The organism is Parvibaculum sp. (genome assembly GCF_002684405.1).
GTDB lineage: Bacteria > Pseudomonadota > Alphaproteobacteria > Parvibaculales > Parvibaculaceae > Parvibaculum.
Genome location: NZ_NYVD01000001.1, coordinates 1 through 47,526 on the forward strand (window position 1 = coordinate 1; position 47,526 = coordinate 47,526).

35 protein-coding genes and 2 pseudogenes are annotated in these 47,526 nt (G+C 61.9%); 11 read left to right on the forward strand and 26 right to left on the reverse strand.

Translation table 11 applies throughout. The features are described 5' to 3' along the window. Positions 1 to 412 (reverse strand): cation transporter (locus CMI59_RS00005; RefSeq protein WP_293323023.1); only part of this gene is annotated, 412 nt, incomplete at its 3' end. Between the two features lie 69 nt (positions 413 to 481). Here CMI59_RS00005 and CMI59_RS00010 point away from each other — a divergent pair. After that, positions 482 to 904, forward strand: coding sequence for a helix-turn-helix domain-containing protein (locus CMI59_RS00010; protein ID WP_293323024.1), 423 nt, complete (start codon positions 482 to 484; stop codon positions 902 to 904). A 158-nt stretch (positions 905 to 1,062) separates the two neighbouring features. Here the strand turns inward: CMI59_RS00010 and CMI59_RS00015 are convergent, their stop codons facing one another. The 25 genes from CMI59_RS00015 to CMI59_RS00135 form a co-directional block, all read right to left on the reverse strand. Then, positions 1,063 to 1,323: a hypothetical protein gene (locus tag CMI59_RS00015; RefSeq protein WP_293323025.1), complete on the reverse strand. Its 261-nt coding sequence runs from the start codon at positions 1,321 to 1,323 to the stop codon at positions 1,063 to 1,065. Positions 1,324 to 1,352: 29 nt separating this feature from the next. Further along, entirely contained in the window at positions 1,353 to 2,093 is a 741-nt protein-coding gene (locus CMI59_RS00020; RefSeq protein WP_293323026.1) for a cytochrome c biogenesis protein CcdA, read from the reverse strand. Between the two features lie 30 nt (positions 2,094 to 2,123). Further along, on the reverse strand, positions 2,124 to 2,927 hold the full coding sequence (locus CMI59_RS00025) for a DsbA family protein (RefSeq protein WP_293323027.1): 804 nt from the start codon (positions 2,925 to 2,927) through the stop codon (positions 2,124 to 2,126). Positions 2,928 to 2,943: 16 nt separating this feature from the next. After that, positions 2,944 to 3,570: a hypothetical protein gene (locus CMI59_RS00030; RefSeq protein WP_293323028.1), complete on the reverse strand. Its 627-nt coding sequence runs from the start codon at positions 3,568 to 3,570 to the stop codon at positions 2,944 to 2,946. Beyond that, entirely contained in the window at positions 3,567 to 4,016 is a 450-nt protein-coding gene (locus CMI59_RS00035; protein WP_293323029.1) for a copper chaperone PCu(A)C, read from the reverse strand. Before CMI59_RS00035 ends, CMI59_RS00030 begins: the two co-directional genes overlap by 4 nt. Continuing rightward, positions 4,016 to 4,657, reverse strand: a complete 642-nt coding sequence (locus CMI59_RS00040) for an SCO family protein (protein ID WP_293323030.1) — start codon at positions 4,655 to 4,657, stop codon at positions 4,016 to 4,018. Before CMI59_RS00040 ends, CMI59_RS00035 begins: the two co-directional genes overlap by 1 nt. A gap of 134 nt (positions 4,658 to 4,791) precedes the next feature. After that, entirely contained in the window at positions 4,792 to 5,073 is a 282-nt protein-coding gene (locus tag CMI59_RS00045) for a hypothetical protein (RefSeq protein WP_293323031.1), read from the reverse strand. Next, on the reverse strand, positions 5,066 to 5,491 hold the full coding sequence (locus CMI59_RS00050; RefSeq protein ID WP_293323032.1) for a hypothetical protein: 426 nt from the start codon (positions 5,489 to 5,491) through the stop codon (positions 5,066 to 5,068). The genes CMI59_RS00045 and CMI59_RS00050 overlap by 8 nt, the downstream gene beginning before the upstream one ends. Positions 5,492 to 5,504: 13 nt before the next feature. Beyond that, positions 5,505 to 6,113, reverse strand: coding sequence for a redoxin family protein (locus CMI59_RS00055; protein WP_293323033.1), 609 nt, complete (start codon positions 6,111 to 6,113; stop codon positions 5,505 to 5,507). Beyond that, the gene (locus tag CMI59_RS00060) at positions 6,110 to 6,715 is read right to left on the reverse strand and encodes a DsbE family thiol:disulfide interchange protein (protein ID WP_293323035.1); all 606 of its coding nucleotides are present in this window, start codon (positions 6,713 to 6,715) and stop codon (positions 6,110 to 6,112) included. Before CMI59_RS00060 ends, CMI59_RS00055 begins: the two co-directional genes overlap by 4 nt. Then, a complete protein-coding gene (locus CMI59_RS00065) occupies positions 6,712 to 7,182 on the reverse strand; it encodes a cytochrome c (protein WP_293323081.1) in 471 nt (156 codons plus the stop codon). Before CMI59_RS00065 ends, CMI59_RS00060 begins: the two co-directional genes overlap by 4 nt. Before the next feature lie 11 nt (positions 7,183 to 7,193). Next, positions 7,194 to 7,328, reverse strand: coding sequence for a hypothetical protein (locus CMI59_RS00070; RefSeq protein WP_293323037.1), 135 nt, complete (start codon positions 7,326 to 7,328; stop codon positions 7,194 to 7,196). A gap of 4 nt (positions 7,329 to 7,332) precedes the next feature. After that, positions 7,333 to 7,821, reverse strand: a complete 489-nt coding sequence (locus CMI59_RS00075; RefSeq protein ID WP_293323039.1) for a DUF411 domain-containing protein — start codon at positions 7,819 to 7,821, stop codon at positions 7,333 to 7,335. Positions 7,822 to 7,832: 11 nt separating this feature from the next. Next, positions 7,833 to 8,783, reverse strand: a complete 951-nt coding sequence (locus CMI59_RS00080) for a hypothetical protein (RefSeq protein WP_293323041.1) — start codon at positions 8,781 to 8,783, stop codon at positions 7,833 to 7,835. 2 nt (positions 8,784 to 8,785) lie between these two features. After that, positions 8,786 to 9,490: a c-type cytochrome gene (locus CMI59_RS00085; RefSeq protein WP_293323043.1), complete on the reverse strand. Its 705-nt coding sequence runs from the start codon at positions 9,488 to 9,490 to the stop codon at positions 8,786 to 8,788. Next, positions 9,487 to 10,839: a multicopper oxidase family protein gene (locus CMI59_RS00090; protein ID WP_363102350.1), complete on the reverse strand. Its 1,353-nt coding sequence runs from the start codon at positions 10,837 to 10,839 to the stop codon at positions 9,487 to 9,489. Before CMI59_RS00090 ends, CMI59_RS00085 begins: the two co-directional genes overlap by 4 nt. A 262-nt stretch (positions 10,840 to 11,101) precedes the next feature. Next, positions 11,102 to 11,440, reverse strand: a complete 339-nt coding sequence (locus CMI59_RS00095) for a hypothetical protein (protein WP_293323047.1) — start codon at positions 11,438 to 11,440, stop codon at positions 11,102 to 11,104. 430 nt (positions 11,441 to 11,870) lie between these two features. Beyond that, positions 11,871 to 13,166, reverse strand: a complete 1,296-nt coding sequence (locus CMI59_RS00100; RefSeq protein ID WP_293323049.1) for a hypothetical protein — start codon at positions 13,164 to 13,166, stop codon at positions 11,871 to 11,873. A gap of 232 nt (positions 13,167 to 13,398) precedes the next feature. After that, the gene (locus CMI59_RS00105; protein ID WP_293323051.1) at positions 13,399 to 16,695 is read right to left on the reverse strand and encodes a DUF499 domain-containing protein; all 3,297 of its coding nucleotides are present in this window, start codon (positions 16,693 to 16,695) and stop codon (positions 13,399 to 13,401) included. Between the two features lie 11 nt (positions 16,696 to 16,706). Continuing rightward, a complete protein-coding gene (locus tag CMI59_RS00110; RefSeq protein WP_293323053.1) occupies positions 16,707 to 19,622 on the reverse strand; it encodes a DUF1156 domain-containing protein in 2,916 nt (971 codons plus the stop codon). Next, positions 19,619 to 20,509, reverse strand: coding sequence for a hypothetical protein (locus CMI59_RS00115; RefSeq protein WP_293323055.1), 891 nt, complete (start codon positions 20,507 to 20,509; stop codon positions 19,619 to 19,621). The genes CMI59_RS00110 and CMI59_RS00115 overlap by 4 nt, the downstream gene beginning before the upstream one ends. Before the next feature lie 385 nt (positions 20,510 to 20,894). Further along, on the reverse strand, positions 20,895 to 25,127 hold the full coding sequence (locus tag CMI59_RS00120) for an ATPase (RefSeq protein WP_293323057.1): 4,233 nt from the start codon (positions 25,125 to 25,127) through the stop codon (positions 20,895 to 20,897). Then, the gene (locus CMI59_RS00125; protein WP_293323059.1) at positions 25,124 to 25,615 is read right to left on the reverse strand and encodes a hypothetical protein; all 492 of its coding nucleotides are present in this window, start codon (positions 25,613 to 25,615) and stop codon (positions 25,124 to 25,126) included. Before CMI59_RS00125 ends, CMI59_RS00120 begins: the two co-directional genes overlap by 4 nt. 9 nt (positions 25,616 to 25,624) lie before the next feature. Beyond that, positions 25,625 to 29,128, reverse strand: a complete 3,504-nt coding sequence (locus CMI59_RS00130) for a helicase-related protein (protein ID WP_293323061.1) — start codon at positions 29,126 to 29,128, stop codon at positions 25,625 to 25,627. A 25-nt stretch (positions 29,129 to 29,153) separates the two neighbouring features. Beyond that, positions 29,154 to 30,017, reverse strand: coding sequence for a WYL domain-containing protein (locus CMI59_RS00135; protein WP_293323063.1), 864 nt, complete (start codon positions 30,015 to 30,017; stop codon positions 29,154 to 29,156). 151 nt (positions 30,018 to 30,168) lie between these two features. On the opposite strand from CMI59_RS00135, the gene CMI59_RS00140 reads away from it, so the two are divergent. From CMI59_RS00140 to CMI59_RS00185, 10 genes and pseudogenes are all read left to right on the forward strand, one after another. Continuing rightward, positions 30,169 to 30,312: a hypothetical protein gene (locus CMI59_RS00140; RefSeq protein WP_293323065.1), complete on the forward strand. Its 144-nt coding sequence runs from the start codon at positions 30,169 to 30,171 to the stop codon at positions 30,310 to 30,312. Between the two features lie 18 nt (positions 30,313 to 30,330). Then, positions 30,331 to 32,985 carry a PD-(D/E)XK nuclease family protein gene (locus CMI59_RS00145; protein ID WP_293323067.1) on the forward strand — a complete coding sequence of 885 codons (2,655 nt, stop codon included), beginning with the start codon at positions 30,331 to 30,333 and terminating at the stop codon, positions 32,983 to 32,985. Beyond that, positions 32,982 to 36,377, forward strand: a pseudogene (locus CMI59_RS00150) (UvrD-helicase domain-containing protein). The gene CMI59_RS00145 and the pseudogene CMI59_RS00150 overlap by 4 nt, the downstream one beginning before the upstream one ends. A gap of 14 nt (positions 36,378 to 36,391) precedes the next feature. After that, a complete protein-coding gene (locus CMI59_RS00155) occupies positions 36,392 to 39,730 on the forward strand; it encodes a DEAD/DEAH box helicase family protein (RefSeq protein WP_293323069.1) in 3,339 nt (1,112 codons plus the stop codon). 181 nt (positions 39,731 to 39,911) lie between these two features. Next, positions 39,912 to 40,865, forward strand: coding sequence for a zincin-like metallopeptidase domain-containing protein (locus CMI59_RS00160; protein WP_293323071.1), 954 nt, complete (start codon positions 39,912 to 39,914; stop codon positions 40,863 to 40,865). Positions 40,866 to 40,927: 62 nt separating this feature from the next. Next, a complete protein-coding gene (locus tag CMI59_RS00165) occupies positions 40,928 to 41,704 on the forward strand; it encodes an alpha/beta hydrolase (RefSeq protein ID WP_293323073.1) in 777 nt (258 codons plus the stop codon). Between the two features lie 279 nt (positions 41,705 to 41,983). Further along, on the forward strand, positions 41,984 to 44,092 hold the full coding sequence (locus CMI59_RS00170) for a ParB/RepB/Spo0J family partition protein (RefSeq protein ID WP_293323075.1): 2,109 nt from the start codon (positions 41,984 to 41,986) through the stop codon (positions 44,090 to 44,092). A 97-nt stretch (positions 44,093 to 44,189) separates the two neighbouring features. Continuing rightward, on the forward strand, positions 44,190 to 44,600 hold the full coding sequence (locus CMI59_RS00175; protein ID WP_293323077.1) for a hypothetical protein: 411 nt from the start codon (positions 44,190 to 44,192) through the stop codon (positions 44,598 to 44,600). Next, complete coding sequence (locus tag CMI59_RS00180; RefSeq protein ID WP_293323079.1) at positions 44,597 to 44,815, forward strand: DUF6117 family protein; 219 nt, start codon at positions 44,597 to 44,599, stop codon at positions 44,813 to 44,815. The genes CMI59_RS00175 and CMI59_RS00180 overlap by 4 nt, the downstream gene beginning before the upstream one ends. Positions 44,816 to 44,910: 95 nt before the next feature. Continuing rightward, positions 44,911 to 47,418, forward strand: a pseudogene (locus CMI59_RS00185) (strawberry notch family protein); the annotation flags it as partial. Between the last annotated feature and the right edge of the window lie 108 nt (positions 47,419 to 47,526).

Consider the following 47,526-nt stretch of genomic DNA (forward strand, 5'->3'; position numbering starts at 1 on the left):
TGAATGCGAAATGACCGGCATCGGGCACAATCCGTCCGGCCAGATAGGCCACGATCAGCGCAACACCGCAGGCCAGGGTGAGTATCGCCTTGCGTGTCCGCCACCAAGGGCCGTCGCCAGGATCGAGATGACCGTTGGCGTGGTCATAGTCATGATCGATCTGGTCCAGCGTTTGATCGCCCGCCCGTAGTGCGGGACTGTCCGGCGAGATGTTGTAGCCCAGCGATTTGACGACGTTTTGAATAGCGCTGAACTGAACCGCGTCATGGACCACGTTCAACGTGCCGGCAGTATAGCTGGCGCCGACTTCGGAAACGCCAGGGATCCGGCTTACCGCGGTCTCGATCTTGCTCGCGCAAGCCGCGCAGTCCATTCCTCCAACGCGGTACTTTGTCTTGATCGGTTCTGCCATCCTCGGTCCTTCCATTCGATACCGCGCGATGCTAAATGCTCTAGCGACTAGAGGATCAAGAGGTATTCCATGGCTTTCTCGATTGGCGAGCTTTCGCGCCGCACCGCAGTCAAGGTGCCGACTATCCGGTATTATGAGCAGATCGGGTTGCTGCCCGCGGCACCGCGCACCGACAGCAACCGGCGCCTCTATGGACAAGCCGAGGTCGATCGGCTGAATTTCATCCGGCATTCCCGCGAGTTGGGTTTCGAGATCGACGATATCCGGGAATTGCTAGCCATGTCCGAGCAGCCTCAATCCTCGTGCCACAAGGTCGACAGCATCGCCAACAGCCACCTGGCCGAAATCGACCGCCGGATCGCCAGCCTGACCACGTTGAAGGCCGAACTGGCGCGCATGATCAGCGAGTGCGGTCGCGGCCGCGTCTGCGATTGCCGAATCATCGAGGTGCTGGCCGACCACGGACAATGCCGGACGGAACACCGCCGGTGACCGCTTCGCATTCGCACTGGCCTCATCATCAACCTTTGCGCAGCCGCCGCCCGCACTACCGCCACGGGCATAGCTGATGGTCCGCAGTCTTCTGCTGGCCTCAACACACGCGGCGTGAATTCGGCGTCGAATGGATCGAAACAGCCGACACCGCGCGGCTACTGCTGCGAAGTGCCGATCCGTGCAATCTCCTGATAGGCGTCGATCAAAGGACCGTGCTCCCGAGGGGAATCCGATCCCTCGCGATCCAGTTTCTCCAGTGCTGCGAGCATGAATTCGGCGACGTCCGGTCGATTTTGCCGGCAGGCACATTTGAATACGCGTAGGATATCCCGCTCCAATATTTCGGCTTTTGAGATCATCGCTGCTACCTCCCTAGAGATGCCAAAGCCTGCGCCTTCCAGCGCCGGGAAGGTCAAATCACGTTCTCCTCAGCGGGCTATCGGCCTCAGCCGATCGTGGACAACACCGGAAACGTCTCCAGCAGCCAGAAAGCAAAGGTGGAGAGGTAGCCGGTCATCATGGCGACGCCCATCGCGATCATGACCAATCCGGCCAGCACTCGGAGACTGCGTCCGACGCGCCCAAACGTCTTCAGCTTGGCGGATAGTCTGTCCGTGAAGACTGCGGCAAGCAGGAACGGCACGCCAAGGCCGAGCGAATAGATCGTCAGTAGCGCAATACCATCGGCGAGCGTCGCCGACGCGGCGCCGATCGTCAGGATGGCACCGAGGATCGGACCGATGCACGGTGTCCAGCCAAAGGCGAAGGCCAAGCCGAGGATATAGGCCGAGACGGTTCGTCCGCCGGGCAGATCGAGGTGGAAGCGTGCCTCGCGCATCATCCACGCCGGGCGGATTGTTCCGAGCATGAACAGCCCGAACAGCGTGACGATTCCACCCCCGACGATGTTCAACTCGAACCGGTAGCTGAGCAGCAACTGTCCAAGCGCCGAGGCGCTGGCTCCGAGGATCACGAAAACCGTGGTGAAGCCGAGCACGAAGCAGAGGCTGAGACCGAGCGTCGTGCTTCGGGCGACAACGATCTCACCGGACGGCGAAGCAATGGTCGACCGGCCGGCGACATAGGAAACATACCCTGGCACCAGCGGCAGCACGCAAGGCGACAGGAACGAGATAATGCCGGCCAGGAAGGCGCTGAGGATCCCGATGTTGGAGAGCTCAGGCATTTGGGCAAACTTTCAGAGGCAACTCCGGCTTCATCGATTCTGATCTTTCCGGGCTTGGTCGATCAGCCGCTGCATGGTTTGCAAGTCAGTAGCGCCGCGCAGGATCTCGTCTCCGATGACGAAGCCCGGCGTGCCGTTGATCCGCAGCGCCCGGGCGAGAGCGAGATTGCGCTCGATCTCGGCGTCGATCCCGGGGTCTTGCATATCGATCCGGAGTTGTTCGACATCGAGGCCGATCTCTTCGGCGACAGCGACGACCTGCGCTTCGTCGGCGGCACCTGACACCTGCATCATCGCCTTGTGGAACTGCGGGTAGAGGTTCTGCCTGCGGGCGGCGAGCGCTGCCCTTGCCGCGAGCACGGAATTCGGCCCCAGAATGGGAAACTCCTTGTAGACGATCCGCAATCGGGGATCGCCGTCTTCGGCTTCCACCATCGCCGGCGCGACCTGCCGGCAATAGGGGCAGTTGTAGTCGAAGAACTCGACCAGGGTCACGTCGCCTTGCGGATTGCCGCCGACCGGGCTTTCGGGGCTGTTGAGCAGTTCGTCACTGTGCGCGGCAAGGGCCGCCTGCGCTTCAGTCTGTTCCGCCTGCCGTTGCTTGCGTTCGAGGTTCTGCATGGCCTCGACGAGGACTTCCGGGTTGGCGACGAGATAATCCCGCACCCGCTGTTCGAACGCGTCCTTAGGCAGGTTCTCCGACGCGGTCGGGGGTTGCTGGCCCGCCCGGAACCCGGGATCGAGTAGATACCAGGCACCTGCCGCAATGATGAGAACCAAGGGCAGGAGAAGGAAGCCAAGGCGGCGTCCGGCAAATCTCAAATGATGCGTCAATGTGTTTCTCCCGCCATCAGAACCAGTCCGTCAACCGCTGCCACCATGTCTTCTCGATCGGCGGTTTCCGCGCGTGGGCGTTGTTGATGAGCCCGTTGATGTAGAGGGTCAGATTTGTCTTGCTGAAATCGGAACCATGGAAAATTCCGGCATGCCTTCCGTTGCGGTCGATGACATGCGCCATCGACAACTCCTGGCCGCGGCCGCTAAGCGAGGCAAAGCGATCCGCTGTCGCGGCAGTGGTCTCGTCGTTCGATGGGGATGCGAGCCGCCAGTTCGCCGCGTCCCACGGAGCCTCGATCGAGGCATCTGCGTCATGAACGGTTACGAACGTGACCATTTCCTTCATGGGCGAAACATTCACCTGTCCTTGCACGCCTGCGAGAACGGCCTGCTGTTCGACGCATGGACCGCCACAGTCGGTTGGCACAAAGCTCAGCACGACGATCTGATCATGGAGATCACCGAGGCGCAGGACGTTGCCGCCCGGTTCTTCGAGGCTGAGTTCGGGCGTGGAAGGGCGATCCGTCACCTCGAAGGCCGGCTCCTGTTCGGTCATCACCTCGTCAATGCGCTCACCGGGATGGTGGGCGAATGCCGGATGGACGATCAGCAGGAGGACTGGGATCAGGAAGCGCTTCATTCAGCAGCCTCCCTTGGCCCCTGGGCCGCTATGCCGAGCACCGAAACCTCGACGGTGACCTCTCCGGCGGTCTCGAAGCTGAGCGTCATAGGGAAAGTCGTGCCCTCGCTGAGTTTGTCTTGCAGTGCCATCAGCATCAGGTGCATGCCGCCGGGTGCGAGCGTGACGCGCTCACCCGCCGGCAACTCAAGCGTTTCGATGTGCTTCATGCGGCTTACGTCGCCGTCCTTTTCGACTGCGTGAATCATGACGTGGCCGGCGACAGGCGTGGTCACACCGAGGAGCCGATCTTCCGCGGCACTCTCGATCGTGAGATAGGCCGCGCCGGGACGGGACGCGAGGATGGTCGCGCGCGCCCACGTATCGAAGACGCGGATACTCTCCTCAGCGAGTGCCGGCGATGCAATCGCCCAGACCGCCACCACTATTGCAATCAGTTTTCTCATCATTGTTTCCCGTTCATTCTTGCGAGGACATCGGTGGCCATCTCTTCCGCGGACTGTTCGCCTTCGCGGAAGACATCCTCAAAGCGGCCTTCGGGTGTCATCAGGTAGATGTGCCCAGCGTGCGCCATCAGGTATCCGTCCGGCGCCGTTTCCTCTTCCATCTTCTCGTAGTAGACGCGGAAGGATTGGGCCGCCGCGGCGACCTCGGCTTCCGAGCCGGTGAGGCCTGTCAGTTTCGGGTGGAAGGCTTGGACATATTCCGCCATCACCTCCGGCGTATCGCGGGATGGATCGACGGTGATGAAGATCGGTGCGACGCGCTCGACCTCTCCGCTAAGCCGATCCAGCACATTTGCTATATAGGCGAGCGTGGTCGGGCAGACGTCCGGGCAATGGGTGAATCCGAAGAACACGAGTTGCCAGCGCCCGAGGAAGTCGGCCTCGGTTACGCGATTTCCGTTGTGGTCAATCAACGAAAACTCCGAGCGAATTGCGGCTTCGCCGACGGTGACCGGCGGCGGCTCGCGGACGCCGATCGTCCGGACGAAGTAAGCGCCACCAAGCGCCAGCACAGCAGCGGCCACCAGGATCCATAGGCTGAAGCGTATGCGCCTGAGCTGCGTTGTTTTGGTTGATGCCATATCAGTCATCCTCGAAAGGCCCTGCCCAAGCATGGCCCATCGCGATACGGCCCCTCGATTGTCTGGGTACGTCGCGATGCCAGCCTGTGCCCGGCCCGCCCTCCGGGATGGAGGGCAGGCCGGGATTGGGCGGCTTAACCGTTCGTCCCTGGGGCGCCGTTGTTGTCGGGTGATTTCTCGCGCCACTGCTCGTTGGGCCGTCCGGAGCCGTCATGGCTCATGGACTGCATCATCCTGTTGCAGCCCTCCATCATCTCGCTCATCTGCCCCATCATGTTCATCATTCCCATCATGCTGCCTTGGCCCATCATTGCGTCGCCGGACTCCTCTGAGTCATGGGCGTAGAGCGCGGGTGCAACCGCGAGGCCCGCGATAACGGTGGAAGTAATAGCAAGCGCTTTGATCGATTTACGCATCGGTCGGTCTCCTTTCCCTGAAGTGTTGCGGTTCGGGGCTTGCAAGAAGGGCGGCGTCGCAACTCATGGGAGCCGCGCGGTCAGGCGATGTGTCGAGAGCAACGGCCTGCGTGACTGGCCCTGCGTCCTCGATCTCCGCCGGGTCGGAGTTGCTCGCAGCGGTCGAGCAGGACTTGCCGCCTGATCGGCTCATGCACAGACCGAGCGCGCACATGGCGAGGCAGGGCAACACGCTGATCAGGATCGGCGCGATGCCGGCAGCGGCCAACCAGCTCCAGTTCAACGCCAGGCCCGCCGCGATCGCCAGTCCGGCGAGCACGAGCAGACCGCGTCGGCCGCCGAGGTAATAGCGAAGGGCATAGAGCAGGTCGCGACCGAGCGAGCCGTCTTGAGATTGTGACTGTTGTGTATCGGCCATGGCGGCTTCCTTCTCAGTTTGACGTCAGATGGTTTTTGAGAAATGCGATCATCTCGGGCGTGTCCCACTCGGCCGGACCAACAAGTCGTCCCAATTCGCGGCCCTCGCTGTCGATGAGAAGCGTCGTCGGCAGTCCCGGCGCCTGGAGGTCGAACGAGGCCCGCATGGAGGCGTCGATGTAGAGGCCAAGGTGCTCGATGCCGATCTCGGCATAGAACTTGCGAACCACTTCCGGCCCGGCCCGGTCGACCGAAAGAGCCACGACCTCGAAACCGGGACCGCCAAGTTCCGCCTCAAGCGCGTCCAGCGTCGGCATTTCCTCGCGGCAGGGCACGCACCACGTCGCCCAGATGTTGAGCAACACGGTCTTGCCCCTCAAACGGGTAAGCGTAAGAGCCTCACCGTTCCCGTCCTCAAACGTGATTTCGGGGAGCGGCCGCGGCGCCTCGTGCATCACGAAGGACCGCGACGAGGCCGTCTCAGCCTGTCCTCCGCCTTGAGGCGCACGCACTGGTGTGTCTCCGCTGAAATAAATCACGCTAACGATCGCGATCGCGGCCAGCGCGAGCGTGCCTGCCGCCAGAAATGCGATCGTGCGCTGTCCCTGCAGGAGGATCCTCATTGGCCGTCTCCCGGGGCGTTATCGCTTTCCGCCTGACGGCGCAGTTCATCCACGAGCGGCAAGATGGTGCCGGTGAGCGCCTCTTCGCTCACCGGGCCGATATGCTTGTAAGCAACACGTCCGTCCGCGCCGATGACGAATGTCTCGGGCACGCCGTAGACACCCCAATCGATGGCCACGCGTCCGGTGATGTCGGCCCCGGTGCGCGTGTAGGGATCGCCAAGGCCGTCCAGCCATTTCGCCGCATCGTCCGGCTGATCCTTGTAGTTGAGGCCGTGCAGCGGCACGGTGCCTTGCGCCGCAAGCTTCATGAACAGGGGATGCTCCGCCCGGCAGGCAACGCACCACGACGCGAAAACATTGACCAGCGAGACTTCGTCCTTGAGATTAGTGCTCGACAGTCCGAGCGTCCGGCCCTTGACCGGCGGTAGCGCGAACTTGGGCACTGGCTTGCCGATCAACGTGGACGGAAGCGTGCTCGGATCGCGGGTCAATCCCGAGGCCAGCACCACGGCGAGCATGGCCGCTACAGCAAGCGGCAGGAAGGCCAGGACATTGCGGCGGCGCATTGGGGCCGTGAGATATTCATCAACCCTGTTCATGTGCCATCCCCTTCCTTGGCCGTTATTCGAGCCTGGACCTCCCGCTGGCGTTCGGGCCAGGTGCTCTTGATAAAGGCGAGCACGGCGGCAATCTCCTCGTCGCTCAGGATTTCCCCGAAGGCGAGCATGTCGCTCTCATAGCCCGGGACGACACCGCCGACGCCGAGCTTGGTGATGGCGAATAGGTCCTGATCCGAGTGGTGCCAGGTGTGACCGCTTTCATCGTGCGGCGGTGCCGGCATGCGGCCGTTCTCCAGCCGGCGTTTCCAGTCCGGTTGACCCTCAAGGTTTGCGCCATGGCAGGAGGCACAGTTTTGCGCATAGATATTTTGGCCGAGGGCGATCTGTTCACCCGTCACCGGCTGGCCAAGGAACGTCACGTCCGCCGCTTGCACATCGCCACCCTGCACTTGCGCAAACGAGGCGATGGCCGCCAGGCTCGCAACGGCGACAGCGGAAACGAGGATCACGTTGTGCCTCATTGCGACCCCCGCAGGTATTTCACCAGCGCGAAGAGGCCGAAGATCAGGACAGCGAGGAACAGGAGCGCCCCTAGAACAACTCCAGCCATCATCAACATCATCATGGACCCGTCCATCATCGTTCCGTCCATGGGATCATTCCTCGGAGTAGACGGTGACGCCGTCCTCGCCGAAGGCGAAGGTCTTCAGCGTGCCGGTCTTTTCACGCGCCATGCCGGGCGCGTTGGCCGGCATGCCGGGCAGCGTGATCCCTGTGATGTCAGGCCGCTCGGCGACAAGCCGCTCGATGATCTCGACCGGCACGAGGCCGCTGACGACATAACCGTCGATCTCGGCCAGGTGGCACCCAATCCCCTGACGCGGAACCCCTGCCTCTATCGAGCGCTGATCGAAGTTGGGGTCATCGACGCGCGTCACCTCGTAGCCATTGCCTTCCAGATAGTCGGCGTAGGCATCGCAGCACCCGCAGCCCGGATCGCGCCAGATGGTGATCGCCTTGTTGTCCGAGGCTGCCGCGACGGATGTTCCTTGCAGAAGCGCGTTGGGCGAGCCCAGTGACCAGTATGCGATGCCGCCAACGGCAACCACGGCGACGACGGCTACAGCAATTGTTTTCCTGTTCATGACATTCTCCGTTATGCGCGCGCGAGCGCGGTCCAGTTCGCGCCGCCGTCGCGGCTCTCAACGAGGCCGCCACCAGTGATGGCGACGACATGATCGGCATTGGTGGGGTGAACAGCGACGGCCAGCGCGCGCGTGTTCGACTTCTGCGACCACACGACGCCAGCATCCTGCGATTCCCAGATGCCCGAAGGCAGCGCGGCGTAAAGCCGAGCAGGCAATGAAGCCGCACTGACCAAGGCGTTGATCGTCTCGCCTTCGGGAAGGGGCGCCTCCGTCGGAGCCGGTTTCCCCGAGACAAGCGCGTCCATCGCATCGCCCGGCTGCACGTCCTGCCAGCGGCAGAAGCAATCCGGTACGCGGGTGAGACCCAGTTCGGTCCCGGCATAGATCCAGATGCCGCCCATGCCGGTTGCCAGATCGACCGAGGCCAATGCCGTCAGATCACGCTCGGCGTCTGCGAGCCACGGCCGATCCATCGCGAGGACCCATGATCGACCGGCATCCCCGCTTTTCCATAGGCCGTCGCCGCGAATGGCGGCATAGATTGTATCCGGCTCAGCCGCTGCCACGGTCACTGCTGTTGCCGGGGCGGCGGGCAAGCCTTGGCTTCTCGCCTCCCAGTTCTTTCCGCCATCTTCAGAGACGGCGACGCCGCCGCCCGCCAGACCCGCCGCAATCCGGCCCGGCCGGCCCGGATGCGTCGCGAGCGAGAGGATGCCGCCTGCCGCCGGACCGGACAATTCTAACCAGCCGCCGGCGCCATTGCTGCGGGAAAGGGTGCCTTCGGCCAGGATCAAGGCATCGCCATCGAAGGCGATAGCGGGACCGCTTGCCCCGGGTGCGGCGCGAAGGCTGGACGGCAGGCCGATCAGTCCGGCGCCCGCCACCATCGCACCAAGGAAGACGCGTCTGGAAAAACGAGTGGAGTGTCTGGGCGTCGTTATCATGTTGGTGTCTTTCATGTTCAGCGCGCCTCACAGCGTTCGGTGACGAGATGTTCGAGATCGGTGAGGCTGGAGAAAATCACCGAGAAGCGGTCACCGCCCATGCCGGCTCCAAGGATCGCGGCGACGCCGGCCGGCGGGCCGGATTCGACGCTGTCGATCTTGAGCCGGATGTTCTTCTCCCAGTACGGGGTTTCCCGGCCGTCGCCGGTGGTGATGAAATAGCTGTCACCGCAATGGCGGATTGCCGTGACACGCATTTCAGGCGGTGGATCGCCGATCGGCTCCGGCGCTCCGGCCCGCAGCCAGCCTGCCGGGATGAGACCGTCGTCAACGGCTTTCCTGCCGCCGCCGGGCTGGCCGGCGATTTCGAGGAAGGCGACGAGGTCGGCGCGCGTCTGAGGGTCGTCGATTCCGCGGAATGTCATGTAGGTGTCGGGGATCATGCCCGCCGGGTCTTTCAGCCAACCGTCGAGCGCGGCCGCATTCCAGGAGAAGCCTGCGTCCCGCAGTCCCGTCGAATAGCGCACGAACCCCTCCGCCGTGCCCGCCATGCGCCCCATGAAGCCGTCGAGGCTCGGACCGCTCAGATGCAGCCCGGGCTCAAGGGCATGGCACGCGACGCAGGCGCGATAGACCTGCGCGCCGCGCCGCGCGTCCCCGTCTGCGAGTGCGGCCGAGCTGACCGAAAGGCCGGCCAATGCGGCAAGGGCTATCCGGCTCATATTCGCTCATCCTTCCCGGAAACGCGGATCACCCCCATCATCCCGGCGGCCTGGTGCTCGAGGATGTGACAGTGGAACATCCAGTCGCCCGGATTGTCGGCGACGAAGGCGATCTCGACCTTCTCGCGCGGCGCCATCAACACCGTGTCCTGCCACTCGCGGTGCGCCGTTGGCTGGCCGTCCCGCGACAGGACGCGGAAGGAATGTCCGTGCAGGTGGATGGGGTGATGCCAGGCCGTCGCGTTGGTCATTGTCAGGACGCAGGTGCGGCCGTGCGGGAGCGTCAGCAGCGGATCCATGACATGGCCGGTGGCGGCCTTGCCGTTGATGAACCAGATGCCCTCGCCATGCATCATGTTCATCATGTTGCCCATCATGCCGCCGGACGCTCCGTCCCCCATGCTGCCGCCCATTTCGGCCATGACCATCTGGCCCATCATGCCGCCGTTGAATGTGACCTCGTGGCGGATCGCGTCGCGCAGGTCCGGCTCGGCAAGCGGATTGGCCGGCAGCTCCACAGGCCAGTCCGGAGGACCCCCCCTCAGGACTGCTTCCGCATGGGCGAGATCGAGCAACCGGTACTCCAGCCCCTGGTAGAACCGATCCACCACAGTGGTCCGGCTGCCCGGCCGGCCGGTCATGTCGAGGATCAGGTCCATCCGCATGGCCGGACCGAGCACGACGAGCCCGTTCGCCGGCGCGTGGGCCGTCACGGGTTGCCCGTCGAGAGCGATCACGATCGGCTCGAGATCGGCAAAATCCAGCGCGAAGATGCGGGCATTGGCGGCGTTGATCAGGCGCAGCCGGACCCGTTCGCCCGCGCGTACCGCAATGCTCTCCGGGACCCGGCCATTGATGGTGACCGTGTTGCCGATGCGGCCGTTGTGCATCAAGTCATGCCGGTTGCCGAAATCGTCGCTGATCACCGCGGATTTGGTCAGCCGCCAGTCGTCCAGAATCCAGGTCAGCTCGCGATCGACGCGAACTGGCTCGGCTTCCTCGATAATCAGGGGGCCATAGAGACCGCGCCCCACCTGCACCGTGCTGTTCTGGTGCGGGTGATACCAGAAGGTGCCGGCATCGACGGCGTCGAACTCGTAGGTGAAGGTCTCACCGGGAGCGATCGGCTCTTGGGTCAGATGCGGCACGCCGTCCATGGCGTTCGGCGTGCGCACGCCGTGCCAGTGAACGGTGGTTTCCTCATCGAGGGCGTTCTCGACAATGACGCGCAGGCGGTCGCCTTGGCGGACACGGACTTCCGGGCCGGGCACGGTCCCGTTGTAGGCCCAGACCGGCGTTTCTCCGTAAGGCCCCGGAACGAGGTGCGTCCGTCCCAGTGCCGCCCTCAACCGGAACTCCTTGACAGAAGCGGCCCGAGCGTTCCGGAGTCCCGAAACCGGAAGCACCGTACTGGCCGCAAGAGCCGCGGCGGATGTGAGAAAGGCCCGACGTGTCGGCGCCGGCAGATACAAGACCATGATGTTCCAACCATCCTAAGAGGGCGCTCATGCCCGCAGCGCGCTACTTGCGCGAAACGAAGCGGGATCATGGGTGGCCAGTGTGACCGCGCATGATTTCAGGCGCCGCGAACCGGAGGAACTCCGGGCGGCGTCAGCTCAGGATGATGGATCGGGGAGGATAAGGGTCCGGCGGTCCGGTGCGCCCGACTACGCTTTGGAGAACCAGGCTCTCGGTGGTCGTCTCAGCCCCGGGCAGGCTTGGCTCGTCCGACGGCACAACAGCCAGGATCGGCGATACGCAAGCATTGTCGCACGAAGGCATATCGCCGGTACCGTCCGCGCAGTCTTGGCAGTCGCCCATGTCCGCGCCATCGATCGCGGCAAGCGTCATCATCGCGCTCATGGTGGCGGCATTCACCGCATGCACGACCGTTCCCGCCGCGAATGCGGCAAGCATCAGGATCATGAAAGTGCGGACGTACCTTGTCATCTCACATTGAATACCTCGAAGCCACTGTGCTGTCGATATCCGTTCTGTCGCAGTCGCGACGCGGGTCCGATCGGCGATCAGGAAGACTAAGGCTATCGTTTCGTTGGATTCGCATCCTTAATTCAGCTGTTCGCTTTCATCCAAGGAACCATGCACTCAGCCTGATCCGTGTCTCCTTCACATCCTATTTCGCAATTTGGTTGCGGGGTGATTTGAACCTGCATACTAAGGTATTGATTTTATTGAATTAATACTTTGGTCGCTTGCCTCGACAAAACAAAACCCCAGCAACTCGTTGAGTTAACTGGGGTTTTTCGTATCGATTGGTTGCGGGGGCTCGCAACCACCGATACCGACATTCGTTACATGTACATGTCTAGTATGGACGCACGCCCAGTTGTGCACGATAGCGTCTTTTGCTGAACATCGGTCAGAAGTCCCCTTCGAAATGGAGCGCAAGTGTTTCGTGCTGCTTGCCCAGAGTCCCGTCTTTGCGGAACCGCGTACCATTGAGGATGAAAGTGGCCCCCTTATCGCTCGCGTGAAGGCTGACGTCACTCACGGACAAACGCAGGAAGCGGCCACGATTTTCAGCGACCACGATATCTCCGAACTCGACGCCCAGAATCGACTGAGCCAGTGCGGATCGCTCGGCTTCGAGTTCGCTCTCCCATCGCTCCAACTCGTCCTGCAAATGTTCCCACGCTTTGCGTGCCGCTCGAAACGGATTGCCCTGGCCGAACCATATTCTGTCTGCCAGTGCGAGTGTCTGATCAGGAACATTCCGCTCCATTCCATAGGCCGAATGAGAAATCATTTCGTGAACGCGATCGAGTTCCAGAAGGGCTTGAAGACGCTCGCGATACGGCCTGATTGCGGCTCTTGAAATTGCCGGAGACAACGACACTTCCCGGACTGGCATGTAATCGATCGGCATGATCGACTGCAGGTTCAGTCTGCCGATCGTCACACGTTCCGGCGGATCTTCCTCGCGCCAGGCCTTGCGCATCGCTTCAACCCAGATTTCGGTTCTCGATACACACAACGTGCTTTCCAAAAGAAGATAGGTGTCCGGGCCATGGACGTGATGAGCGGACCAGGCATGATCGCATGCCATCAAAGGCATGACGACGTGACGCAATTCATGTTCGCGGACCAGGCGAACAAGCGACGCAATCCGTTCCTGTAGCGGCACCGTCAAGCGCACCAGCACCGCTGGACCGCTCGCCCTGTACCAGTTTCGATTTCCTTCGCTCTCGAACATCAACAGTTGCGGGCGCGCCATCGGCATGAGCTTCTCGACGACCTTCGATGCACTCGCCTGTACGGAGTGGTTCCATCGCGTCTCCACCGCCCCGTCCTTGACCCAGTCATGTCCTCGACCCTGAATAAGAAGCAGGATTTGAGAAGCAATGTCCGCATCGAGATCGGGCAATCGCCCCGCCCGCAATTCGGCCTGATCGATCCCAATGCCTTGGCGTTTAAGATCCGACAGCGCAGCTTGGTAGAATTGTTGCTGTAGCTTCGACAGCAACCCCGCGGATTTGGCTCGCACGGTTTCACGTCGCCTGCGATCAACCTCTTCTCGGAAGGCAGCCAACGGCGGGCGCCTTGGCGTCTGCCCTGATCTCACGCGAGCCCAGTACCCGCGCGGCGGTTTCGGAACCTGAAGCCGCGCGCACAACTTGGCGATCGCCACGTCCGACACGCCGAGTTCCTTTGCCACCTCCTGAGTTGGTTTCTCCCAAACGAGCGCAAATAGCTCTTCTCGCGAAATATCTCGTCTTGGCATTTCAACTTCATAGCTTCATGTAGCGTCAGGTTTTAGCCCACCGGTAGAGTACTGGTATACCGGCTTAAGAAGACAAAGATTTTGCTTTAGAAATTACAGTACCCAGCTCGGGACAGTGGCTACCATCCATTGTGGAAGAGCCTGACAGGCTCTTCCAATCAACCACTTATTCGATCGATTTCTCGATGAAGCCGAGCGTATTAGCGTTCTCGACCAGCGTTCGTACCTTGGAGCGCTCGAGACCGTCCGGCACTTCTGCCTCGATCTCCAGCCTGAGCTTCACCTGGCTGCCCGGCAGCGTCGTGAGTTGCTCAACGATCGCCTCGACGATCTGATGGATGTCCCTTGCCGGCCGCTCTGACGAGATCATGACAGTCCCGGCAAACCGGGTCGGCATCTTTTCCGAAGGAGGCGAGGCTGGGATCCCGCCCGCGGGCTGCTCTCCGGTCTCCGGCGGTTTCTCGCCAGGCGCCTCTGGACCACCGGTCGGGCCAGGCTGCGCAGCGGGCGGCCTGTGCGCTTCGGCAACGTCAGGTTTCACGATGACGCTGTCGCTGTCGATGACCACGATCGCATTGCTGGCTCGTTCGATTGCGAGCCCCAGATAGGAGACCGTCTTCTCGTCCCATCGCTCGGCATAGGCGAAGGGTCCGGGCAGCATGCCGCTGATGGCTGCCTGCACGGCCTTGATCAAGACGTCCTGGTTCTTCAGCCGCGGCAGATAGATGTGGCGGTTAAGATATTCCCGCAGATCCTTCAGCGACAGGTGCGGCTTGCCGTTCCAGATGTATTTCTGGAGGTCGCGATCGAGGCGCGATGGCCCCAGTTCGGTGAGCAAGCCTTCCTCGGCCACGAGCTTCTTGCTCGCGCGCGCCAGCAGCCCGTCCTGCGCCGGAATTTTACCCGACACCCACTCGACATCGGCCTGGGCACTCTCCTGCGCCGGATAGTGCAGATAGCACCACGCCTCCTTGAGACGCGTCTTAATCGTCTCGTTCGCTTCGGCCAGTTTGGCCTTGGCGAGCGCGCTGTCGCTCTGGGTGAGGTTGAGCCGATCGGTATCGCGAACGATCTCGCCCCACGCCAGAGAGGCGCGCACGGCGTCTTTCAGGTTGTCGAGCTGGCGGGCATCCGCAGCGATGAACACCAGCGTATTCCGATACACGCGCGGCGTGCTGCCGCGCTGCATCAGGATGTCCTTCGCCTCGATAAGCGCTTCCGAGGTGTCGCGCCCGTTGTGCGGATGCGCGACCCCCAGTACCACGGCCCGCACGCCGCCGGCTTCATCGGGCACCTCGGCCGATGAGGCTGGCGCGACCTGCCGGGCGTCGAAATGCCCACGATCCGCGAGGCCATTCAAATATTTGCCGAGTTCCGCGTCGATCGTCACGTCGACCAACGCCGCCTCGATCTGCGCCGCCTTATCCGCGGCAATACGGTTGAGGCTGGCCGACATGGAGTACCAGTAGCGGCCAAGATCGGCGTGCATGAACTTGGCCTGGTTGGTCAGCCGCCGGAGCGCATCGCCGAAGATCGCCGGGCGCTCTCCGGGCTGCACGACTCCAAGATTGATCTGCTTGTCGTCCAGACCGGTGTTCTGCTGCTGGTGCGTCGGCGCGGTTCCCATGAAGATCGTCCGGGCGACCCGCCTGGTCGCCGAGTATCGGTTCAGGTTCGGCGCCGACTGATCGATCTTGTAGGGCGTGGACGTCGTGCCATCGACATCACCGGCTATGATCGACTGCCAACTCACGTCGAGATAGTGCAGCAACTCCGGCTCGACGCGCGGCGAGCTAACTGCGACGCTGCCGGGCATAATCATCACAGAGGGATCGCCGTTCATCCAAAGTTCGTGGATGGCCTGTGCCATCAGCCGCAGCACACCGCGTGTGCGCTGGAATTTTTCGAGCGACCCCCAGCTCGTGTAGAGCTGGTCGAACAGCTCAGGATGGATTGGGTAGGCCTTCTCCAGCTTGCGCCGATAGTCCTCGTCTGCGCAGCCCTGTGGGAAGTCGTTGGCGTTCTCCCGATAAAGCTTCGCGAACTGCTTCAGTGTGTTATCGCGGTGATGGAACTTGTCGCCAGGGATTTCCTTGAACAGCCGCCGCCGGACAATCTCATAGCTCTCCTCCTGGCTCGCCGGGCGCCACGAGGATTCGACCCGGCTGAAGGTCTGCTTGAGACGGGCCAGCGCTTCCTGACCACCTTCGCCGCCGACCTCGATCTGAGACGCCGGCAGGGAGGCGACCAGCAGTGTCCGCGGGCTGGCCTTAACAGCTTCGGTGAGCGACTGGACGAACGAGAGGTTCGCATCGAACGAGCCCGAAGGCAGCCCCTCGACCTTATAGATCTGCCGCAGATAGGCGACCCATTCGTCGATCAGGATGAGGCAGGGCGCGCACTTCTTGAAAATCGCCTCAAGTACCTCGGAGCCGGGTGCGATTCCGCTGGCATCGTTCTCGGCGATCATGTCGAACGCTTCGGCCCCGCCAAGCTGCCACGCCAACTCGCCCCAGGTCGTACGGATCTTGCGGCCACCCTCCGCATTGAGCACGTCCTGTGGCCCCCGCGATGTGCCTACCAGCACTGCGCGATTGATACTTGCGGGCACACTCAAGCCATGCTTCTCGATCAACTGATCCAGTCCCGACAGGTCCTGAGCCAGTGTACCACCCGCCATGTGATAGAGGGCGAGCATCGAGTGCGTCTTGCCGCCACCGAAATTGGTTTGCAGCTCGACCACCGGATCGCCGCCGCTGCCGGAGAGCCGCTTCGCTGCCCCGATCAAGAGCGCGCTGAGGCCATCCGTCAGATAGGTTCGGCTGAAAAACTGCTTGGGTTCGCGATACTCGGCCGGCGCACTTCCCGAATGCACCTTGGCCAGATCGGCTGCGAACTCGGCCTGCTGGAACTCACCGGTGGCGACATCCTGGTGGGGCTCAACTACCTCGCGCCAAGGGAGCAGGCCCGCGACGGTCTCGACAGAGATTTCCAAGCGCTGGGTTTTTCGGCGCTCCTCGTTGCGCTGAAGCTCGGAGAATTTCGTACGCAGGATTGTATCCCGCATCTTGGAAAGCTGTTCGGCTGTCTCGCCGGCACTGATCGCTTCCATCAGCCGCCGCATGGAGTCGAGCGCGCGTTCGGCGTCGTCATAGGTGAAGTTCTCATTGTGCGAGAGCTTGTGGCGGACATCGAGCAACTCGTTGACGATCGACCGTTCGGCGCGGCCAAGGACCGCCTTGAACGCCTCGGGCCAGAAGCGGTCCATCGTGTTGAAGAGCGCTGCCTGATCCCAACTAACGGTGCCGTCGCTGTTGGGGCGAAGGTTCTGTAGTTTTTCGAGAATCTGAACCTGCCAGTGCCCCTTGAGCGAGCTCTCAAGCCTCTTTTCGACGAAGGGAATGAGCGCCGCCGGCAGCAGCTCCATTCCTTCAAATACGTGTTGACGTGTACTCTTGGCCACGTTTCGTCCCCTTAGATATTCAGCTGAATCTGGCGATCGCCGCTTGTGTCGTGGATTGCCGCAGCTTGCCGTGTCAGTTCTGTCCAGTCGGCGATCAATGCGTTGTAGGCCGTGGCCTCCTTCGCATCCTTCCGCTTGTTGGCGCTAATGTCGTAGAGGCAGTAGGCGAGATCCTTCACGGCCTCGGCCTTCGTATTGATCCTCCTTAACAGCACGGCGGTATCGTGCGAAATCCCATCCCGCTCATGCTGTCGGACCAGATGCTGGAGACACTCCCACACTGTCAGGTGACGGTCGTCTTCCGGGTGCCAATCGTTGTTCAACTCGTCGCGCGTAAGTATACGAACCTTGCCGGCGGCGCTTTCCACGATCCCGGCGTGCTTCACACTCTCCACCGAAATTCCGCGGGCGCGGGCGAGGTTATCCGCTATGCCGTAGTCGCCCTTACCCACCCCGTTCTGCTCAAACCAGGTGATGGCAAAACGGGTGTCGGCGTCAAACTCGCCCTGTATGCCGCCGAGATAATCGTCGAGCTCGGCATTGATCAGCTGCAGTGCGGTCTTGACCGTCATCGGGCTGTCGTCGGCCTCGAGTACAGCAGTGTAGCGCGAGAAGACGCCCATGCCGGGGCCGATGGCCGATTGCGGCATGTCGGCCGGAGCAATGTTCGCAGCCTGAAGCTCGGCGATGGCCGCGGGCAGTTCGCGCTTTAAGGCGCGAATGAACTCGGCGCGGGTGATGGTGTCGGCGACGCTCGACCGCACACGGCAAGATAGAACAACAGAGTTTGCAAGTGCGTTCGTGCCAACGGCGATCATGCGACCAGGTTTCTCCGTTCGCATTGGCCAAGTAGCATTGATCTCATAGCCGGACTCAATAACTGCTTGAATGAAAGTTGCCCAGCCAGTCGAGACAATGCCCTGGTCTTCAATTTCGCTCTGCTTGAACGCATAGTATATTGCAGTAGGAAACTGCGGTGAGCTCTGCTCGACCATGTTCTCCACGGCAAGCTTCATGCCGGACAGAAAGAATCCTTCTGCCTTTTCGCTCCCGCCATGCCGATAAGGCGCGGCAATGAGTTCCTCATTCTTTGGCACCGCAAGAGTCCCGGTAATCTCGGGAAAAATCTCCCGCGTGTTTCGACGAAGCCAAACAAAGAAGAAGTCGGAAAGGTCAGCGTACGTGATATTGTCGTAGTAAGGGGGATCGCTGGAGACGACTGATGGACCCGGATACCGAACACTCTGTGCATCCCCTTGGGAAACTTGACCTCGTGCAGCAGGGCAAAACGCACCAAGGGACTTGTAGACCCACTCTACGGATGCGTTTGTCCAGTTTCCGTTACTGTTGCTGAATGGATTGAGCTCAACAAAGTCCCAGACCATAGGCAAAGCCTGTCTCGAGAAGGTGCTTCTTGAGGCCTCAACGGAATTTCGCCAGCTTACTTGCGCACTCCACGCATCTGCGCTCCGATCAATTGCGAAAGCTAAGTAGACACTGACAGCTTCTGCATATGCTCTTGCTCCGCTACCGCCTTGATGAAGCGGGGAATCATCTACTGCGCGACCTGAATTCAACGCGTCCGCCACGATCCGCTCACGAACTTCCTTCAGAAGATCGCAGAACACATTCAACGTAACCAGCTGCCTGTCTGTGAAAAGGTCTCCGAAGCGGGTCAAACCATAGTCAACTGTCCAAAAATTCCGTGGATCGTTGGGCAAGCTGGTATCCGGTTTCCAATTCGGGCTCTCTGAGCGAGCTCGGCTTACGTGTTCTGCATTTGGGGCCACGTAGATACGCCGCCCCTTGCCTTCAGCCGCGATCCCGATGAGCACCGTGCTCATCTTGCCGGATTTCCCCATGTTCTTGACGTAGTCAGGAGTAATCGCCGTGTCGGAGATAAGGCAGCGGAAATTGGCGCCGCGACCTGCCTTTGTCCCATCCTTAGCCTTTGCGATTTCGGCTTTGCTCCCGCGCTCACGGATACGATAGGAAATGCTCTTCGCTTGCCGATCCACTATCGGCTCGATCCAAGCCTCTTTACCCGCCTTTGAGCTCAAGAGAAAACTTGATGCGATAGGGACCTGAACGTCTGAGAATGCCGGATCGGGGCTCGGCACCGTACGTGCCCAAAACCACGCAATCACAGCGCCCTTGCCGCCGCCGTACTCCTTCGGCAGGTCCACCTGCGGGTAGAGATGCCCGATGCGCTCCCACGCCTTCTCCCGCATCCATTCGCCGTAGTATTTCACGTCCTCGGCCAGCCCCTCGGCGTTGCGGTAGAACGACCGCTCCTTGATGCCGGGGTGGATGGGGGGCATGTCCCTGAACTTCGGCGGGATCTCGATCATCGCCTTGCCGATCATCACTGCCACGGGGTTCAGGTCGGACCCATAGGCGGGCAATCCCAGCCGCTGCGCCTCGAGCGGGATAGACCCGCCGCCCGAGAACGGGTCATAGACCGGGGGCAGCTCGCCGCCGCAGCTGCGCCGGATCTCGGCCCGCGCGCGTTCCAGCACCTCCTCGTTGGTCGAGTTCTCCCACTTCACCAGGTCCTCGATGATAGCGAAGAGCCGCTTGCGCTCGATCTCGACCGTCACGTCCTCTATCGTCGGCTCCGGTGTAACCGCCGCCGTCCCCTGCGCCGAAGCCTTGCTCTTCTCCCAAGCAGCGAAACGTTCCGGTAGTTCCGCTTCCGCCTGAGCACGGAGTTTCGAGTCGGCGAGCAGTTCTTCGACGTGAGAGGAAGGATCGTCGACGAGTTGGGCGAAAAGAACAGCTCGACACGCTGCCAACGGCCGTCGCGCCCACCACAGATGCAGCGTTGATGGATGGCCGTGCCTGATCGACTTCTCGCGCGCAGAGGCCGCATTGATCGCTTCGAGCGGAATGGCGACTTCGATGAGTTTCTTTTTGTAAGTTGTCACAGTTCCACCTCGATCCATTCGAAATCAGGAAACGGCTCGCCCGGACGCCGAAGCCTTAGCTCGCCCATCAAGGAACCGTCAGAAAAAACACTGCCGTAAAATGTCCCGCCATCCAGATCGGCGGGCGTGTCTCGCCGCTCCGACGGCTCCAACGCCATCAACTCTGAAGCACCAACCGTTTGTGCCGTCGAACTCAGGGCGCGTAGGACTTTCAGATCAAGGCCGACAAGTTCGATGTCGATGCCATTCCGGAACCAGGGGAAAGGCCAAAACCGCCAGTCTCGGAATTCATCCCAGAATTCGCGGCTAGACAGGTCGGGATACCTCGGCGCCACGGATGCGATGCTGACGGCATATTGGTGTCCACCCACGGAAAGTAGAGGAAACTCGTATCGCCGCGGCTCCCCGTCGCCTTCCCGAAGCCGAGCAGCCGCGTTGTCCAATCCCATCAGCGATAGCCACGAGGCATAATTGGCCCTGCGAACCGTGTCGCGGGGGAATTCGACAGGATTTTCAGGGACCTCCGGTTCAGGGTCGACGAAAGCTATGAGCGATGTCTCGCCGGAAGTATCTCCGGTTTCCCGTAGGAAGGTGCCAATCGCAAAGCTCTTGATTGGCTGGGGGTTAATATGCTTATCCCAACCGTCGAGCTGGGTCAGTCCTTCCCTTAGAGCCCCTTTGATGGGCGGCTTCCGTCCAGGAGTCGTGAACCCACCCTTGGACTCGGCGAGCACCCATTCCTGTAGCGCGTTTTCAGCGATGAAGTCTGGTGCCTTCGTTTTGTCTGCTGGCCATTGCTTATTTTGCGTGGCGGCGCGTTTTTTCCATTCGGTTTCAAAGCGACCGACATAGGCATAGCCGTTGTCCTCCAGGAGGAGTAGAGCCATACCTTGTCCAATCCGACCTGCTATGCCAGTGCCGGCGAAGTCAGCATAGAAATTTGACATGCCCTCGTTCAGGCACCACTCGCTCGCGCTCCAATCGAACAGGTGGCCGTTTTCGAGAAGAAACCCGGTAGCCCCTACCCACCGGATTGGCGCGGCTGGCCACCGCAAGCAATCAGCCTTCTTGACTGCGTGCGCGAGACGCCAGGCACTGAAATTCACGGTGCCCGATGCTTTAGGTAGCGGTCGTGTACGACCGTGGGGCCGCTCCACCTTGGCCTTCGCCAATTCGTGGACGGGGAGGTTGCTGTGCCCGTTAAACGCTCGAAGGACCCGTCTGGAAACGGCACCCCAACGAGCCATGTGGTCGGGCGGCGATGCCGTAGGGCTAGTCGTCGAGGTCATAAACGAGCCTGTAGGTTGCCGGATGAATGGTGATCTCTCCGCCGTCGCGCAGCGCGCGTAGGTGAGTCCCCGTCATCTCGACGGGCTCACCCTCCGGGTTGACGAGAATGAATGAGTAGATGTCCGGCTTCTGATCGAGCAGGCCCCAAATGTCAGCTTCGATCTGAAGCGCGTCGCGCTCCAGACAGTGTTCCTTCGGATAGTAGTGACACAACACTTCGCCGCTCGCCGAGCGGCGCTCCCAGGGAAATCTCGCGCCATTGGCGCGGCCGATCCAGCTTCCGTCCGAATTGAAAAAGCGGTCGTCGCCATCGGCCTTGTACCCGCGAGCGAGCGCGAAACGCGCCATGACACTGGGGCGAGGCGGCTTCGGAGCCGCACGAGGCTTGGTGACGATTTCATCGTCAATCAAGCCATGATCCGGCTCCATGGGCTGCTGCTCGGGTTCGGGTGGTGTGGCTAGCTCATCGTCCTCCGATAGTCGGGTTCCGTCCATCGCGGTCGACGCAACATCCACGCCGGCCTCCACGAAAGACTCGTCTACTACATCATCGTCAATCGGCTCGGCTTCGGGCGGATGTTCGACAACCGGCGCAATAACCTTTTGCTCCGGACCAAGCGTGAAGTTTTCCTCGAGGTAATCCTTGATGTCCTCGGGCGACCGATCGAACGCATAAGCCAAGGCCGCGCGGATATCGGTAGTCAGGTTCTTTCCTATCTCCTCGGGCACGCGCTTGGCGAGCTTCGCCTTCGGTATTGGACTGACAAACAGTTGGCGGTCCAACCACAGGACATCAGTAAGCCGTGCAGTGCCCGCGGGGACACCATCAAGGTAGGGAATGACCTCCAGCTTGGGCGCCTGGACCCAGCTCGTCGCCGCGATCGCTTCTGCTAGTGCTCTCACCCGATCGGTGTCGGCGGGATCAGCAAACTCGATCCGCCCGAGCTGAACTCCAAACGCTGTCAACCAGGCCCGCCGGTCTTCCAGACCCGCAAGTGACGGAGGTTGGTTGAATCGCTCTTCGACAAGGTCCGACAGTGCAGCCATTGACGCGAACGGCACAGCCTGAACCGTGTCGGCCGAGAGCTGACGGAGATCCGCAGTCCTGCGTTTTACCCAATCATGGAGGTGCCCGTAAGTGAACAGGCTCTGCATACTGAGCGTGTACTTGAGTGTGTCCACCGGAACCCACTCGCCCAGCAAGTTCACCCAGTGGCCGCACTCTTCCCAGATTCGTGTGGGGTAGCGTCCCAGTAAGGTGCGAACGCGGCGCGCATCGTCGGGCAACAGCACCTTTTCTGATTCCAGAGTACCCAGCCATTGCAGGGCCAGGTCTGCTGACGGGCGATCAGCGACACCGATGCGCCGCCATAGGCTGAGATCGACCACGGAAGCCCGGATTGTCGCAGCGCCAGGAACATCCTCTTCATCCCCGGATAGGAACACACCACCGGCCGTTACCCACGTGCCGTCGTGGGCGAGAATGAGTTTCTCGGTCCTGAAGGCATCCCTGATGTTCTGCGCGTCCGTGGTCGAGCTTCCGTCAAACATCTGATCGAGACGGCGATACCATTTCTCGACTTCGTGGGTCGGAGCCCTGTCCGACTTCGCCAAGGCGCGCAATCGGTCGAGCAAGCGCTCGGGGCCGCTCGGTGCATTCCGGACGCCAATCAGGTCCAGCAGCGGGCGGGTCGTTTCCCGGTCGAGCAGCCCATGCACGAAGGGCTCGACATCGATCAGCGCTTCCGTCTCCGGGGTGCGCCGCAAAAGATCGCCGGGTTTGTGCAGAAAGCCCCGCACATCGCGAAGGCACGGTAGCTCCCGGAGCCGCGAGGCCCACATCGGAAGTAGACCACGACGCAATACAGTTCGTCGATGGCCGTTAGAAGCTTCCTCGACGATTGTCGCAGATGCCTTCTGTGACCAGAAATCGCTCTTCTCCGCAATCAGCCTCTCCGCGACGGCGGCCCATATGCCGTCGTCCGTCTTTGCTGCGCGCTGCCAATGAGTCCAAAGCTCGGCTGGAAAGTCCCAATCGTGAACATGGAACCAGGGGTCCTTGTACCGATACTCAATCCGTCCCGAGAATGCTCGCTTCTTCAGCTCGACATTCAGCGAAGACTCACGTCCCGAGAACGTCCGCGTCTCTTCAAGGGGAGGGAATGTCCGCAGCCCTGATTTGCCAGAAGAGATCCATTGTAGCCACTCGTCGCGGGTACAGGACTTGAAGCTCGCCACATAATCTGGATGCAGAAACCGTGTTTGCTGGATCGCCTCCGGCAGCAGCTCCTCCAGCGCGCCATTCTCGTCAAACAGCACGGCCTTTTCGATGGAGCGGAGCGTTCGGTCGGCACTGGCGTACCGGAACGATTCACCGATGGTTACACCAAGCTTCGCTGCGATCTGGGCAAGCTGGACGCATTCGACCAACTTTGGTTGGCCGGACTTGAAGTAGTCGGCGGCGACGCGTTCGATCACGGCATTAACGTCGCTGGTCCCGTCAAGGCCGATCTCTTCCAGCACCGCGAAGGCGGCCTCGGCTGTGTCTCCGCGCCCAGTGTCCTTGGCACTTCTGCCGCGGCGCTGTTCAGCTAAGAAACGCGTCCAGTTCTGGTTAAGTACGATCAGATGGTCGGCTAGGAACTCCCAGTCCTCGTCGGACTGCAGCAGCTTCTTCTCGCCGAGTCGTACGACTTCCGAGGCTGAGTAGAGCACTTCCTTGCCTTGGACCGGAACGATCCGCAGGCGGTCGGTGTCGTGCCATTGCCAGCCGGTTACCTCGGGCGCGATATACGACCACAAATTCAGCAGGTGCCGCCACGTGGACGGTCGGGGGAGATGCTTGCTGCGCAATTGCTCAAGCAGATCGGTTTTCGAAAATTCCTCCACTAGGCTCCAATGAACCAGCTTAGTTCGGTCTTTCGACGACACATGCTGGCAGAGCACCGGTCGTGACTGTTCATCGAGCAAGGCCATCGCCTGGTCGGCGGGCCAGATATCAAATATCGGCTGTGGGACAGCGATCGCGCCGTTGGCGGCGGCGACCTGACCTGCTTCGGTGAGCAGGACCGGCCGATCCCCGATCGCTTCGTCAAACGCCAGCTCGACAATGGCGGCACAAGACCCTTCGAGCGTGCTCGCCTCTCGGTCGACGTCCGGGAGAAACCCGTAGGCATCCGCCCTGTCGCGCGGACTGGCCTTGGTCTGTTCGAGCCACTCTGCCATCGCATTGGCGGCGAGCTCTCCGGCGCGCTTCAGCAGCCAGCGATTGGTCGGCGACGTCTCTGGATCCTTGATCTTAAGGCGCGCGGGATCCTGGATGAAGGGAGCGTTGCAGGCGAAGGGAAGCGGGGTCTCAACACCGGTCGGCAGGACCACATAGAGACGTCCTTTTGCTCCCAGGACGATCTCCACCCGGCAGGGTGGAAAGTCGCCGCCGTCCTCGGCGCCAATCATACGCTCCTTGCGGATCTCGTCGAGCGCATCGACCGGAAACTCCTCTTCGGCCGAGCGGACCAGCAGGAAGGGATCATCCGCTTTGTCGTCAAGGGCCATCCATTCGCTATTGGTTATGGGACCCGGGCCGATACTTTGCCAATGCACTGCCTCATCACCGATTTGAAGGCGCCGAATCGTCTTGAAGAAGAGCAGCGACACCGGGCTTTTCAGCCATTCGTCGAGGTTCTTCTCGACCTCACGGCGCAGCAAAGGATTGGCGATTGCCACCTCGACACGCGTGGTTCCCGATGTGGTGTTCCCACCGTCGATCCAGCGCGGTTCGGTAAACCGGGTGCGTTCGAAGGCGACAGCGAGCGTCGGCGTGAAAAGTTCAACCCGATCGCCCAGGCTGAATGTGCTCTTGAAGCCTATTCCCCGAAAGCCGATCGTATGGAGGGCCCGCTTGTTCGAGTAGCCGAAGCGGCAGATCGACGCGAAATGAGCCTCAATGAAGTCTTCGCCATCATGCTCGAACACGAAGCGATCATTCTCAATCGATACCCGCGCTTCCTTGGCGCCAGCATCGTCGGCGTTCTGAAGCAGCTCCGAGAGAATGTGTCGCGGGCTTTGCACCTGCTTGAAGAGCTGGTGCCAAGGACCCGCAAGCTCCGGGTCCGCTTCGAGCTGATCCCAACGTCTCGACGCGCTTTCCCGGATCCGATGAAAATAGTCGGGAGGAGCGGCGGCGCCGGCCGCTATTTGACGCCCCGCGCTCATAGCGGCCACTCAAGTGTTGAGGGAGTGGCCACCAGTTCTGGTCCGCGCGGTGGGGAGCTTTTGCGCCAGCCACCCTTGACCGTTTGGATTGCGGAAATCGGCAAGCGTTGCGCGGCAGCCAGTTCGCACAGTTCGGACACGTGCCAAAATACCGCCCAGTGCCCTTGATTATCCGACGAATATTGCTCCGTGGTCGGGGGGCGATGCATCATGCCTTTTGAATGCTTGCCGTTTCCGCTTTCCTCACAACCGACATACCATCCCACCCAGGACACAATAAAACTGTCCTTCGCCGGCACGTCCTCATGCGACGGATATATGAGGACAGGAACACGCTGACCGGCACGCAGTTCGTCGACTTTGCGGAACAGCTCCCATTTGCGCGAGCCAAACGCAACGAAACCGGTATTGCCGGAGATTTCGGCTCCCGATTGAAGGTGCTCCAGCGGAACAGGGGCGAGGATGGAGAAATCCTGGATATCAGTCACGACACCCCCCTAAGCTGGCTCTTGCGCCCGCTCCAGCAGGCGACGAAGGTCGAATTGAATTGCTGTTTCAAGGAATGACGGCTCCCGCTCGACGAGCGGGCCACGCACGTAGCGCGGTACATGGGCGAAGCCGTCGGCAACCGCTACGATCGCCAGAATGAATTTCTCCGGCTCGTGCAAGGACGTGATGACTTCCTGGCGCGTGATCATCACGGAATTTGCACCATCAATTCGACCTTTGACCTCTATGAACCGCAGGTGCCCGGATTTCGGATCATGTGAAGCAATGTCGTAGCCAACCTTCTGGCCGGAGACATCGACAGGAGCGTGTCCCAGAGCGCGTTCCGCCGCCATCACCGCTTGCATCGCGGCGATCTCGATTTTCTTGCGAGCTGCGGGGTCTTCCGCGAAATGGTCTCGAACTCGGGGGGCATCCCGCGCGGCCAGAAGGCCATGCGGAATGACCACCATGCCGCCGCGCACTCGTGGCGGTTGGGATGAAATAAACCGCTCCTGCTCAAGCTGGTCCATCCGGCGCTTCTGCCGCTCCGCGAGCTCCTCGGCACGACGCTGCGCGTTCTGCCAGTTTAGCCGGGTTCGCTTACCGGCCTTTTCTTCTTCCTTCAGTTCGAAGGCTCGCGAGTCCCAGTAATTGATCTCCTTCTTCAATCGGGCACGGACCTCCTGCTCGACCTTCTCAACTTCAGGCAACCGGCGGGCCTTGACCTCAGAGACATGTTCCTGGGCCAGTTCCACCGTGGCAAACCTGATCGCAGACTTTTCCAGTTCGCTGGTCAGCCATTCTTCATCGAGCAGATCACGCACAGCGTCGATCTCTTCTGTCTTTGCCGGTCGCAGGTTGAGATGAGGCGCGAGTCCAGCGTTGACCGTCTCGCCGGCCCGGTCGATTGCGGCGAACTGGAGCCGCTGCGAGATCACATGCGGCTTCCCTGCGCTTGTGGTCCGGCCGTCCTGTACCGTGTGCTCCAGAAGGAAGATTGCCGAAATCGCATCGCCCGGATCCGTCTCGTCGACCATGATCGCACCTTGGCGCATGATCTGCTCATATTGCTCGCGGATCAGGCTGATTACGGCCTCCAGAAGCGGGTGACCGGGACAGACAAATGAAGCGACTGGCTGCTGGTTGATCTGGGCTTTGTCGAAACAAATCCGTTCATATTGTTTCTGAACAGGCGCTCCGATACCGATCTGCCGATCGCGCTCGCGGATGCGCACCGGAACGTGCGTGATCTCCCAGCGCCCGTCTTCGCGACGCTTGAGACGACCACCGAGATGCTGGAACGCCTCAATGAAAAAGCTCTGGATGTGATGAGGCTGGAGCCGCTGCGCTTCGGCACGCTCCATTTCCAGCCGCAGCTCATCGACCTTGGCCGCGGGCATTGTGTCGTTGGTCAGCGCGCGCCGCCGAAGCAACTCCAACAGATGGGATTGATCGACTGCTCCATCTACCTGGCGGAAGAGGTGTGCTTTCACATCCTCCCGCTCGCTGTACTGAACCGCCTGGAAGAGTAGATCCTTGAGCGACGTTCCTTCAAATAGCTCGCCCAGCACATCATAGACGCGACCGCCCAATGCCTCCCGCGCCGTCTCCAGTTTTTCAAGGAGCCGCGCATAGACTTCACCTTCGCGCGTGTCAGCCGCCACGAGATTCCACAAGTGACATACCTCGGACTGCCCGATTCTGTGGATGCGACCGAACCTCTGCTCGATCTTGTTGGGATTCCATGGAAGGTCGTAGTTGACCATCAGATGCCCGCGCTGAAGGTTCACGCCCTCGCCGGCCGCGTCGTTTGCGATAAGGACAAGCAGGTCCTTGTCCTGCATGAATCGCTCGATAACTTTTCGACGTTCCTCGCGCGATACACCGCCGTGAATCACGTCGACTGCTTCGGGATTGCCGAGGCGCGCACGTACCTTGTCGAGAAGATAGTGAAGCGTGTCTTTGGGTTCTGTGAAGATGATCAACTTACGGCGATTGCCCGCCGCGTCAGTCATGAGATCATCGTCGAGAATACGATTGAGTTCGGTCCACTTCGTGTCCACGCCGGAACGCAGGACGCCCATGGCTTTGGACTCGAGGTCTTTCAGCGTCTCGACTTCCAGCGCAAGCTGTTCGATCGTCTCAGCCGTCGTTGCGCCGGTCGAAATCAGATCTTCAAGTTCGTCGATCTCGTCCTGGCCGTATTCCTCGATGTTGCCCAGCATATCGGCGTTGAGCGCCGGCTCGGCGACCCCGGCACGGCGCCCCTTGGCCGCCAGCCGCGCTTCGCCCAACTCTGTCTCCAAACGCTCGCGACGGCGTTTCAGCGACTGGTAGATTGCTGCCGGAGATGAAGCGAGGCGCCGTTGCAGGATCTGTAATGCAAAACCAACATTGTTGCGCTTCTTGTTATCCCCTTCAGCAAACCGCTGCACACGGTTCATTTCGGTACGCACATACTCGGTGACGGCAGTATAAAGGGCGGCCTCGCCTTCAGAGAGCTCGTACTTGACGGTGCGGGCACGACGCGGCGGGAAAAGCGGCCGGCCGTCGAACTTGAGCAATTCCTCCTTCGTCAGCCGCCTCATCATGTCTTCGGTGTCGGCGTAGTGTACGCCATCCCGGAAACGGCCTTCGAAGCGATCGCCGTCGAGCAGCGCCATGAAGAGTTGGAAGTCCTCCTCCTTGCCATTGTGTGGGGTCGCCGACATGAGCAGGAGATGACGACAAACTTGCCCAAGCTTCTGCCCGACTTGATAGCGGCGTGTGTATTTCACCTCGCCGCCAAAATACGTCGCTGACATGCGATGTGCTTCGTCACAGACGATCAGATCCCATTCGCGGGCGCTCATAAGCTTCTCCTGAAGCTCCTCATTGCGCGCCAACACATCGAGCCGGACAATCAACCGGTCTCGATCGCTGAACGGGTTGCCCGACCGCGAGGTTTCGATCATGTCACGTGTGAGGATGTCGAATTCCAGATCAAATTTTTGCCCGAGTTCGTCTTGCCACTGCTCAACAAGACTGCCAGGCGCGACGATCAGGCATCGTTCGAGATCACTTCGTGCGATCAACTCCTTGATGAGCAGGCCGGCCATGATCGTCTTACCGGCACCAGGGTCGTCTGCGAGGAGGAAACGCAACGGCTGGCGCGGCAGCATCTCGCCGTATACTGCTGAGATCTGGTGCGGCAACGGATCGACCAGGCTGGTGTGAATGGCGAGGTAGGGGTCGAAATAGTGTGCCAACTTGATGCGGTTGGCCTCGGTCACGAGACGCAAAAGCGCGCCATCGGCATCGAACGACCAGGCTCGACCGCTCTGCTCCACCTCAAGGCGATGTTCATCGTCGCGATAGAGGACCGACTCCGCCACCGCTCCGTTATGGTCGCGGTAGACGACGTTAATCGCCTGGTCGCCAATCCAGTCGACCGAAACGACATGTACCGGCCTCGCCGAGGCAATACCGCAAATCGACGCGCCGTTCTTTACGTCCTCGAGTTTTGCACCCATCAGTCGACGCTTCCCCCCGAAATCTTCATAGCTGAAGCTCCGCCTTTTCCAGCGCCGCCTCAGTCTCCTTGCGGTTTAATGCAACGATATGCTGCGTACGAGGGCTTTGCTTTGCCGCATCCACAAGCAAGCCTAGTCGCTTGAGAACATAGAACAGCATCGCATAGCGAACCGAAAGAACGCCGCTCCCGTGGTCGAACCCGTAGTCTTTGGCGACAACTTTTTTCTGGCTCTCCGTCAGATCGGGATGCGGACCGATGACCACGTCGAAAAAGTTGTTCCACAGCCAGTCCTGCTCGCCAGTTGCACCTGAGTCGCCTTTGCGGCCGACTTCAAGCATCCGTGGCAACAGGAAGTCCTTGAACTTGTGCTCGAGATGACAATAGGCGCGAACATGCCAACGGAACCCGTCATAGCCAAACGCATGCGGCGTGATCCTTCGCCAAATCGGATCCGGACGAACTTTGTTCATAGACTGATAGAAGACATCCACGGAGACGCCTTCGCGCACGGCATCGAGAATCTTGCGCAGAACCTCGATGTCGACATCCCGCTTGGGCGTTAGCGCAACATCGGTCTTGGGGAGTTCCGCAATCCAGGAATCATTGGACGGGACGGAGCCTTCGGCAACTGAACGAAGCTGGGCAAGATAGACATAAGGGTCGGGATCCAGGAAGCGCAGGACAAACTTCTTGGCAGCGACATAGCGCTTGCCGCGCTTGTCATACTCCATGTTTCCGGGCGCCCTCTCCTGATAAAGCGTCAGGTCTTTCGAAGACTGCGGAATCGACACGCCAAAAAACTCAACGATGTCAGCGCGGTTGATCGAGCCCTCCCAGAACAGGCGAAACTCAATAAATTCAAGCCTTTGCTCAACACCCCAGCGCACTCTCGGCTCCCTGATTGCCAAAAACTATACGGCTGGCCGCATCGATGAGACTATAAACTATATGGACATCGCGACCAGTCCGTGTAATTATTATTCCCATTACGGCCGTTCGTCAACGGCAGAACATCGCTAATTTCCGAAGGAGAGGGTGATGCCCAAGCGCAGTGCAAACCGTGAGGTCACCGGCAAGAAGGCGGCGAGCGCAGCCGCGAAGGTCTTGCGGGACCCAAAAAGCAGCAAGGCCGCCAAGAGCGCGGCAGCGTCGGCGCTGACCCAGCGCCCGAACAAGAAGTAACCCGGAAAGGGGGCAGCGATGACGGCCGCGAAGCGATCCACCCTTGTCGTGTATGGTCGCCTGGCAATGCGGGAGGCCCGCCTTGCGGCTGCCCGCAGCGGTCAACACGGCCTCCAGATCATGTCGTTCGAACAAGCCGCGGTGCGGCTCGCGGGCGGCTTCGCCCGCGCGATCGACGAAGAGAGTCTGCGCGCGGCGATCCAGATGGCCCTCCCTGAAACACCGATGGGCGAACTGGAAGATATCAAGATGCTGCCGGGCATGATCGGCGCGGCCGCCGACACACTGCACAAGGCGTGGCGGGCAGGTATCGATCTTGCCTCCAGGTCAGCTGATCATCCAAGGCTTGAAGCCATCGCTCGCCTGGAAGCCGCTGTTCTCACCGAGCTTCCGGGCGGCATGATGCGTCCGATCGATATCGTCGCCGCAGCCATCAGCCGGATCACCCATGCGCCCGCCATATTCGGCTCGATGGAAATCGTCGGACTGACCGAACTGTCTCCCTGCTGGCGGCCTCTGCTGAAGGCGCTCGCCGAGCACATGCCCATGCAATGGACGTCAGGTCCTCGCCCTGTCCCGGCCTGGCTCAAGGAAAGCGGCGTTGCTGTCGCTCGAGGCGATGCTGAGGCGCCGGCCATTCGATCCGTCAGTGCCGCGACCGCTTACCATGAGGCAGTCGAGACACTGCGTTGGGTCCGGTCGCTGCTTGCGTCGGGCATATCGCCCGCCGACATTGCCATCGCCACCGCGTCGCCGGCCGACTACGACGATCACTTTCTCGCGCTGCGCGCCGATGCCAATATCGATTTGCATTTCGTCCATGGCGTCCCGGCCGTCACCACACGTGACGGACAAGCGGCAGCGGCACTCGCCGACATCGTCGTGCGCGGGCTTTCGCAGTCGCGCTTGCGCCGTCTCGCAGCCCTGTGCCGCAATTCTGCACCTCTGGCTTCCCTTCCTGATGGCTGGATGCGCGTCCTTCCAAGCGATGCACCCCTGTCAACGCCGTCCGCCTGGAACCAACTGCTGGCGCGCCTCGCGCCGGACGACTGGCCCGACGGCATGGATCACGCCCCGGTGTTGCGTGCTGCGGTCGATCTGCTGGCAAAGGGACCGGACGCGGTACAGGAGATCGGTGAAGCCTTCCTTATGGGCCGGGCATTGTCCATCTGGCGCAAAGCCCTTCTGGCAGGGCCCGCCGGCGCGATCGACAGCACGCTGGAATCACTGAAACAGGATGACGGGCTCGATGCCTCCGTCTCCGTGGCCTGGATGCCGGCCAGCGCCCTCGCCGCGTCGCCGCGACGCTTCGCTCGGCTGATCGGTCTCAATTCCTCCCGCTGGCCACGCGGGATCGCCGAAGATCGGCTGATCCCGGACCATATCATTCCAACGGGCGAGCTCGACCCGCTTCCCGTCAATCTCGCAGATCGCCGTGACTTTGATACGATCCTCGCCACTACGGGCAGCGACGTCGTCCTCTCCCGCGCTCGACGCGATAGCGACGGCCGGCTGCTGGGTCGCAGCCCCCTCCTCGCCACCTATGACGAGGAAGCCTATCTGCGGCGCAACGCCGTTCCCGCCCATGCCTTCAGTGAAACCGACCGGCTGTTGGCGCGGCCGCAGGAATTCGCCGCCGATCCCCAGGCATTGAGTGCGCGTTCCTGCTGGCGCGATTGGCGCATGGCCGATGTGACAGCTCATGATGGCCTGGTCAGGTCCGATCATCCTTTGGTTCTCGCGATCCTCGGGCGGACCCAGTCGGCGAGCTCGCTCAAGACACTGCTGCGCAGCCCCCTCAATTTCCTCTGGCGCTATGCTCTCGGTTGGAAATCCCCGCAAGGCAGTGCCGAGCCGCTCGTGCTTGACGCCCTGCAAACCGGCGACCTCATCCATCTGGTGCTCGACCGCGCCCTGCGAAACCTCGAAGCGACGGGCGGCCTGGCGTCGGCCGACGTGGCTGCCATCCAGGCTGCGGTGGACGAAGCCGCTGGTGCGGTGGCTGCCGAGTGGGAAAGCGAGCGGCCCGTTCCGCCCGCTGTTATCTGGGGCCGGACGCTCGGGGACGCGCGCGCTCTTGCCGGACAGGCGCTTGCCTATGGCAATGATCATTTGCCGGGCAGCCGATCCTTTGGCGAAGTCCCGTTCGGCGGGTCCGAGCCCAAGTCGGAGGCGGCACTGCCCTGGGACGCCAGTGTGCCGGTGATCATCCCCGACACCGGATTTCACATTGCCGGCTATATCGACCGGCTCGACATCGCTGATGACGGCAGCCGGGCACTCGTGCGCGACTACAAGACCGGCAAGCCGCCCAAAGGCGACATACGCGTGAACGGCGGCCGCGAGCTTCAGCGTTGCCTTTATGCCTTCGCCGTCAAGGCGCTCCTGGGCGACCACATCGCGATCAGCGCCTCGCTGCTCTATCCGCGTGAACCGCTTGATCTCCAGCTCGACGAGCCGGAGATCGTCCTGGCGGAGATCAAGGCATATCTGCGGGCGGCGAGAACCGCCTTGGTCAGCGGCGCTGCACTGCCCGGGCCGGATACGGGAAGCGACTATGACGATCTCGCCTTTGCCCTGCCGGCAAACGCAGGCGCCACCTACTGCAAACGCAAACAAGCCGCCTCGACTGAGCGGCTCAGCGAGGTCGCGCCGATCTGGGAGGCGGAATGATGAGCAGCGTGAAAGTTCTGAATGATGATGGTGCCCGGCATGACGCGATCAGCCGTCACGACCGATCCATTCTGGTTGAGGCCGGCGCGGGATCGGGCAAGACCGCCGTGATGGCCGGCAGGATCGCTGTCATGCTAGCGCAGGGCGTCACGCCAAGTTCCATCGCGGCAGTCACGTTTACCGAACTGGCGGCCAGCGAGCTCCTCCTGCGCGTTCGGGATTTCGTCGAAGATCTCGCCGCCGGCCATATCGCACCGGAGCTCCGCGCCGGCCTGCCGGAGGGACTGTCTGCGGCACAGCGCGAGAATCTGATGTCGGCCAGCACGGCGATCGACGAAATCACCTGCTCGACCATCCACGGCTTCTGCCAGCGATTGATCAAGCCCTACCCGGCGGAAGCGGATATCGATCCGGGCGCAGCGGTCATCGACCGCAACCAGGCCGATCTCAACTTCCTCGAAATCGTCGATGGCTGGCTGCGCGAACGATTGTCTGGCGATCAGGGCGGTGTCCTCGCCGAGATGGTGCTGCATAACCCGGGAGAGACCGTCGCTCTGATGCACAAGATCGCCGAAGCCCTCCGGCGGTCGAGGAATCTGGTCGCACCGGAGGCGATGCCCTTTGCAGGTCACCTGCAAGCCTTCCAGCAGGCGGCCGACGAACTTTCGGCCTTTATGCAAGGCGCCGGCGTCGATGAGCCGGAAACGGAGGTCTTCGCCGCGCGCTTTTCTGAAATGGCGGCTGCCCTTCCATCGGCTGCAGATGGTTCCACACCCGCCGGGCTCGTCGGGTTGCTGGTTGCACGCCCGCATCCCGACCTTACGACCGGGACGGGCAGCTTTTACGCCTACCGCAAGAAGGGCAAATGGGCGGCAGCGGCAAAGCAGGCAGGGCTGTCCAAGGCAGACGGCGACAGGCTGAACGATACGGCCAGCGGCCTGTACGAGGCGTGCTGTGCCGCGTGGACCGCACTGCTCCAGGCGGTATCCGGCCAGGTCCTTACGATATTGATCGACGAAGCACGCACAATCCTTGCGCGCTATCGTGAGCACAAGCGCGCCAGCGCCCANCTCGATTTNGACGATCTCATCTACGCCGCNCGNGACCTGTTGCGCGACCATGAAACTGTGCGACAGGCGCTCGGCCAGAGGTATTCAAAGGTNTTGGTCGACGAGTTTCAGGANACCGACCCNCTNCANGCCGAAATCTTCTGGCGTCTATGCGGTGATCCCGGTGATGATCCGCAGGACTGGACGCGNTTCCGGATTCGGCCGGGCGCACTCTTCTTGGTTGGCGACCCCAAGCAGGCAATCTATCGNTTCCGCGGCGCGGATGTCGGCGCTTANGTCCAGGCNCGCACGGCCTTCTCGACACANGACGCGGACGGCCTCGTCTCGATCTCGACCAATTTCCGTTCCTGTGCCTCGATCCTCACNTTCGTCAACGAACGGTTCGAGNNTGTNCTNTCGGCTGATGGCCAGCCCGGCTTCACAGCGCTNGATCCCTTCCACGACGATCCGGAAGACGGCGTCTGCGTCNCGGCGATCGATATCGCGGTCGCTGACGAGAACGGCAAGGCCAGNGCCGAGCAACGACGCGACGCCGAAGCCGAAGCGGTGGCTGAACTTTGCGCACGCTTGATCGGCAGCCATCCGGTCCAGGATCGCAAAGCCGGTGCACAACGCCCCTGCCAGCCGGGCGACNTCGCCTTGCTCGCCCCGACCGGCGCGGAACTCTGGCGCTATGAAGAAGCCCTTGAGCNCCGGGGCATCCCGGTCGCAACCCAGGCCGGCAAAGGTCTGTTTCGCCGGCAGGAAGTGCAGGANCTTATCGCGATCACGCGNGTTCTCGCCGATCGTCGTGATACGCTGGCGCTCGGCGCATTGCTGCGCGGCCCGCTTGTNGGGCTCAGCGAAGAGGANCTNCTGGACATCGTCTGGGCGCTTCCGCGTTCGGAAGAAGAACCCGNCCGNATCCCNCGGNTCGACCTCGGCGTCGACCNCGCGGCAATAGTGCATCCGCTGGCGCGCGATGNGATCGAGCGGCTGCAAGNGCTCCAGAAACGCGCCAANAGCACGACACCNCACGATCTTCTTTCGCAGGCCGTCGACGTCCTTCGGGTACGCCCGGTTCTTCTGGAGCGGCATCGCGGTCAGGCAGAACGAGCNCTTGCCAATGTCGATCTCTATCTCAGCCTCGCCGTCAGCTATGCGGTACGGGGTCTGCGGGCCTTTTCCGAGGCAATGACGGCGGCATGGNCGGATGAGGCCCGCGCGGTGGAAGGCCGGCCNGATGCGCAGGANGAAGCCGTCGCCCTCTACACGATGCATGCCGCNAAAGGNCTTGAATGGCCGGTCGTCATCCCCATCAACACNATGACNGGGGTNATGGCGCCCGANAGCGCTGTGACCGATCGCCAGACTGATACCTTCTACTGCCCGGTTCTGGGTGTCCCTCCGTCCGGCTATGACGCGGCGCGGCAGGCAGAGAAGGATGAACTGGANNGCGAGCGGGTCCGGCTCTGGTATGTCGCNGCAACCCGCGCCCGGGAACTCTTGNTCTTGCCGCGGCTCGACGTAACGCCTTCGAAATCAGCCTGGATCGGCCTGGTGGACCTGTCCCTGACAGATCTCCCTCACCTNGACGTGTCGCATCTGCCGCTCGACNCGATCGCGGNGACAGNCGNTNCNGNAAACGNNCAGACACGGGAGAGTTTCGCCACTGAGGCNNNTGCGATTGNCGAAAGGCAGATGCANCTGACCTGGCTTGCGCCGAGCCGCGACGAGACGACNACNGGTTCNGTGCTTCAGGAAGAAGAACCGGACATCTGGGCCGGTTCGGCTGATGCTCNGGNGCCNGACNCCGANGCGCNCGCCTCCNTCCNGGGCGGNCGCGANCGTGGNNTGATCCTTCACAAGCTCATNGAAGAAGTCCTGACAGGGGAATGCNACGANGCCGNCGAGGCGCTCACCGCGCGTGCNNNNGACCTNATNNNTGCGCTCGGCNAGGAGCCNNCCTCCGATCCGGCGNACGGGCTTTNGCCTGAGGAACTGGCCGGTTGCGTGACGCGAACGCTGGCCTTGTCGGAGGTGGCGGNNTTGCGTCCCTCATTGCTCGCTGANTTTCCGGTNTATGCCNTTCAGCANGAGNANGCCGANCTGGTTGCGACGGCGGGCATCGCGGACGCNNTTNCGGTTNATCCGGAAGGTCGGCCAGCCGTCGTGATCGACTGGAAGAGCGANGTGAATCCCNCCCAGGAGACNCTTGATCACTATCGGGCTCAGGTGCGTGCCTATCTCGANATGACCGGNGCCGAACGGGGCCTGATCGTTCTGATGACGAACGGGACGGTGATCACCGTCCCGCCTTCTCCCCAGACGATTGCGGCATAGCCGAGGACGCGACCATGGCCTCCCGCAAGCGCACCGAGCCCGTCCAAGATGATCTCTTCAATCCCGAAGTCGAACTGCTGCTGCCTGCTCGGCTTGCGATAGAGGGCAAGGCCCTGGGAAGCCCTATACGCCAATTGGCGGCTCCGCCGCAGCGCGTACGGTGCCGTCTGCGTCCCTTTTCAATCCGCCGTGTGACTGGTCATGAAACCACGCTGCCGTCTGGCGAGATACTGAAGATCATCAACGCGAAGACCGCTACGTCGCTGGAGGCGGAGCTCATTCTTCTGGTCCCCGGCGCGAGTGAGCCGGCGCAGATCGTAGAAGCACTCGACGCCGGCGAAGGCCGGTGGATGGCCCCGTTGCCCATCCGCATCGACACGTTGAGTCGCCAAGCGCGGGTCGAACGGCTGGCCGCGGTTTCGGCATCTTGGTCGGGCGCCTTTCATCTCCGCGAGGGACGAGCAGCCGAAAACGAGCGGCCAGCCCAGCTCGGTCTGCGACGTCCTCAAATCGGCGCACTGCACGCGGCTTTGGCCCATGCGACGCGATCGATCGATCCGGCCACCATCGTCATGCCGACGGGCACCGGCAAGACGGAAACCATGCTCGCGCTCAACGTCCACCAGCGCTTCGAGAGGCTACTGGTCGTAGTGCCGACGGACGCCCTTCGAGAGCAGATCGCGGGCAAGTTCGAGACCTTCGGCGTGCTGAGGCAACAGCAATGCCTGGAAGACAAGGCAGCATTTCCCATGGTGATGCGCCTTTCGCACATTCCGACGACGGTAACTGAGGTGGATGAGATCTTCGACAGCGCCAATGTCATCGTCACAACGATGCAGGTCGCCGGCCGCGCCGAAGCAGCGGTCCAGGAGCGGATGGCAGCTCGTGCCTCGGCGCTGTTTATCGACGAAGCTCATCACATCGGCGCGCCGACATGGGCGCGCTTTCGGGGCCTCTTCGCCGATCGCGAGCCGCCGCTCCCGATCGTCCAGTTCACCGCCACACCATTCCGTGAGGACGGCCGGCGCGTCGACGGCGAGTTCATCTACACCTATCCGCTCAAGAAGGCGCAGGCCGAAGGCTATTTTAAGCCGATTCGCTTCGAGGCTGTCTTCGGGCTCGATCAGGCAGACGCCGATCTCGCGATCGCGGAGAAGCTCGGCGAGGTCCTCCAGGGTGATCTGGAAGCCGGCCTCAACCATCTCGCCATGGCGCGCTGCCAGACTATCGATCGCGCCAGAGCCCTCCACCAGCTTTACAGCGAAATGTACCCGGAACTACGTCCGGTCATCGTCCATAGCCAGCAGTCGATCCGTGAACGCCGTGCAAACCTTGCCGCTCTGCGGCGCTTCGAGAGCCGGATCATCGTCTGCGTGGACATGCTCGGCGAAGGTTTCGATCTGCCGGAACTGAAGATCGCCGCCCTGCACGATCCGCACAAGAGCATCGCTGTCACCATCCAGTTTGTCGGCCGCTTCACCCGCCAGGATCCACGCCTCGGCGACGCCACNGTCATCGCCAACACCGGCATTGACGACATTGATCGTTCACTGGCCAAGCTCTATGCGGAGGATGCCGACTGGAACGCGCTGGTCGAGGCACTCAGCACCGCGAAGATCGACCGGCAGGTTCGCCGTGCCGAGATGTTCAAGGGCTTTGTCGGCGACTTGAGCGACATTCCGCTGCAGACGCTCGAACCGAAGATGAACGCCGTCGTCTATCGCACCAATTGCGATGGTTGGGAGCCTTTGCGGGCCGAGGACTTGTATAGTCCCGGCGTCTATCTCGGCATGAAGGTCAACCCACACCAGCGTGTCGCCATCTTCGTCACCCGGTCCGAAGAGCAGGCCGGCTGGACCACGGCCCAGCACGCGACCAATGTCACCTGGGACCTGCACATGATGCATTGGGATCCCGATAGTCAGCTCCTNTATATCAGCAGCTCGATCAAGGGACCGTATGACCGATTGGCCAAGGCGGTCTGCGGTGAGGCANCGCGCCGGGTCGAGGGCGAGGAGGTCTTCCGCAGCCTGCATGGGTTCAATCGCCTGATCCTGCGCAATCTTGGCCTGACGCACCATCAGGGACGCGGTGTCCGCTACTCCATGTATATGGGTGTCGATGTCGCCGACGGACTCGACACNGCGAAGTCCCAGTCGCGCATCAAGAACAACGTGTTCGCNACCGGTTTCCTCGACGGNGTTCCCGCCTCTCGTGGCTGTTCGGCCAAAGGCAAGTTCTGGTCGATTTCGCGGGTTCGCGATCTGACTGACTGGGTCGAATGGTGCGCGGACATCGGCAAGGCCGTCAACGATCCGGGGATCACCACCGATGGCGTCTTCAAGAGCGCGATGCGGCCTCGCCAGATCAGCGAACGCCCGCAGGTGCCGCCGGTCGCGATCCACTGGCCGGAATCGCTGCTGACGCAAATCGAGGACCGGATCGAAATCAGTTTCGGCGACGAACCCGTAGCCTTCGCCGAATGCGACATCGAGCTGCTGGATCATGAACGCACGGGTCCATTGCGCTTCGCGGTGCGCAGCGACACCCATATCGCCGAATTCGAAATCGTATTTGCCGAAGGTGGCGCCCGCTATCCGCAGCGCTCTGGTCCGAAAACAACCATCAAGGTCAGCGGCAAGGTGAAACCGCTGTCGGAATCCTTCGGCGAGGATTCCCCACAGATCGATTTTGGGGATGGCTCACTGCTGATCTACAGCCACCTCTATGCTTTGCCTGAAGGCGTCGTGGTTGAACCCTATCCCATCGACCGCATCGAGGCCTGGGATTGGTCGAAGACCAATATCCGCGCCGAAGCGCAGGGACCTGAAAAGCGGGTCGACTCCGTGCAGCGGCGCGTCATCGAGACATTGCTCGCAGAAGGCGACGCCTATGACCTCATCTTCGACGATGACGGCGCCGGTGAGATCGCGGACGTCGTCACGCTTCGAGTGACTGAAGGTCTCGTGCAGGTGACGCTTCACCATTGCAAATATTCCAGTTCCGACACGCCTGGCGCGCGGGTGAAGGATCTCTACGAAGTGTGCGGGCAAGCCCAGAAATCCGCCCGCTGGCGCGATCGTCCCAATCGAATGTTCATTCATATGCTGAAGCGGGAGAAGTTGCGCCTCGAGAAGGGCCAGACTTCCCGCTTCGAACAGGGAACGGCCGCCTTCCTCAAGAAGCTGAAAGCGGGCTGGCAGGACTATCGCTACGAATTCGATGTGCGCATCGTTCAGCCTGGTCTATCGCGCGCCGCGGTCACCGAAGAGGGACTGCATCTGCTGGCCAGCGTGGAGACCTATCTCCTTGAGACACGCGCCATGCGGCTGAAGGTAATCGCAAGCAGCTGACCATTCGAAGAAGTTGGAGGGGAAAGCCTTCCCCTGCGTCCGAGCCTATAGTCTCGGCCGACCCCTTCGAGCGGGGGGTTCTCCCGCAACGCCCCCTTTGAGAGTGAGAGTGCGGACGGGTTTGCCGTGACGGGATGAGGACCGGAGGAGAGGCCTCCGGCGCCCGTCGCGGAGACCCGCGATGTCCAGACACAACCGCAAATCCGGCGCCCGGCGCGACCGGACCAATCTCTATTCCGAAATCACCGACAAGATCATCGCCGAACTGGAGGCCGGCCATGTGCCCTGGGTCCAGCCTTGGGGAACGGCGGCGGCGAAGGCGCCCCTTGGCCTCCCGAAGAACGCCTCCACTGATCGTCAATATTCGGGCATCAACGTCCTGCTGCTCTGGGGCGCCGTGATCGAACGCGGCTTTTCCGGCCAGAGCTGGCTGACCTTCCGCCAGGCGCTATCGATGGGCGGCAATGTCCGCAAGGGTGAACGCGGCACCACCGTCGTCTACGCCGACCGCTTCGTGCCAGAGGACGAGAAGCGCCGGGCGCGCGAGACCGGCGAGGACGCCCAGGCGATCCCGTTCCTGAAGCGCTTCACCGTCTTCAACACCGACCAGTGCGAGAACCTGCCCGAAGATCTCGCGACCGCCGCACCGCCGGTGCCGACGGGTCTGATCGAACCGCGTGTCGAGGCACTGATCGCCGCCACCGGCATCGACTTTCGCATCGGCGGCAACCGGGCATTCTACGTGCCCGCCCATGACTATGTGCAGGTGCCGCCGCCGCAGGCCTATTTCGAACCCATCAATTGGCACCGCACCGCGCTGCACGAGATGGGCCACGCGACAGGCCATCCCTCGCGTCTGGGGCGGGATTTCTCGGGCTCGTTCGGCACGAAGAAATACGCGTTCGAAGAGCTCATCGCCGAGATCAACGCGGCCTTCTGCTGCGCCTCGCTCGGCATCGCGCCGACCGTCCGGCATGCCGACTATATCGGCTCTTGGCTCGAGGTGCTGCGCGAGGACAATCGCGCCATCGTCCGCGCTGCTAGCCAAGCAGGCAAGGCCGCAGACTGGCTTCTCGCCTTCGCGCCAGAAGATGCGAAATCAATCAATGGGATTCCCGAGGCGCTGACGATATGATTCAATGGCAACTACACCACCGCCGCGCACCCGCTTGTTCGACCAATGTAAAGCCAACAACAATGACCACATATGCTCCCAAGCGAACGACCGGCCCCGGGCAGACCATCCAACTCAACCAACTCGAGATCCACTACGAGGAATACGGAACCGGACAACCGCTTGTTCTATTGCACGGGTTCGGCGGATGCAGCCAGAATTGGCATCCCTTCATCGACCAACTCTCCGAGCGCTATCGCTTGATCCTCGTCGATCTGCGCGGCCATGGTTACTCCACCAATCCAGATAACAGGTTCACACATCGGGACGCGGCCGAGGACGTGTTCCTCCTGCTCGACGAACTTGGAATTGAATCCTTTTCGGCAATGGGCATCAGTTCTGGCGGAATGACGCTCCTGCACATGGCGACGAGCAAGCCTGATCGCATCGACTCGATGGTGCTTATCAGCACGACTACACATTTTCCGGACCAGGCCAGGGCAATAATGCGCCGCGCTTCGATTGGCACTCTGCCTCGTGACGTTCAGGAAATGTATCGCGAGTGCGCCAAGCGCGGCGACGAACAGATTCGCCAACTCCTCTCTCAATTCAACGCGCTGGCCGAAAATGATGATGATATGAATTTCACGAAAGAGAGCTTGTCGATCATCACAGCGCGCACGCTCATCGTGCACGGTGATCGCGACAACTTCTTCCCGGTTGAAATTCCGCTCAACCTCTATCGTTCGATACCGAATTCCGAGTTGTGGATTATCCCGGGCAGCGACCACTCTGCCATTTTCGATGCCGCGACCCCCTTCGCCTCTACGGCGTTGCGGTTTCTTGATAGGCCGCACTGAATACCGAAGCTCATCTTCGATCCACTGATCACCCTGTTGAACACTGGTTTGACCAATGATGGTGGGCCAGCTCGCGCGCCGAGCTAGGCGAGGATCGGTTGGTCCCGCCGAAAACCCACTGCAAGAAACGGGCACGCAACTGGATCCCGGCCAGAGTCATCGGAAAACTCGGCGGTTCCGGCATTCGCGAGAAGGAGAGTGAGAGGGCTGCGCCCTGTTTCCGTGACGGGTTTCAAGCCGAGAGAGAGGCTCTCGGCGCCCGTCGCGGAGTAAATCACCATGGCGACAGCAGCCAAGAAGATCACCCTCAGCGCCTCGCGCGACATTCCCTTCAACAAGCTCGTTCTCTCCCAGTCCAACGTCCGGCGCATCAAGTCCGGCGTCTCGATCGAGGAGCTGGCCGAGGACATTGCCCGCCGCGGCCTTCTGCAGAATCTCAACGTCCGCCCGGTCGTGGACGGCGACGGCAAGGAGACCGGTATGTTCGAGGTTCCAGCCGGCGGCCGCCGCTTCCGGGCACTCGAACTTCTGGCCAAGAAGAGGCGGTTGGCCCGGACCGCGCCGGTCCCCTGCAATGTGCGCGAAGCCGACAGCGACATCTCGGCCGAGGAAGATTCCCTGGCCGAAAACGTCCAGCGTGCAGCGCTGCATCCTCTCGACCAGTTCCGCGCCTTCCAGACATTCAGGGACCAGGGCATGAGAGAGGAAGACATCGCCGCGCGCTTCTTCGTCTCGGTCAACACCGTCAAGCAGCGCCTCAAGCTCGCTTCGGTGTCGGAGAAACTCCTCGATCTCTATGCCGAGGACGCCATGACGCTCGATCAGCTCATGGCCTTCACGGTTTCCACCGACCATGCCCGACAGGAACAGGTCTGGGAGGCCATCGAGCATAGCTGGTCGAAGGAACCCTATCAGATCCGTCGCATGCTCACCGAGAATACAGTGCGGGCCTCGGATCGGCGCGTCCGCTTTGTCACCATCGACGCCTATGAAGAGGCCGGCGGCACTGTCCTGCGCGATCTGTTCCAGGACGATGACGGCGGCTGGATCGAGAATGTTGCCTTGCTCGAACGGCTGGTCGGCAAGAAACTCACCGCCGAGGCGGAGATCATCGCCGAGGAAGGCTGGAAATGGATCTCGGTCGCGGCCGATTTCCCCTATGGCCACACCAACGGCTTGCGGGCGCTTACCGGCACACCGGTCGATCTGACCGACGAGGAACGGGCCGCGCGCGAAGCGCTGCGCGAGGAGTTCGACCGCCTCGAAGCCGAATATGCCGAGGCCGACGAATTACCCGACGAAGTGGATGAACGGCTCGGCGAGATCGAGGTGGTGCTCGACGCCTTCGAGGATCGCCCGAAGCAATACGATCCTGCCGAGATCGGCCGCGCCGGTTCGTTCGTCAGCATCCGGCACGATGGCCAGCTTTCCGCCGAGCGCGGCTATGTCCGTCCCGAGGATGAAGTGCCCGAGGGCGACGATGACGCGGGAAGCGAAAGCGATGCGGCAACCGGTTCCGGCGCCGTGCAACGCACCGTCATTTCCGTGGGTGGTGAACCCGAGCCGCAGGACGACGAGGACGATGCGATCAAGCCGCTGCCCGAGCGGCTGGTGATCGAACTGACGGCGCATCGCTCCCTGGCGCTGCGTGATGCGCTGGCCGACAACCCCTCCGTCGCCATGACCGCGCTGATCCACAAGCTGGTACGTGACGCCTTCCAGCATGTCTCGTCACCGGGATGCCTGGAGGCATCGGTTCGGCAGGTCTATTTCCCGGTGCAGGGCGATGACCTGAAAGACAGCGCGGCCGCCAAGACCGTCGATGACCGGCATGAGGCCTGGAAGGCAGATTTGCCCCTCGAAGACGACGAGGCGCTCTGGGCCAAGATCGACGGTCTCGACGATGCGAGCCGCATGGCGCTCCTCGCCCATTGCGTCTCCTTCGGCGTCAACGCGCTCTATGAAAAGGCCAATCCCTATGGCGCGGGGCCGACCGCGGGTGGCGTTCGGCAGCGCATCCACGAGGCGGACCGGCTCGCCCGTGCCGTCGGGCTCGACATGGTGGAAACCGGATGGCGGCCGACGGTCGACAATTATTTCGGCCGGGTGACCAAGCCCCGCATCCTCGAAGCGGTGCGCGAAGCCAAGGGCGAGGAAACCGCGCAGCTCATCGACCATCTGAAGAAGCCGGACATGGCGAAGGAGGCCGAACGGCTGCTCGCCGACAGCGGCTGGTTGCCCGAACCGCTGCGCCTGCCCGTCATCGACGACGGCACCACCTCGGATGCACAGGGCGACGACGCCGAAGCCCTGCCAGCCTTCCTCTCCGACGAAGACGAAGGTGAGGAAGACCCTGTCGACGCGCCGCAAACCGTACCCGCCGAATAGCACTCTGCGGGGCGGCCCAGGCCGCCCCGCATCTCCCACCATCAGTCTCATCTCGGCCCGGTCACCGCACCGGGCCGTTTCATTTCAGGAGCCCGACATGGCTGACTATTTCACGCACTTCTCTTGCGTCCTCGACGTCGGAACACCCGAGAACGCGGCGCGCGCGCTCGATCTCTACAACCGCCTGTCCGAAGAAAACGGATCGGAAGACCCGCCATCGGAAGGCTTCGATCTTTCGATCGTGCCCGAGCACGGCGGCACCTGTCTTTGGATGCGCGATGATGGCACCGGTGATCCGGAACACGCTATCCAGTTCGTCAAACGATGCGCCGCAGCGTTCGCACTGACCGGCCGGTGGGGCTTTCAGTACGCCAATACTTGTTCGCGGCCCCGTGTCGATGCGTTCGGTGGCGGCGCCCATGTCCTCGACCTTACCACCGGCGAGACCGTGGCGTGGACCTATACCGGCGAATGGCTCGNCGANACGNTNNNGGGAGGCCNGNCATGAGCATTCCCGANCATGCCCGCGCCAATTTCCAGACGCTGNTGCGNGCCGCCGCCGACGGCAATCTCGCCCTGCTCGAATGCGCCGACGCCGAGACCGGNGCGGNGCGCTATGTGATNTGCGCGGTNGGCCGGGATGNCGGCGAGTTCCTCTTCACGCCNTTNGGNCATCTNGCCGACGGNAATCCCTACGAGGCCTATCGGCCGCCCGAGCCATGAGAGGGAGAGGGTTGCCGGGACGGGTATGAGCCGGTGCGGTCCAGAGAGAGCGCTGCCCGGCTTGCCCCGTTCCTGCTCTCCCGAGGTTCTCCCCCATGACAGAGATCNTTCCCGNGGCGGCGCTNNCCCGCGCCGCCCNTCAACTCCTTCCGCTTCTCGAACAAGNNCANCGCATCGACGCGCCCGCGCTCCGNATCGNGATGGACGCCGCCTTCGGCGGCTCCGATACCGATGGCGCCTGGGACTGGAAGACCGCCTATGACGTCTGCGAAGGCGCCGNCGTCCTGTTNNTNCGCAAATACGGAAANGCGCTTCTGCGCAAAGCCGGATCTCCGGCGGNCGCGTTGCCATTGCTCACCAGGATCGCAGGCCTTCAGCCCTCGCANACCCGCCGCTCAGAAGAGAGCGAAGCCTTCCAGCAATTCTCGACNCCGATCCCCCTGGGCTTCGCCGCGGCGACCGCCGCNGCGATCACCNNGGANGACATCGTGCTGGAACCNTCNGCCGGCACCGGNCTGCTCGCCATTCTNGCCGANATCGCNGGGGGNNNGCTNCATCTCAACGAACTGGCCGAGACGCGCGGCGCGTTTCTCTCNTCCCTCTTTCCGGCTCTTTCGGTCACACGNTTCGATGCNGCCCAGATCGACGACTATCTGGACNCCANTGCTGTTCCCACCGTCGTGCTGATGAACCCGCCATTCTCGGTGATGGCAAATGTCTCCGGACGCATGGCAGATGCCGCCTATCGTCATGTTGCCTCGGCGCTGGCGCGCCTGGCGCCCGGTGGACGCCTCGTTGCCATCACCGGCGCCAGTTTCGCACCCGAGACCCCGAGATGGCGGGACGCATTCATGCGCCTGCAGGAGCATGGGCGCGTCGTCTTCACGGCTGCGATCGACGGTGCGGTCTATGCGCGCCATGGCACCACCATCGACACACGGCTGACGGTGATCGACAAGATCGCGGCCGACGATCCCACCGCCTTTCCGGCATCGCTGGGCGTCGCGCCTGATGTCGCGACGCTGCTTGGCTGGATCGAGGCGGACATGCCGCCCCGCGCACCGGTCTCCTTGCCGACGATCTCCGGACAGCAGGTCACCCCGTCGCGTTCGACCTCAGCCGTACCGCGCCATAACGGTGGCATCAGCACTGCATCTTCCATTGCCGCCCCGACCGGCGAAGAACTCTCCTACGAGACAGTCGATTGGACCCCGCCGCAAGGCGGGCATCTCACCGATGCGATCTATGAGGAATACGCGCTTCAGTCGATCCGTATTCCCGGCTCTCAGGCGCATCCGACCAGGCTCGTCCAGTCCGCCGCCATGGCCTCTGTCGCGCCGCCGAAACCGGACTATCGCCCGCATCTGCCAGCGGAACTCGTAGCCGATGGCACTCTCTCCGACGCCCAGCTCGAAAGCGTGATCTATGCCGGCGAAGCCCATGCCCAGCATCTCGCCGGCGCCTGGATCGTCGATGAGACCTGCGATGTCGTCACCGCCGCGGCGGAGGATGCCGACGACGCTGTCCGCTTTCGGCGTGGCTGGTTCCTCGGCGACGGCACCGGCGCGGGCAAGGGCCGCCAGGTCGGCGGCATCCTGCTCGACAACTGGCTCAAAGGTCGCCGCCGCGCCGTCTGGGTATCCAAATCCGACAAGCTACTCGAGGACGCACAGCGCGACTGGTCGGCGCTCGGACAAGAGCGGTTACTGGTCACACCGCTGTCGCGGTTTCGCCAGGGCACGCCCATCCGTCTGCCGCAGGGCATCCTATTCACCACCTATGCCACGCTGCGCTCCGACGAGCGCGGATCCAAGGTTTCGCGGGTCCGGCAGATCGTCGATTGGTTGGGGGAAGATTTCGATGGAGTGATCATTTTCGACGAAAGCCACGCCATGCAGAACGCCGCCGGATCGAAGGGCGAACGCGGCGACCAGGCCGCCTCGCAGCAGGGCCGCGCCGGGCTGCGCCTGCAGCACGCGCTCCCCGATGCGCGTGTCGTCTATGTCTCGGCGACCGGCGCCACCACGGTCCACAATCTCGCCTATGCCCAGCGGCTCGGTCTCTGGGGCGGCGAGGATTTCCCCTTCGCCACCCGTGCCGAATTCGTCGAGGCGATCGAGGATGGCGGGGTCGCCGCCATGGAGGTGCTGGCCCGCGACCTGAAGGCGCTCGGCCTCTACCAGGCTCGTTCTCTATCCTATGAAGGGGTCGAATACGAGTTGGTCGAGCACCAGCTCACCGACGAGCAGCGGCGCATCTACGACGCCTATGCCGGCGCCTTCGCGATCATTCACAACAATCTCGACGCCGCCATGCAGGCGACCAACGTCACCGGCAGCGAAGGCACTCTGAACCGGCAAGCCAAGTCCGCCGCACGGTCCGCCTTCGAGAGCGCCAAGCAGCGCTTCTTCAACCACCTCATCACGGCGATGAAGACGCCGTCGCTGATCCGCGCCATCGACGCCGATCTCGAAGCCGGCCATGCCGCCGTCATCCAGATCGTCTCGACCGGGGAAGCCCTGATGGAACGTCGGCTCGCCGAGATTCCGACCGAGGACTGGAACGACGTCCAGGTCGACATCACCCCGCGCGAATATGTATTATCCGGAGCTCCGGATAACACATAATATGCCGCGTCGGCGTTATGCTGAGTTCGGGGTTTCAATCTGTTGTTCTTCTGATTCATTTTCGGTTTTCCGCTTTGGATAATC

What these genes read in the sequence shown, in the direction of transcription:
- CMI59_RS00010 (WP_293323024.1), top strand. Translation starts at nt 482, where the DNA reads ATGGCTTTCTCGATTGGCGAGCTTTCGCGCCGCACCGCAGTCAAGGTG.
- CMI59_RS00020 (WP_293323026.1), bottom strand. Translation starts at nt 2,093, where the DNA reads ATGCCTGAGCTCTCCAACATCGGGATCCTCAGCGCCTTCCTGGCCGGC.
- CMI59_RS00030 (WP_293323028.1), bottom strand. Translation starts at nt 3,570, where the DNA reads ATGAAGCGCTTCCTGATCCCAGTCCTCCTGCTGATCGTCCATCCGGCA.
- CMI59_RS00035 (WP_293323029.1), bottom strand. Translation starts at nt 4,016, where the DNA reads ATGAGAAAACTGATTGCAATAGTGGTGGCGGTCTGGGCGATTGCATCG.
- CMI59_RS00040 (WP_293323030.1), bottom strand. Translation starts at nt 4,657, where the DNA reads ATGGCATCAACCAAAACAACGCAGCTCAGGCGCATACGCTTCAGCCTA.
- CMI59_RS00045 (WP_293323031.1), bottom strand. Translation starts at nt 5,073, where the DNA reads ATGCGTAAATCGATCAAAGCGCTTGCTATTACTTCCACCGTTATCGCG.
- CMI59_RS00050 (WP_293323032.1), bottom strand. Translation starts at nt 5,491, where the DNA reads ATGGCCGATACACAACAGTCACAATCTCAAGACGGCTCGCTCGGTCGC.
- CMI59_RS00055 (WP_293323033.1), bottom strand. Translation starts at nt 6,113, where the DNA reads ATGAGGATCCTCCTGCAGGGACAGCGCACGATCGCATTTCTGGCGGCA.
- CMI59_RS00060 (WP_293323035.1), bottom strand. Translation starts at nt 6,715, where the DNA reads ATGAACAGGGTTGATGAATATCTCACGGCCCCAATGCGCCGCCGCAAT.
- CMI59_RS00070 (WP_293323037.1), bottom strand. Translation starts at nt 7,328, where the DNA reads ATGGACGGAACGATGATGGACGGGTCCATGATGATGTTGATGATGGCT.
- CMI59_RS00075 (WP_293323039.1), bottom strand. Translation starts at nt 7,821, where the DNA reads ATGAACAGGAAAACAATTGCTGTAGCCGTCGTCGCCGTGGTTGCCGTT.
- CMI59_RS00080 (WP_293323041.1), bottom strand. Translation starts at nt 8,783, where the DNA reads ATGAAAGACACCAACATGATAACGACGCCCAGACACTCCACTCGTTTT.
- CMI59_RS00085 (WP_293323043.1), bottom strand. Translation starts at nt 9,490, where the DNA reads ATGAGCCGGATAGCCCTTGCCGCATTGGCCGGCCTTTCGGTCAGCTCG.
- CMI59_RS00095 (WP_293323047.1), bottom strand. Translation starts at nt 11,440, where the DNA reads ATGACAAGGTACGTCCGCACTTTCATGATCCTGATGCTTGCCGCATTC.
- CMI59_RS00115 (WP_293323055.1), bottom strand. Translation starts at nt 20,509, where the DNA reads ATGGCTCTACTCCTCCTGGAGGACAACGGCTATGCCTATGTCGGTCGC.
- CMI59_RS00120 (WP_293323057.1), bottom strand. Translation starts at nt 25,127, where the DNA reads ATGAGCGCGGGGCGTCAAATAGCGGCCGGCGCCGCCGCTCCTCCCGAC.
- CMI59_RS00130 (WP_293323061.1), bottom strand. Translation starts at nt 29,128, where the DNA reads ATGGGTGCAAAACTCGAGGACGTAAAGAACGGCGCGTCGATTTGCGGT.
- CMI59_RS00140 (WP_293323065.1), top strand. Translation starts at nt 30,169, where the DNA reads ATGCCCAAGCGCAGTGCAAACCGTGAGGTCACCGGCAAGAAGGCGGCG.
- CMI59_RS00145 (WP_293323067.1), top strand. Translation starts at nt 30,331, where the DNA reads ATGACGGCCGCGAAGCGATCCACCCTTGTCGTGTATGGTCGCCTGGCA.
- CMI59_RS00160 (WP_293323071.1), top strand. Translation starts at nt 39,912, where the DNA reads ATGTCCAGACACAACCGCAAATCCGGCGCCCGGCGCGACCGGACCAAT.
- CMI59_RS00165 (WP_293323073.1), top strand. Translation starts at nt 40,928, where the DNA reads ATGACCACATATGCTCCCAAGCGAACGACCGGCCCCGGGCAGACCATC.
- CMI59_RS00170 (WP_293323075.1), top strand. Translation starts at nt 41,984, where the DNA reads ATGGCGACAGCAGCCAAGAAGATCACCCTCAGCGCCTCGCGCGACATT.